General features: G+C 51.3%; 29 protein-coding genes (1 of these 29 running past the window's edge). 20 read left to right on the plus strand and 9 right to left on the minus strand.

What is annotated here, in order from left to right; translation table 11 throughout:
* The first annotated feature begins 472 nt into the window (after positions 1–472).
* Entirely contained in the window at positions 473–1,381 is a 909-nt protein-coding gene (locus MXE41_RS07055; RefSeq protein ID WP_247099996.1) for a formate/nitrite transporter family protein, read from the plus strand.
* Here MXE41_RS07055 and MXE41_RS07060 read toward each other — a convergent pair.
* Entirely contained in the window at positions 1,366–1,506 is a 141-nt protein-coding gene (locus MXE41_RS07060) for a hypothetical protein (RefSeq protein WP_247099997.1), read from the minus strand. The two genes, MXE41_RS07055 and MXE41_RS07060, sit on opposite strands and share 16 nt — an antisense overlap.
* Before the next feature lie 596 nt (positions 1,507–2,102).
* Here MXE41_RS07060 and infA point away from each other — a divergent pair.
* Positions 2,103–2,321: a translation initiation factor IF-1 gene (gene infA / locus MXE41_RS07065; RefSeq protein WP_009143043.1), complete on the plus strand. Its 219-nt coding sequence runs from the start codon at positions 2,103–2,105 to the stop codon at positions 2,319–2,321.
* Between the two features lie 2,037 nt (positions 2,322–4,358).
* A complete protein-coding gene (locus MXE41_RS07070; RefSeq protein ID WP_246977410.1) occupies positions 4,359–4,508 on the plus strand; it encodes a hypothetical protein in 150 nt (49 codons plus the stop codon).
* 466 nt (positions 4,509–4,974) lie between these two features.
* On the opposite strand, the gene MXE41_RS07075 is transcribed toward MXE41_RS07070, so the two are convergent.
* Positions 4,975–5,340 carry a hypothetical protein gene (locus tag MXE41_RS07075; protein WP_247099998.1) on the minus strand — a complete coding sequence of 122 codons (366 nt, stop codon included), beginning with the start codon at positions 5,338–5,340 and terminating at the stop codon, positions 4,975–4,977.
* A 1,009-nt stretch (positions 5,341–6,349) separates the two neighbouring features.
* Between MXE41_RS07075 and MXE41_RS07080 the strand changes: the two genes are divergently transcribed.
* The 14 genes from MXE41_RS07080 (at position 6,350) to MXE41_RS07145 (ending at position 31,894) form a co-directional block, all read left to right on the plus strand.
* A complete protein-coding gene (locus MXE41_RS07080; protein ID WP_247099999.1) occupies positions 6,350–9,025 on the plus strand; it encodes a hypothetical protein in 2,676 nt (891 codons plus the stop codon).
* A gap of 654 nt (positions 9,026–9,679) precedes the next feature.
* Entirely contained in the window at positions 9,680–10,933 is a 1,254-nt protein-coding gene (icd, locus tag MXE41_RS07085) for an NADP-dependent isocitrate dehydrogenase (protein WP_246977413.1), read from the plus strand.
* A gap of 599 nt (positions 10,934–11,532) precedes the next feature.
* Positions 11,533–12,441: a flagellin gene (locus tag MXE41_RS07090; protein ID WP_247100000.1), complete on the plus strand. Its 909-nt coding sequence runs from the start codon at positions 11,533–11,535 to the stop codon at positions 12,439–12,441.
* Between the two features lie 221 nt (positions 12,442–12,662).
* Positions 12,663–13,634, plus strand: a complete 972-nt coding sequence (locus tag MXE41_RS07095; RefSeq protein ID WP_247100001.1) for a flagellin — start codon at positions 12,663–12,665, stop codon at positions 13,632–13,634.
* A 223-nt stretch (positions 13,635–13,857) separates the two neighbouring features.
* Positions 13,858–14,829: a flagellin gene (locus MXE41_RS07100; RefSeq protein WP_247100002.1), complete on the plus strand. Its 972-nt coding sequence runs from the start codon at positions 13,858–13,860 to the stop codon at positions 14,827–14,829.
* A gap of 555 nt (positions 14,830–15,384) precedes the next feature.
* On the plus strand, positions 15,385–15,849 hold the full coding sequence (locus MXE41_RS07105) for an NUDIX domain-containing protein (RefSeq protein ID WP_246977420.1): 465 nt from the start codon (positions 15,385–15,387) through the stop codon (positions 15,847–15,849).
* A 23-nt stretch (positions 15,850–15,872) separates the two neighbouring features.
* Positions 15,873–17,087: a tRNA 2-thiouridine(34) synthase MnmA gene (gene mnmA / locus MXE41_RS07110; protein WP_247100003.1), complete on the plus strand. Its 1,215-nt coding sequence runs from the start codon at positions 15,873–15,875 to the stop codon at positions 17,085–17,087.
* A gap of 262 nt (positions 17,088–17,349) precedes the next feature.
* Entirely contained in the window at positions 17,350–18,009 is a 660-nt protein-coding gene (locus tag MXE41_RS07115; protein WP_247100004.1) for a DUF489 family protein, read from the plus strand.
* A gap of 507 nt (positions 18,010–18,516) precedes the next feature.
* Positions 18,517–19,884 carry an adenylosuccinate lyase gene (purB, locus tag MXE41_RS07120; protein WP_246977422.1) on the plus strand — a complete coding sequence of 456 codons (1,368 nt, stop codon included), beginning with the start codon at positions 18,517–18,519 and terminating at the stop codon, positions 19,882–19,884.
* A gap of 2,012 nt (positions 19,885–21,896) precedes the next feature.
* Entirely contained in the window at positions 21,897–24,935 is a 3,039-nt protein-coding gene (locus MXE41_RS07125; RefSeq protein ID WP_247100005.1) for an AI-2E family transporter, read from the plus strand.
* 1,584 nt (positions 24,936–26,519) lie between these two features.
* Positions 26,520–28,979, plus strand: coding sequence for an EAL domain-containing protein (locus tag MXE41_RS07130; RefSeq protein ID WP_247100006.1), 2,460 nt, complete (start codon positions 26,520–26,522; stop codon positions 28,977–28,979).
* A gap of 766 nt (positions 28,980–29,745) precedes the next feature.
* Positions 29,746–30,183 carry a hypothetical protein gene (locus tag MXE41_RS07135; protein ID WP_247100007.1) on the plus strand — a complete coding sequence of 146 codons (438 nt, stop codon included), beginning with the start codon at positions 29,746–29,748 and terminating at the stop codon, positions 30,181–30,183.
* A 1,120-nt stretch (positions 30,184–31,303) separates the two neighbouring features.
* Positions 31,304–31,570 (plus strand): hypothetical protein, encoded by a 267-nt coding sequence (locus MXE41_RS07140; RefSeq protein WP_247100008.1) that lies wholly within the window; start codon positions 31,304–31,306, stop codon positions 31,568–31,570.
* Between the two features lie 21 nt (positions 31,571–31,591).
* A complete protein-coding gene (locus MXE41_RS07145; protein WP_247100009.1) occupies positions 31,592–31,894 on the plus strand; it encodes a hypothetical protein in 303 nt (100 codons plus the stop codon).
* 128 nt (positions 31,895–32,022) lie between these two features.
* Here MXE41_RS07145 and MXE41_RS07150 read toward each other — a convergent pair whose 3' ends face one another.
* From MXE41_RS07150 to MXE41_RS07170, 5 genes are all read right to left on the minus strand, one after another.
* Positions 32,023–32,979 (minus strand): PDR/VanB family oxidoreductase, encoded by a 957-nt coding sequence (locus MXE41_RS07150; protein WP_247100010.1) that lies wholly within the window; start codon positions 32,977–32,979, stop codon positions 32,023–32,025.
* Positions 32,980–35,082: 2,103 nt separating this feature from the next.
* Complete coding sequence (locus MXE41_RS07155) at positions 35,083–36,225, minus strand: ring-hydroxylating oxygenase subunit alpha (RefSeq protein ID WP_246977428.1); 1,143 nt, start codon at positions 36,223–36,225, stop codon at positions 35,083–35,085.
* A 1,037-nt stretch (positions 36,226–37,262) separates the two neighbouring features.
* On the minus strand, positions 37,263–38,981 hold the full coding sequence (locus MXE41_RS07160) for a BCCT family transporter (protein ID WP_281503563.1): 1,719 nt from the start codon (positions 38,979–38,981) through the stop codon (positions 37,263–37,265).
* Between the two features lie 1,556 nt (positions 38,982–40,537).
* Positions 40,538–41,725, minus strand: coding sequence for an iron-containing alcohol dehydrogenase (locus tag MXE41_RS07165; protein ID WP_246977429.1), 1,188 nt, complete (start codon positions 41,723–41,725; stop codon positions 40,538–40,540).
* A 254-nt stretch (positions 41,726–41,979) separates the two neighbouring features.
* On the minus strand, positions 41,980–43,551 hold the full coding sequence (locus tag MXE41_RS07170; RefSeq protein WP_247100011.1) for a DUF6056 family protein: 1,572 nt from the start codon (positions 43,549–43,551) through the stop codon (positions 41,980–41,982).
* Positions 43,552–45,682: 2,131 nt separating this feature from the next.
* On the opposite strand from MXE41_RS07170, the gene mfd reads away from it, so the two are divergent.
* On the plus strand, positions 45,683–49,810 hold the full coding sequence (mfd, locus tag MXE41_RS07175) for a transcription-repair coupling factor (RefSeq protein WP_247100012.1): 4,128 nt from the start codon (positions 45,683–45,685) through the stop codon (positions 49,808–49,810).
* A 189-nt stretch (positions 49,811–49,999) separates the two neighbouring features.
* The gene (locus MXE41_RS07180; RefSeq protein WP_247100013.1) at positions 50,000–50,386 is read left to right on the plus strand and encodes a hypothetical protein; all 387 of its coding nucleotides are present in this window, start codon (positions 50,000–50,002) and stop codon (positions 50,384–50,386) included.
* Here MXE41_RS07180 and MXE41_RS07185 read toward each other — a convergent pair.
* Both MXE41_RS07185 and MXE41_RS07190 read right to left on the minus strand, forming a co-directional pair.
* Entirely contained in the window at positions 50,383–51,306 is a 924-nt protein-coding gene (locus MXE41_RS07185; protein WP_247100014.1) for a flagellin, read from the minus strand. The two genes, MXE41_RS07180 and MXE41_RS07185, sit on opposite strands and share 4 nt — an antisense overlap.
* Before the next feature lie 575 nt (positions 51,307–51,881).
* Positions 51,882–52,805 (minus strand): AEC family transporter, encoded by a 924-nt coding sequence (locus tag MXE41_RS07190; RefSeq protein ID WP_247100015.1) that lies wholly within the window; start codon positions 52,803–52,805, stop codon positions 51,882–51,884.
* Positions 52,806–56,286: 3,481 nt separating this feature from the next.
* On the opposite strand from MXE41_RS07190, the gene MXE41_RS07195 reads away from it, so the two are divergent.
* Positions 56,287–57,671: the 5' portion of a RimK/LysX family protein gene (locus tag MXE41_RS07195; protein WP_247100016.1), read on the plus strand. 115 nt of this gene lie beyond the right edge of the window; 1,385 of the gene's 1,500 nt are visible here — the first part of the coding sequence; its start codon is at positions 56,287–56,289; its stop codon lies beyond the right edge, outside the window.

Below are 57,671 nucleotides of genomic sequence, written 5' to 3' on the forward strand. Positions count from 1 at the left end.
ACACTCTGGTATCCGTCATGGCTGAAGCGAGGATGACACTCTGGTATCCGTCATGGCTGAAGCGAGGATGACACTCTGGTATCCGTCATGGCTGAAGCGAGGATGACACTCTGGTATCCGTCATGGCTGAAGCGAGGATGACACTCTGGTATCCGTCATGGCCGAGGACCAGGTACGGACAGACAGCAGTTTCATGCTGTCCTGATTAGAAAGGCATGGGACGAGAAGTCTGTGCTGAAGATTTTATGATGCTTTTGGCAGCGGGCTTTGCTACAATACGCGCCGCTCATTCAGTGGCCATAAGGGCCACAACTTTCAGTACTTTTGAGCTCTAAAAACCCGTAAATACGGGTTTTTATTTAGGATAATAGTGATAAATCTTATCAAAAAAAAAGATGTTTATCCGCTGTTGCAATTCAGCCATGAATTGCCATGGCCTCTGTTTTTGAGCCCCAGCTTTAGCAGATACAGTATGCAAAAAGATTCTCTTTTCTATATTTTCACAGTCAAATCCCTGCTGGCCGGCATGCTTATTGGCCTTGGTTGCGTTGCCTACGTAGCCTCCCCTGTCAAGTATGTGGGTTCCTTTCTTTTCTCTCTGGGTCTGCTGACCATCATGGTCAAAAGCTACTTTCTGTATACCGGCAAGATAGGAGACTGGACCTTACAGTCCACCCTGCGCCTTGTTTACATGTTTGTACTCAACGGCCTTGCCTGTGCAGCCACTGCATGGATCTTCACTCATACCCGTATTGATCTTGGCAATGCAGCTCATGTAGCTGAGCTCAAGCTCAATGACACCATGCTCTCATCATTCATCCTGGCAGCCGGCTGCGGCGCCATGATGCATATTGCCTATTACGGATATACCAGAGGCAAGCATCCCCTGTATGTCATCATGCCGGTAATGTTCTTTATGCTGGCAGGATTTGAGCACTCTGTGGCCAACTGCGGCTTCTTTGCCATGGCCGGTGTCGATATGACTGCAACTGACTGGAGCCGCCTTGCCCTGATTGCCCTTGGAAATGCTGTCGGAGCTCTGGTATTTACCCGCCTGCTTACTGACCCTCAGGCCCATGCTGTACCACCACTGTTTGAGTCTGACCTCAAATACGACCCTCACCACAGCAAATCTCACGGCAAGTGCCACACTCCGGCCGGAACAGCCACTGTATATACTGCAGACTCCTCATCCTCAGGCAACAGCCATCAGGCCGAAGGTCATTATGGAGCTCCTGCCGCTGCGGCTGCCATGGCCATGGCAGCCCTGACCACCTCTGCAGTACCGGTTCAGAACAGCGCCATGAGTGACGTCCAGAGCGCCTCTGTGGTCCATCAGAATCAGAGCACAGGCTCAGGGCGCACTCAGGAGCGCATCTGACCCGAGCCCATCTGACCGGCAGAGAAACCACCATGGCGGCCTGACTGGGCCGGGGAGCTTGCAGGGGCAGGGTAATACCAGTAGGAAATCATGGAACAGATGGCTCCATAACCACCTGTAGCCATGATGACCCTGAGGTTATGAGTGTCCCTGACAGCCCATATGGCCCTAGGGGCCATAATGTTATGCATTGCACCGAGGGCCATGAGCTTATGAGTGGCACTTACAGTCTATATGGCCATGATGGCCATGATGTTATGCATTGTACCGAGGGCCATGAGCATATGAGTAGCCCTGACAGCCCTGATGGCTCTGATATAACGTATGGTCTGCACTCCCATGTTTACAGGATTATGGCCTGCACTTTTGGCCACTGTTAAGGCAGGTGACAGCTCACGGCCGCTCAGAGCCGCCTCGTCAGGAACAGTCTGCCTGATGGCAAGAACACTCCGGCAATGATGTTCAGATGAAATGGCCGTTATGGGCGGGCGCTGACAGCCATTTTTACAGGTGGGCAAAGTTTTCATCTAAAGCGCCTATTTGGGCGCTCTTAGTGTATAATAAGCCCGTTTTTTTCAGGCGTTTAGCGCTGGAACACGGGTTTTTGGCAGCAGAATACTGGCCTTAATTCCCTTATCCTGACGCTTTCACAATAGTGAAATGGCACTTCAGGAACGCTTCTGCGGGCTAAACTCAATGTTTACTTCATAACTCATTTTTTATGGCAAAAGAAGAAAGTATCGAGATGCAGGGCACCGTTCTTGAGACCCTGCCAAATACCACCTTTAGGGTTCAGCTGGAAAACGGCCACATTGTTATGGCTCACATCTCCGGCAAGATGCGCAAGAACTACATCCGTATCTTAACTGGCGACAAGGTAACCGTTCAGATCACTCCTTATGATCTGACCAAGGGCCGCATCACTTTCCGCGCCCGTTAATACCTGCTCCTCTGCCTGCAGTGCAGAGCGCAATATGCCTCCCTCACCAGAGCCTGACAGCCCTGGTATGACGGACCAGCACGCGCATAACACCAGCAAAAGACCTTATTTCACCTGCCAGGGTGAAAAAGCCTTTTTGTTCTTTGGCACTTGTAAAGCTCTCAACGCAGGTCTTTGCAAGTGCCAAACGCATTTCAGGGCCCCATAAAAACCATCCCACTATCCCCGCTATCCAATCTATCCCCTAATCTTCCCGCTGCAGAGCATCCTGAATCTGCCAGACACCGGCTCCATGCACCTATGACGCACCTGCAGAGCGTCCCGAATCTGCCAGACTCTCCACCAGGCCGGAAAGCCAGCTCCATCACATAATGCCGCTCTACAGAGCATCCAGTATCTGCACATGCTAAATCCCAGGCTGGAAACCCGGCGTCATCCCATGATGACTCCCGTGCAAAGCAGACTGTTTCTAACAGGCCTGAAACCAGGTTTGAGCAGATTGCAAGATGGCTGAAATAGCCGAAGCACAAGGCCTCACCAAGCCATCGAATACCTATTAGCTCAGGACTCAAGACACCTCAATGGACTTAATGATTTGCGCTGCACTGCGCCACTATCACAGCCGCGCTGCATAGTGCAGTGCCGGATAAGTGAGATGGGTCATATATTTCTTAGCTGAGCTTAGCTGAGTCCATCAGACTACAGAGGTCAACTGATTGCCGGGCCTGGTACCCTTAAGATCATAAGACTGCAGCTGAGTGGCGACTGGCAGCTACAGATGGACGGCGACTGGTATCTGAAGCTGCGAGACAAATGGCCCTACAGCTGGTGGCTACAGATACTGGCAGCTGTGAGACAAATAGCCCTACAGCTGCTGGCTACTGATACCTGCAGCTGTAAGACAAATAGCCCTACAGCTGGTGGACAGTGCTATCTGCAGCTGGGTGAGACGTGTGGTATCCGCAGCTTTAAAAGGACCGTCATTTTTGGCTGCAGGGCAGACAGCTTAAAACAGAGGTGATTCAAGCTGCTACAGGTCAAATTTGACGACATTGCATGATATATGAGTGTCAGTCTTATCAAGGCCTGTTGATGGGGCCTGGATGCGATTTTTCCAGTTCAAGCGTAATTTTATTTAAATTGGCAGTCGGGTGTAGCGCTCGGCATTTTTGCCTGAAATATCGTTAATTTTGAGTCCATGGGTAATGGCCGGCAAAAATTATTTTTTACCGCCGCCATTAAGTGATCGTGATCCCACTTTCCATTGTTACCGCGTAACATTGTGACATACATAGCATTTTGCATTTTTCTCTAGCACAACAGATCAAAAAACTACGTCATCTTTGCCTGTCTTGCCCGGTCCTGGGACTAATGCTAATTTAATTGCGTCGGCTGCGGGAAGCTGCAAATTTCTGTGGCTGACACAGTAATGATGAGCCTTTATTTGAAACACAATAAGACTCAGACTTACACTTTACAAACGAAAAGTTCTATTATAGATGCACATAATGACATCAAAGACGGCCATTTTGAGCTGAAGAACGACCAATTTACTTAGTTCAGAGTATCTGCCCGAAATTATGTGACCATGGCCTGCAGGCAGCAATGAAGCGAGATTCAGCCAGATAAATTGCTGAATATAACAGCTGCTGCGAGTCCTTTATGGTCTGTCAGATGAAAGTACATAATTTTGACCTCTGCTTAATGTGAGCACGCTATCTTAAACGTGCAAAGGCTGGAACAGCCATACTGCAAAATATCTTTAGCCCCCTGTGACTGAAGCAGCTGGAGCAAACTCATGCTCATATGCCTCCAGGGCATATGCATTGCCCGGCACTGACAGGGTTCTGCCTGATTATGTGGGTAAGGAAGCATGAGAGCACCTTGCCTGAATGCTTTGCCTGTACGGTTACGTACCAGTACCTCTGATTCCGCAAAAAACTCACACAAGCATTTACTCTGTCGTGTCCGCTGCTTAAGCCTCAGAGGGCATCAACTGAGCACAAGAGAATGACAACCAAACACAGGTCCTTATCATTGATTAAAATTGTTGCTGGAATTATTATTTCCCTGGTTTTACTCTCCGGAGCATCAGTTGTTATTGCCAGCTACCATGTAGTAGATCACCAGGAAAGTCCTCAGGACCCTGTCACCGCCAGCGATATCATCAATACAGTACTGAGCTGATCTGATCTGCGATCACTCCAGCAATGCAGGCATGCACAGCTGCCCTTTGTTGACCTTAGCTGACCTTATCTGCCCCGCAAGGCCCACCACATCTATCCTGGGCGCATCCAGTCCGCCCTGCCCCTGGTAGAACCATACCAGTTCCCTAAAGGTACCGCCGCTCTCTTGCTATATCACTGGTACCTGCTGTTGCAGCCCTGCTGCAAAACCATACCGCCCCCGCTCGTAAACTCTCAAGGATGCAAAGCCAGCCTCTCGTCCGCGCATCACCTGAAGCACAGGCATCGGTCCATAACAGGCGTTGCTGACCTTATACTTGCCTTATTGCCCTGTTATCCAGCCATAGCACTGGCTCAAAGCATTTCATTTAAGATCACAGGCCATTACCGGCTCATAAAGCGCCAGATTTTTACAGATTCCGGGCTTCAGTCAGACCGCTGCCAGCTGACCAGGGCTGTCGTGCCTGTTACGTAGTGCACCCCCTCCGTGCCTTTCCTGAGCGCAGTTCTTCCTTTCCTGTTTCGGTGCACAGTTCTGCCATGTCTGTCCCTGAGCGCAGTTCCTCCACTCCTGTTTCGGGGCGCAGTTCCTCCATTCCTGTTTCGGGGCGCAGTTCTTCCAGTCCTGTTTCGGAGCGCAGTTCTGCCATGTCTATCCCAGCGCCATGGCATGGCATTTCTGTCTTCTTATGTCCTGGAGCGACGCTCTGTCCTGCATTCATTTCACGGCATGACAATACTTTAATGGCTAATAACCTCTCACAGCAGGACGGCACTGCTGAGTTGAGCCATGCTGCAAGACTGCCTTCTCTTACCTTTACAGCCCTTTCCATACCGATCCTCTCAATGAAATGCCGCCATCAAACCATATTGCCCCGTTCCTGTTATTGCAGGCATGGCTGCAAAGTCGTGTATAAGTGACTTGTCCATGGTTCAGCGGCCTTATCTGCCTTTTGCTGCAATTGGACTCAGGTTGATGCGTGGCAATGGGACTGTGGGATTATGACAGGCATTGCCCTGTGATTTTACAGAGAAGGGATCAGCCAGGCTGAGGACGAGCGTAGCAAGCGGGACACAAAAGGCTGTCAATTAATGCAAATTCACTGATATATATCGTATTCGTGCACTTTTATGGATATCCAGGTCCGTCTTTGACTTTCATCATGATTGCATTTAAGCTATTTTGCTAAGCCGAATTTTAAAGCTCTGATATTTTCAGGGCGGTCATAGACAAAACTCTGCAGTACTTTTCTGTGTTACGACGCGTATTACCGTTTTTTACTGAAAGCCCCTGCCAGTGGCTGTTTTGCGTCTGGCTGCTACTGCAGTTTCAGGTTAAAACAATACATTCCGGTGCTGCACCTCAATCAGGAATCAAGATGCCTGAGCACCACGATTTGACAGTTTTTAAGGCACACCTGTGTTCCTGAGAGCAGCTGCTATCAAGCCATAATGCCTGTTAGCTCCCATGTTTCCATATGGGTCAATTTCAGTCACGGGCGCGTTTTTTGCTTACAAAAGGCCATTGCCCAGGTATTAAACTATGGCTGTAAGACAGGTTTGTTATGCCATGCATGCCACAGTTCAGGGCGACATAATTTTTAATTTTAATAGGAGCATACAGGCTCAGGCCTGTTGATTACTGATTTGCTGTACCCAGACATTAAGTGTTCTTACAAGCTGACAGACAGCACCGGCTCACGAGCCTCAGTCCGAGTTATTGCATATAACCTGGACCATACTGTCATGTCTGCTCAGCAGCAAAAAAAGGCTCCTGCCACAGACACCTGCCCCAAGTCACTGATTAACCACGACTCAAACGAATCAGCTGACGGCAAATGTTTGGCCTCAGGCCTTTCTCTGGTCTGCAAAAAAGCACTTTCATCCCTTTCCCGTCTTTCAGGTCGTACCACTGCGGCCTCCGCAGCCGCTGTGGCTACAGCGCTGACCCTCAGTTCTCCTGCATATGCAGAATCATCTACTCTTGCTGCCGCTGCCCATGCCGCTGAGGAAGTAATCGATGAGACCGATGCCAGAGTGTCCATGGAGACGGCATCCAAACTGCTGCTTAACAGCCCTCATCTTGATTACGAGCGCGCGCTTTTTGAGCAGCACAATCAGATTGCAGCCAATTACAACAACAATTACGAAACCATTCTCAAGTACAAGCAGCCTGCCAACAAGAGCGAAAAGTGCCTGGTAGCCTCGGATCTGCTTGACGGTATTCTGCTGCCCAACTCCATCCTGTTCTGGGAAGGCTCCTGCCGAGACGATCGCGCCGATGGCTTTGGCCGCGTCTATGTCATTTCTTCAGGCCGCAAGACCTTTGAAATGCTGACCAACTTCCACTCAGACGAGCCTCAGTACACCACTACCTACTACACCAGGAATACCCGCATCGATTCTCGTACTATCTACTTCTACGGCAAGTCCAACCGCTTCCAGAGCAGTGGCATTCTTATTACCGAAAGCCGCGTGGACGGTGATCTGCTGGTTGGTATGCAGACAGTCAACAAGACCAGTCTCATCACCTGGCAAAAAGAGACTTCCCGTAACTCCAAGTATGTACTGAACATCAAGGATTATGGCAATTACGTCCACTTCATCCATGATCTGATAAATACCCCATACCGATCTCTGGCCATGTCCTATCGCATGACCAACCGCACTAATGGTCAGAATCTTGGTTACTCCTTTACAGGTCAGTCCGATGGCATAGTGCTGGGCAAATTTACCGACCGCAGTGGCATAACTGATGACAGCGCCATTCCGTCAGATATTCTCAATCATGTAATCGAACTCAACCGCAATATAGATTTCAATGTTGAGGGCGCCCTCAAGAACGTTATTGAAGCCCTGCCTGTTATTGAGGCCTACAAGACTGTAGTGTGCAATGATTCCTATCAGAATCCTCTATGCACCAAGATGAAGTGCAAGGAAATCTGCTCAAGTCAGAACGCGACTTCACCTGAAAGTCCGGCTGTAAAGGAATTGCTGCTGCGCCTTGTTGATCACCATAACAACAGACCACTGATTTCCTATCTGAGCAAAGCTCAGAACATGCAGAATTCTATGGGCGATGCAGCCAGCTCATCTGATCCTCAGCTAAGCGATCTGCTTTTACAGACCAGGAATGATGGTATTGACTCCGCCAGCACTGGCGCTGTGGCTCAGGCTGGATCATTAACAGCTCAGTCGGGAACTTCACCGCTCAAGAATTTTACTGTTGATGATGCCTATAATCTGGGACAGCAACAGGGGGTAAATCCAGGCGCACCTCTGCCAGAATTTAATACTCACGGATCGGGCTTTGCTTCTTCTCAGGGATCTGTTTTTGATAATGCCGGCAGCTCTTTTGGCAGCCATGCTGCTGCAGATCATGCTGCTAACAACAACCTTTATCAGGCTCAGGGTCCATCTTTGCTCGATGAGGGCAACAGAAAGTACCAGCCAGCAGATCGTAATTTCCAGCGCAGTGCACCTCCTAAGAGCAACAGCGTCTTTAACGATCCACTCTCGGATCGCAGCCGTGCTGAAGCATCAGCAAGACTGCAGGAGCGCATTGAGCGTGAGCGTGCCCAGAACGAAGAGGCTCAGGCCAGGATGCGTGAGGCAAAGGCCAGAGAGCCAGATCGTCAGAGCGCAAGACAGGCTCCACGTGACCCTCTGTCTGAAAAGACCAGTGCAGAGGCAGAGGCCAGACTCCAGCAGCGCATTGACCATGAAAGAGCCCAGTTAAATGCCGCAGAGTCTCGACAGAAAGCTCTGGAGCGTCAGCAACAGCAGGATTACATTGAAATGCGCCGTCAAGGGGATCTCTTTGACCGCGACTTCCCGGTAATAGACTTCAGTCAGGTTGATGAAAATGAGCCAACCAACGATCCTGCAGCTCCACAAAGAAAGCCGCAGGGACCGTCCCAGCGCAGTTTTACACCAAAAATGACCGGAGCACCTGATTTTTCCAAGCGCTACGAAAAGCCATCTCAGGCTATTGATTTCAGTCAGGTTGATGAAAATGAGCCAACCAGCGATCCTGCAGCCCCACAAAGAAAGCCGCAGGGACCGTCCCAGCGCAGCTTTACACCAAACATGACCGCAGCACCTGATTTTTCCGAGCGCTACGAAAAGCCATCTCAGGCTATTGATTTCAGTAATATCGATGATGGAACTGACAACAACACTGAGAAGGTTATTGATCGCAGCAATTATCAGACTGATATAGAAAAGCGCCGTGCCGAGCAGGCGGCCATGCGCAATAAGGCTGCACAGCAGCGCCGTGAACAGCAGACTCTGGAGGGCTATCAGGCCCGTCGTGCTCCTCTTTCCGATCAGAGCCGTGCTGAGGCCAGTGAGCGTCTGCAGTCCCGCATAGACAAACAGCGTGCTCAAAGTGAAGCTGAAGCTGCCGAGCGTCGCGCCCGCGACCGCCAGCGTCAGGAAGAGATCATGGAGTACCGCCGCAGCGGCGACCGCTACAGCGCCCCATCTCCAGTGATTGACTTCAGTCAGGTCGAATAGCAACACAACACCAGCGTCGCACCACGCCGTCCTCCCCCGGGCACTGCCGCTCCAGGGCTGAGACTGGCTGCGCTGCGGCCCGCCATGCTGGTAAAATACCCCATAATCAGGGCAGATCCCCACAAGGATCTGCCCTGCTGCATTTATGAACTGACAAAACAGCTATCAGAGCTCATTCCCGTCAGGCTGCGCCCTACCCCGCCATACTCCTGCGGACTCACAGCCCCACCTGCATGCCATAAGCTCCGGCCAGCTGCCAGACTGCAAGCTGCAAGCTGCAAGCTGCAAGCTGCAAGCTGCAAGCTGCAAGCTGCAAGGCACACTAAAGCATTCCCAGATAATCCAGCATCATGCAATGCTCATAAATATGGCCCCACAACGGGGCAGTATGACCATGATGTGCTGCAAAAGTGTGCATAAGGCAGTGACAGCCGCCTTTACAGGGCTTTTGCAGCTGTTTAGACCGACTTACTGACTGTGAGCCAGGTCTTTTTAGGTTAGGATATGTGCCAGCAATCAGACCTCGGGCCCAGGCACGCTGCCATGAGTACAGGCCACAGTGTGCAGTGCTCAAGGCGCCGCCAGGGTACCCCGGCGGATATGTCAGGCTACAGAGGTCAGGTATAACCATAAAGGCTTTTTTGAGGGTTGTTCATGAGCTTTATCAGTAAGGTCACAGTTCCTGAGGGTGACAAGATTTCCGTGGATGCACAGGGTCGTCTGACCGTTCCTGCCAATCCAGTTATTCCTTTTATTCGCGGTGACGGTATTGGTGAGGATATCACCCCTGTCATGCACAAGGTGGTCAATGCTGCCGTTGAAAAAGCCTATGGTGGTGCAAAGAAGATCTCCTGGATGGAAATCTATGCCGGCGGCCGTTCCTGCGAAGTCTATGGCGAATTTGTCTACCTGCCTGATGAGACCATGGAGTTCATCAAGGACTACCATGTTGCCATCAAGGGTCCTCTTACTACCCCAGTAGGCGGCGGTATCCGCTCTCTGAACGTTGCCATGCGTCAGGGCCTTGATCTGTACATCTGCCTGCGTCCAGTACGCTATTTCAAGGGCACCCCAAGCCCGGTTAAGCACCCTGAGCTTACCGACACCATTATCTTCCGTGAGAATGCTGAAGACATTTATGCCGGTATCGAGTGGGAAGCTGACAGCGAGGGCGCAAAGCAGGTTATCGACTTCCTGCAGAACACCATGGGTGTTAAGAAGCTGCGTCACCCTGAGCACTGCGGCATAGGCATCAAGCCAATGTCAAAGCAGGGCACCGAGCGTCTTATCCGCGCTGCCATCAACTATGCCATAGACCATGACCGCAAGAGCGTTACCATCGTCCACAAGGGCAATATCATGAAGTTCACCGAGGGTGGCTTCAAGAAGTGGGGCTATGAGCTTGCTGAGCGTGAGTTTGGCGCAAAGGCCGATGACAAGGGTGTTATCTCCTTCAAGAACCCAAATACCGGTCGTGACATTGTCATCAAGGACGTCATTGCAGACGCCTTCCTGCAGAATATCCTGCTCTACCCTGCTGACTATGATGTAGTTGCTGCCATGAACTTAAATGGCGACTATATCTCCGATGCCCTGGCCGCTATCGTTGGCGGTATCGGCATTGCCCCAGGCGCCAACATCGGCACTGAGGCCGCTATCTTCGAGGCCACTCATGGCACCGCCCCAACAATCGCCGGTAAGGGCATTGCCAACCCTGGCTCCATCATTCTTTCAGCTGAGCTGATGCTGCGTCACATTGGCTGGAACGAGGCTGCTGACCTCATCATCAAGGGCATGGAATCTGCCATCAGCGCCGGCAAGGTCACCTCAGACTTCGCCGCTCAGATGGAAGGCGCCCAGGCCCTGTCCACCGCTGACTTCGGCGACGCAATCATCGCCCACATGTAAGCGGCCAGCCCCATGCAGCTGCCAGTCAGGCGCCTTACAGCCCCTGGCTGCAGCGGCAGCGGCAGCTGCCACCAAAGCCCGGCTTTCCCACAGGAAAGACCGGGCTTTATCAATTTAAAGCACGAATCTGTCGGTCTTCAGCGCCACAGCATGCTCCATATTTCCCACCTCAGCCTCTACCATCCAAAGCCACACCCACCACACCGCACCTCAGAGCCATGTCTCACAGCGCCAACTCAGGCGCCTCTGGCATCACGCCCCAATAAATACTCTACAAAATGCAATCTGAAGTGTATCTGCAAACATTGGCCAGAACACCTGCAGAAGCTCCCATTTACCACACGCATCTCATAAGCAAGTACGGCTTTAATAATCATGATTTTGCCGGCCCAAAATCTCATTGACAGCTAAATGATAAAGACCAGTTTGGATTTATAAATACAGGAACTGTTCACGCGTTAAAAGTAGAGGGCAGGCTTTTTTAAGCCAAAAATTGAGGCATGTACATTGCATGATATTTGACAGTAAAGGCCGGTGCCATTGATCAATAAACATAAGACACCCGGTCCAAACTACATGAGAGAAGAGAGAGAAATACTATGGCCCTTTACGTCAATACGAACGTAAGCAGCATTAATGCGCAAAGAAAGCTCAGTAATGCTACTTTAAACCTGAATGTCTCCTATCAGAGACTGTCATCTGGTCTGAGAATTAACTCCGCCAAGGACGACGCAGCAGGTCTGCAGATCTCAGACAGACTCACCTCCCAGATTAATGGTCTCAACCAGGGTAACCGCAACACCAACGACGGCATCGCTCTGGCTCAGACTATCGAAGGTGCCCTGGACGAAACCACCAACATGCTCCAGCGCATTCGCGTCCTGGCCGTACAGTCCGCCAACGGAACCAACTCCGCCTCCGACCGCAAAGCCCTCCAGGAAGAAGTTTCCCAGCTCTCCCAGGAAATCACACGTATCGCAAAACAGACTACTTTCGCCGGCCAGCAGATTCTGGACGGCGCCGGCAAGGGTCTGATTCCTACTGATGGCAAACTCACTTTCCAGGTTGGCGCTAACGCAGGCAACACACTGACACTAGACTGGAGCAAGGCCTTTACCATGACCGGCCTTATCTCCCAGGTTAAGGGTCAGACTGCTCCAGCTAAAAACACTGACGGCATTCACAAGTCCGGCAACTTCTATGTCTGGACCATTTCCATGGCCTCTCTGGCAACCGCCGTACTTGGTAACATCGACAAGTACATCCAGGCAGTTGACTCCAAGCGCGCCGGACTTGGTGCTTTACAAAACAGAATGGAGAGCGCAATCCGTAATCAGGCTAATATCTCAGAGAACCAGTCTGATGCCCGCAGCAGAATCAGGGACACAGACTTTGCTGCAGAGACCGCAGCACTGACCCAGGGCAATATCATCCAGCAGGCTTCCCAGACCGTGCTGGCACAGGCCAATCAGCGTCCTACTATTGCGCTGAGCCTGCTTGGCCGCTAAGGCGATATTAACTTTATTGCTTTAACTTAAGCGGGCCAAAGTTCCCGCTTTTGTATGAGACAGCTGAAGATATAGCAGCTGCATAAATCCCCTAAGCAAGGGATTTATTACTGTAGCAAGGCATAGCACATAACGACCGTCTGACAATAAAGTCGCGGCTGTATACCGAGCAATCTGGTTATGCCCTGCTAACAGATTGAGAGAGAGAAGAGGAAAGAGATATGGCCCTTTACGTTAATACGAACGTCAGTTCCATTAATGCCCAAAGGAAACTGAGTAACGCCACTTTAAACCTGAATACCTCCTACCAGAGACTGGCCTCTGGTATGCGTATCAACTCCGCCAAGGACGACGCAGCCGGTCTGCAGATCTCAGACAGACTTACCTCCCAGATTAATGGCCTTAACCAGGGCAACCGCAACACCAACGACGGCATCGCTCTGGCACAGACTATCGAGGGCGCGCTGGACGAAACCACCAACATGCTCCAGCGCATCCGTGTGCTGGCCGTACAGTCCGCCAACGGCACCAACTCCGAAGCTGACAGAAAGGCTCTTCAGGAAGAGGTTACCCAGCTGTCCCAGGAAATTACCCGTATCGCCCAGCAGACCACCTTTGCAGGTGCAACCGTCCTGAACGGCCCAAGAGCTCCAGGAGCTAACGATGCCTGGCTCCAGAATAAGACCAGCTTAATCCCTAGCCAGGGCTCCCATAACGCAGGAAAGATTGTTTTTCAGGTTGGCGCTAATGCTAATGACACTCTGACCATGAACTGGTCTATGGCTTTTACCATGTCTGGTCTGGCAAAGATGGCAAATCTTGGTGCTGGAGATAAAACGGCTACAAATGGCATTTTTAAGGCGGATAACGCAAATGGCAACACAGTAAGATGGTCTGTTTCTACTGCAGCAACATCAACCAATACTCTGGCCAATATCGACAAGGTAATTCAGGCTGTGGACTCCAAGCGTTCAGTACTGGGCGCTTTACAGAACAGAATGGAGAGCGCTATTCGTAATCAGGCCGGTATTTCTGAAAATGAGGCAGATGCCCGCAGCAGAATCAGAGACACAGACTTTGCCGCAGAGACCGCAGCACTGACCCAGGGCAACATTATCCAGCAGGCTTCCCAGACCGTGCTGGCTCAGGCCAATCAGCGTCCTACTATTGCGCTGAGCCTGCTGGGCCGCTAAGGCGATATTAACTTTATTGCTTTAACTTCAGCGGACCAAAGATCCCGCTTTTGTATGAGCACAGCTGAAGATATAACAGCTGCATAAATCCCATAAGCAAGGGATTTATTACTGTAGCAAGGCATAGCCCATAACAGCCGTCTGACAATAAAGTCGCGGCTCCAGCCTCAAGAGTCTGGTTATGCCCTGCTAACAGATTGAGAGAGAAGAAGAGGAAAGAGATATGGCCCTTTACGTTAATACGAACGTCAGTTCCATTAATGCCCAAAGGAAACTGAGTAACGCCACTTTAAACCTGAATACCTCCTACCAGAGACTGGCCTCAGGTATGCGTATTAACTCCGCCAAGGACGACGCAGCTGGTCTGCAGATTGCTGACAGACTTACCTCCCAGATTAATGGCCTCAACCAGGGCAACCGCAATACCAACGACGGCATCGCTCTGGCACAGACTATCGAAGGTGCCCTGGACGAAACCACTAACATGCTCCAGCGCATTCGCGTGCTGGCAGTGCAGTCCGCCAACGGCACTAACTCCGAAGCTGACAGAAAGGCTCTTCAGGAAGAAGTTACCCAGCTGTCCCAGGAAATTACCCGTATCGCCCAGCAGACCACCTTTGCAGGTGCAACAGTCCTTAACGGCCCACGTGATCCAAGCAATACCAAAAACTGGCTGCAAAACAAAACCAGCTTAATCCCTAGTCAGGGCTCTCATAATGCCGGAGCTATCGTTTTTCAGGTAGGCGCCAATGCAAATGACACACTGACCATGAACTGGTCAGTTGCTTTTACCATGTCAGGTTTGGCAAAGATGGCAAATCTTGGTGGCGGCGATCAAACTGCAACTAAAGGTATTCACAAGGCTCAGGGTGCAGACGGCAACACAGTAAGATGGTCTGTTTCTACTGCACAGTCAGCTACCAACACGCTGGCTAATATCGACTCAGTTATTCAGGCTGTTGACTCCAAGCGTTCCGTGCTGGGCGCTTTACAAAACAGAATGGAGAGCGCTATTCGCAATCAGGCCGGTATTTCTGAAAATGAGGCAGATGCCCGCAGCAGAATCAGAGACACAGACTTTGCCGCAGAGACTGCAGCACTGACCCAGGGCAACATTATCCAGCAGGCTTGCCAGACCGTGCTGGCTCAGGCTAACCAGCGTCCTACTATTGCGCTGAGCCTGCTGGGACGATAATAATTTCACTTTTTCTTTTCTGTTATCTTAAGGCGGGTTTTCCCGCCTTTTTTGCATTCTGGCCCGAGCAGCCACGATGCACAATGGAAAAGGACCAGCCTTTTTAGAGCCCCTCAACAATACCCGGCATAACCTGGCAATACAACTTCAGGGGCATCCATTTTGAAAATGCGCCTTCACATTGGCTCTGTATCACTTCACCAAACTGCTTTCATGGCTGCCATCCTCTGGGGGCTTTGCTGTGGATGGATGTGATGATGGCGGGGGTTATTTTCTTTGGCCGAGGGTGCGGTTACTGGTGGTGCAGCGGGTTATGCGACAGGCGTAGCGGGCGTGTGTTCGGGGATGATATTCTGGTGACGTCTTGAACGGTACGCTTATTTATCCGGTTTTCCTGGATGTTTTTTGTGGTGCAAATTTTTGCCTGCAGGCCGTATATATCTACAAAAATTCAGGCATCTTTGCTAAAATCTCAGCTTTAATTGCATGGGACAAGCCCACAGTGGCGTCCTTTTCCAGCTTTAAGGCGTTTTTGTTTTTTGATGCGAGGCAGACATGTCAGCTCGTTTTAAGCCAAATCTTACCGTGGCTCTGATTATTGAGCACGAGGGCCGTTTCTTAATGGTCGAAGAGTACCAGGAGACAGGTGATCTGTGCTTTGGTACTGTGGCAGGACATGTTGAAGCCCGTGAAAGCATTGTCGAAGCTGCCCTGCGTGAGGGTCTTGAGGAGTGCGGCTGCGAAGTCGAACTCGACCACCTCGTAGGTGTCTACGATTACGTCAAGGACAATGAAACCATTCTGCGTTTCACTTTCAAGGCTCACCTTAAAGACAATGATCCTTCCAGGGTCAAAATCAGCGACCCTGATGGCGATATCGTAGACATCAAGTGGCTTACCCGCGAAGAGATTTTTGGCGCCCGTGACATGTGGCGCACCCGTCTTATCGGACCAAACTTTGAAGACTACTTCAATGGTCAGTCCGTTCCTCTTTCCTTTATCACTACTGTACGCAGCTGATACGCGCGATGACTAACTGGCTGATGCCCTCCGATTACCGCTTTGCTGCGGATATTCCCTATGACCAGCTGCAGGGACGCCACGTTGTAGTAGGCGTATCCGGCGGTGTGGACTCATCACTGTCGGCCGCCCTGCTCAAGGAAGCCGGCATGAAGGTAACCGCCCTGTTCATGAAGAACTGGGAAGAAGACGATACCGATACCTACTGCTCGGCCGCTCAGGACCGTGCTGATGCTCAGCAGGTCTGTGACACTCTGGGAATTGAGCTCAAAACCATCAACTTTGCTGCCGAATACTGGGACAGCGTTTTTGAGAACTTTCTGAGCGAATACCGCGCCGGTCGTACCCCTAATCCTGACATCCTGTGCAATAAGGAAATCAAGTTCAAGGCTTTCCTTGAGTATGCCCTTGAGGATCTCAATGCCGACTTTATTGCTACAGGCCACTACTGTCTGCGCAGCTTTGATGGTGGCATTGATGCTCCGGCTCATCTGCTCAGAGGTCTGGACAGTAACAAAGATCAGTCCTACTTCCTCCATGCCATAGGCCCGGACAGACTGCACAAGGTGCTGTTCCCTGTAGGCCATCTGCCAAAACCTCAGGTAAGAGCCATGGCCGAAGAGCGCGGTCTTGCCACTGCCCGCAAGAAAGACAGTACAGGCATCTGCTTCATAGGCGAAAAACGTTTTGGCCAGTTCCTTAAACAGTATCTGCCTGACGCCTCCACTCCAGGTCCAATTATCTCTACTGCAGGTAAGGTTATGGGTGAACACCCTGGCCTTATGTACTGCACCATTGGTCAGAGAAAGGGGCTTCATATTGGCGGCAGTGCCGACGGTACCGGTGAAGCATGGTATGTAGTCGACAAGGACATGAAGAACAATGCCCTGATCGTAGCTCAGGGACATGAGCACAAGGCTCTTTATGCCAACGGTCTGTATGCCGGCGCTGAGACATGGATTATCGATGCCCCGGAATTGCCGCTGCACTGCACCTGTAAGGTACGCTACCGTCAGCCTGATGTGCCTTGTACTGTAGAGCGCGTCAGCGCCTCTCAGGCCGGTCTGTACACCGAAGAGGCAGGTCAGTCTGAAGCTTCACAGTCAACTGAGCGCACCATGCTCAAAGTTACCTTTGACAATCCTGTAGCTGCTATTGCCCCAGGCCAGTCAGTTGTGTTCTACAACGGTCAGGACTGCCTTGGCGGTGCCGTAATCGAAGCACCGATTAAAGATTAAAAAGCAGGCATCAGGTCTCTGCAGTGACTTGCAGGCTGCGCCTCCTGGCGCAAGCGCCGTCAGGCACTGCAGCTGAAGTCAGGCCACAGGCACTGCAGCTGAAGTCAGGCCGCAGGACCACAACCTTGCCATGTCCTGGCAATGCCCTGATTATCCTGGCTGAGCTGATACAGGCCGGACTCGATACTGTGCCGAGCTGCCTGCAGGCATAACCCCTTTTACTACAGTTGTCATTTTTACTGGATTTCCCTGGATTTCTGTCATGGCTAACAACATTTATTCTGAAACCCTTGCACTGGCCGCTTTATTCCAGTCTGCTGCCCAAATCCAGCGTGTTGCCCGTACCGGCAGCGTAGATGAGCACACTATTGCACCTTTAATGCGTGCTCTGGTCATTACCGAGCCTGATGCCATTGAGGACATCTACGATCCCAAGCGTCTTGAGTCCGGTCTGAACCAGCTGCTTACCTCCCTGTACCCAAAGGAGGCTGCCCAGCCTAAAAATGCTGAACTTATCAAAATCGCTTTCAGCATCCTGGGCCTGGTGAGCAATCTTGAAAAGCAGGACATGATTTACAGTCAGCTTGACCGTGAAGTCGACAGCCTGCGCTCCAATGTGCTGCTGATGCACCCTGACTATGAGACTGAAGAAGACAATATCCTCATGGATTACGATGTCATCAAGCTCTACTCAGGCATTTACAGCAATTTAATCAGCCCTAATTTCCCTAAGCTCATCATCTATGGTGAGGAGCACTATCTGCGTCGTACCGAGCTGCAGGAGATGATTCGCGCCCTGCTGCTCTCCGGCATCCGCGCATCAATTCTCTGGCACCAGGTAGGCGGCAAGCGCTATTCCCTGATGTTCCGCTATAAGGACATCATCGAATGTGCCCGCAACGTGCTCAACAAAAACAGATAATTACCAGGGCCCCTGTATCAGGGGCTTTGGGCTTTTTCCGCCACCGACAGCAGCCGTAGCAGATACGCGGCTCACAGCCCCAGGCGCGATGACCGCCTGGGCCGCTGGCCCGGCTGCCGGTACGGCTGCCCGGGCACTGGCCCGGGGCCTGGCATCGCCGGGTTCCTTTGGATGAAAGCTCTGGCCGTGCTGGTCGGGGCAAGAGCAGGTGGCGACGATTTTTCTTTTTTCGCCTGTAAGCTGCGAACCTGTGTAGAGCAGCTTATGGGCTGAGTCTGAAAACACTGTTTCTGGTCTGTGCAGGACAGCTGTTTAAAAGCACTCACTAACTCCAACTGGTCCTGCAGTCTGATACTTTCAGGCATCTGTATGTGTCATATGACACCTGGTGGCTGTGGTGACGGCTGAACTATGGACTGCGCCGGGACAGATTATGACCATGTGGTCATATGGCATTGCCGGTGCGGACAGGGCTGGAAAATGTGCTTGTCATTTTGAGGTTTAGTTATGCAATTATCGCCTTTAACAGCGATTTCACCGCTCGATGGTCGCTATGAGTCCAAGGTTCAGGAACTGCGTTCCATTTTCTCCGAATACGGTTTAATGCGCTTTAGAGTGCAGGTTGAGCTCACCTGGCTCAAAATGCTGGCCGCCTGTCCAGAGATTAAGGAAGTGCCAGAGTTCTCAGCTGAGGCCATTGCTTTCATCGATGGCATTATTGAGAACTTCTCCGTTGAGGATGCCGAGGACATCAAGCGCCGTGAAGCTGTAACCAATCACGACGTCAAGGCCGTTGAGTACTTCTTGAAGGACAAGACCGCCTCCAATCCTGAGCTGGCCCAGGTTAAGGAGTTCATCCACTTTGCCTGCACCTCTGAGGATATCAATAACAACTCCCACGCTCTGATGCTCAAGACTGCCCGTGACGAGGTCATTCTGCCATTATGTGACAAGCTCATTGGCGAAATTTCCCGTCTGGCTCATGAGTATGCCAGCCTGCCTCTGCTGGCCCGTACCCACGGTCAGCCAGCCTCTCCTACCACCTTAGGTAAGGAAATGGCCAACGTAGCCTACCGTCTGCGCCGTCAACGCAACCAGATTGCTGCTGTTGAAATTCTGGGCAAGATGAATGGCGCTGTAGGTAACTACAATGCCCACTACTCTGCCTATCCTGAGGTTAACTGGCCAGAGCTGTCCCAGAAGTTTGAACAGTCCCTGGGCATTACCTTCAATCCTTTCACCACTCAGATTGAGCCTCACGACTACATTGCCGAGATGTTCAACGCCCTTGAGCGTTTCAATACCATTGTGCTCGACTTTGACCGCGATATCTGGGGCTATATCTCCTACGGTACTTTCACCCAGAAGACCATTGCCGGTGAAATCGGCTCATCCACCATGCCTCACAAGGTCAACCCTATCGACTTTGAGAACTCCGAGGGCAACCTTGGTCTTGCCAATGCCATCTTCGCTCACCTGGCTGCCAAGCTGCCAGTATCACGCTTCCAGCGCGATCTGACCGACTCAACCGTACTGCGTAACCTGGGCGTAGCCTGCGGTTACTCCGTACTTGCCTGGAAGAGCACTTTAAAGGGCATTTCCAAGTTACAGGCCAATGAGGCTCACGTACGTGCCGAGCTCGACAGCAACTGGGAAGTTCTGGCTGAGCCATACCAGACCGTAATGCGCCGCTACGGCATTGCCAATCCATACGAGAAGCTCAAGGAGCTGACCCGTGGCCGTGAGGTTAATGCTCAGACCATGCTGGCCTTTATCGAAACTCTGGAAATTCCTGAGGAGGCAAAGGAGCAGCTGCGCAAGCTCACTCCAGAGACCTATATCGGTATTGCCGACAAGATTACTGCCACTCTGTAATCCTGCACTGCCAGGACAGGCTGCAGGGCAGCAGCAAAGCTGCGGCTATGGACCTGTCTTTGCGTGGTCAGTATCTGGCAATACTGTCATAAAGGCTGTGTTCTTCAGATACTGACATAAAAGAGCAAGAGCCCTGTAAATGCAGGGCTCTGTGCTGCTGTTCATTACTGAGAGCAGCTTTGTGCTCCAGTGGCATCATGGCTGACCAGCTCTGCCGTCTCCGTCTGTGCTTTACAGAGTGACGGGGTCGGTGGTGTGTCCACGCCAGGGATTTTATAAAGATTCCTGGCATGGTCGCATCTTCAAGACAACAGCACCAGCAAAACTCAGACGGCTTTTAAGCCTTCTGTGCCTGTCTTAAGTACAGGCAAATTACCATGGCAGACGCCGCCTTCTTTTCCGGGTAAAGATGCTTAACTCCCTGAAAATATGGCCGCGTTCTGATCCATCAGGCAACCGTATGAGCTTACAGCTCTTTAAGTACTTGCTCTAATTGGAGCGTATCACCTGCATTCTTTACATCAGGTACCTGGCCCCATGCTGCAGCTTTTGCAACCTGGCGGGACCTGGCTTAAGGCCTGGAGTATCAGGTTAGAGGCATTTGCTGGCCTGATCTGCAGGTTAACTGCTCCCTCTTTTTGAAATTATGTCCTGCCGGAATATGCACTTTAGTGCACCGGTAAAGCCCTGAGCCCAACACTGTTAATGCAGTATGCTGCAGACAGAATGCTCACAGGCCAGCCAAAAGGACTACTGTGGAGCAGGTACAGAGCAAAGAGCGCAGAAAGCAACGAGCTCAGCTGACGGCTGAGCAGCAGATACAGGCAAAGGCATAAGCTCCTTACAGTCACCATACAGCTGTTTAAGGCCGCCAGCAGACCTGTATCATGATCTGCTTTACGTACTGAGCTCATGCCAGATACGTGACCTTTAAGGTATGAACGTCTTACACAATGGTTGCCCTGAACTTTCCTGGCAAGGCCTGACAGCAACGCTTTTTAACCGGCGCTGCACCTGCAGGCCCGCTGCCGGATGAAGCCGCAACTGCCTTAGCAGCACGCAACTGACTTTATCAGACAATGCTGCTGACAGCGGCATTTGCCGCAGCCGGCTGTGCCGCCGGATCAGCACAACCTGTCCACTTTGACAGCTCTGCTGAAGGCTCCGGCCTGAGCACTGCCAAAGCCCGTGCCCAGCTTCATCCCGGACTTGCTCCAAAGAGTAAGGCCCGAGTCCAGCGTCATCCCGGACTTGCTCCAAAGGGTAAGTCCAGAGTACAGCGTCAATCCGGAGCTGCTCCAAATGGGAAATCACGTCCCTGGAGTAAGACCTCTGGCCATGGGCACAGCCGCTGCAGCTCGTTTGCAGCTGCACTGTGCTGCCCATAAGATCAGTCTTTGGGCCAGATAAAGTGACCGGCTGAGATGCAGGCCGCATCAGGCCAATGAGCGGGCATACTCTATTGCAAAAGGATAAATGCCTGTATTCAGGCAGATCTGTCAGTGACGGCCCCTTAGACTGGACTGCATGCTGTGGCGTGCCCGGCGACCTGTGCCGCTGCACTGCAGCATGGCACTGTGTGATCCTGGCACCAGCCTGATCCTGCAGCATTTTGCTGCGCAGGACAGCACAGTGCCTGACCGATGCTGTGTATGCCAGATCAGTGCAACATGCGGACTTTAAGCCCGGTGGGCATGTGTTTGTGTGACACTGCAGACTTTTGAGTTCTGCAGACATATGTCCCAGCGCTCACGGCATTGCGCCAGCACCTGGCCCGACCTGGATCTGCATGGTATTGCCAGGCCGGACCTGCAGGCAAGCACGCCAGCCCTGCAGGGCAAAGCCCTGCAAGCCTGCCATTACTGCGGTACACATACTGGCGAGCATGCCAGCGCTGCAGGGCACAGGCTGGCAAGCCTGCTATTGCTGTAGGGCATGCCTGCGGGCGGCTTTATTTTGTCTTGAGATGCGTGTGTACATTGTTAAGTCTTTGAAGCTTTTCGAGGCCAGTTTTGAGCCATACACGCGAACGTTATTTTGAGTGGATCCTGGTAGGACTCATTCTTATTCTTGGTGGTCTGCTTTTCTATCAGGCCCTGCCATTTTTAAACGGTACCCTTGGTGCCATTACCCTCTATATTCTGCTGCGCCGCGTCAATCTGATGCTGGCCAACCGCTTCTCCCCCGGTGCTGCTCCATGGATTATCACCATAGGTGTAACCATCTTCGTCATGCTGCCACTGTCAGCTGGCATGTGGTATCTCATTGACCTTGTACAGAACGTCAATTTTGACGTCCAGGTAATTATCAAACGCTTTACCGATACCATACGCTATCTGGAGCGCACTACCCATCTGCAGATTGTGTCTGAAAAATCCGTGGCTTTCATAACAGCCAAGGGTACGGCCTTCATGAACATGCTCATGGCCGGTATCAACAACGCAGCCATCAATCTGTTCACCACCATTCTCATCCTGTTCTTCCTGCTTTCAGGCGGTGTCAGGATGGAACGCTCCATTGCCCGCTGTCTGCCGTTTTCTGACGCCAACAAGCACACCATCATCTCCCGTATTTCTGTTCTGGTGCGCTCCAACGCTATCGGCATTCCAGTACTGGCCATGATTCAGGGCGGTGTAGCTGCAGTAGGTTACATGTTCTGTGGCCTGAACAATCCAATTGCTTTTGGTGTGCTGACCGGCTTTGCCTCCATGATTCCTATCGTGGGCTCCATGCTGGTCTGGATTCCTCTGGCCATTGCCCAGTATTTTGAACAGGGCCTTGGACCTGCTCTTTATATTGCCGGTTACGGTATGATTGTCATTTCCCAGTGTGACAATGTACTGCGCATGTTCATGCAAAAGCGCATGGCCGATACCCACCCTCTAATCACCATTTTCGGTGTGATTGCCGGTTTGCCTCTGTTTGGCTTCATGGGCCTGATTTTCGGTCCTCTGCTTGTTGCCATGTTCCTGCTCTTCCTTGAGATGTTCATCAAGCAGTACATCATTGGCACCGAGATGCGTAATACAGACACCTTGAGCGTGACGAAAGGACGCAAGGATCGCAAGATTCGTGATGGCAGTGCCAGCGCCGGCGACAGCCCGCTGCAGCTGACCACCTCAGATAAGCGCAGCGACTCTGGCAATGGCTCAGGATCACGTTCCGAGCTCTCAGGCAGCGGATCACGCAAGGGCGGTAAAGGCACCGAAAACCAGGCAAAGAGCTCAGGAAAAGCCAGAGGCAAAAACTCAGGCGGCAGCTCAGCTACCGACACCGCTCCGGGCGCATCCAGGGCTGGCTCATTCACTTCAGGCAGTGCCGGTGCTGGCAGTGCCCGTGCTGCACGCGACGGTGCTGCAGACGACAGCACTAATGCCTGGTGCAAGAATGACAATTCAGGATCCAGTGAGCCTGAAAACAGGGAAAGGAGCGAGAACAAAAGCTCCACAGGACGCAGCCGTGTTGACTTCAAGACAGCCAAGGCTGAAAGCAAACAGCAGAAACGTGAGGCTGCCCGTATGAGAGCACAAGAAGAGCGCAACGCCTATAACCGCCATCTGGCCAAACTGACCCTTGATCCGGACTCTACTCCGGCAAACCTTGCTGAAAGAGCCGCCATGATCAGTGGCGAAGGCATGCCGGTAAGACCAGGCAACCGCGCCGATGCCCTCTTTGATGAGAGCCGTGAGAACATGCCAGGCCGTAACCTTGTATCTCGTGCTGTAAGCCAGGCCATTCAGTCCTTTGATCGCTTTGACGATCTGGATAACCATGGCTCCTTTACTGACATGGATCTGTTCAAGGATGACTACCTTACCGACAGAACCAGAGAAGAGATTGGCAAGAAGCACCGCAACCGCGCCGAGCGCCGTGCCGGGCGTGCAGGAGATGACAGCGACAGCAGCTCAGGCAGCCGCCGTGAGCACAGTCGTGACCGCCGCGACAGTAAGGACCGTGCAGCCTCAGGACGCAAAGACCAGACTGCACTTTTTGACGGCGACTTAATCGATCGTCTGCTCAACGACGACGATGACGACGACAGCCGTGAGTCCAGCTCTACCACAGGTGCTATTGACCGCGCAGCCGCCAGCAACAGTGCACGCGCAGCCTCCAGCGACAGTGTACGCGCAGCCACCAGCGACAGTGTACGCGCAGGCGTCGGCGCAAGTGCACGCAAGCGCGATGAGCGCAGCTCAGGCAGCTCAGCTGAAGAGTCATCAGGCCGAGCTGACAGCCAGTCACAGAGCCGCGCCAGTGATCATGATGAAGGCACCACCTCCGGAGAACACCGTGATGGCGAGCGCGCCAGCCGCCGTGAGCGCAAGGAGCGCAGCGATCGCGCCGATCGTAAAGAGCGTGCTGCTCGCAGCGAGCGTAACAGCGACAGCAAGTCTGACAGCAGATCCGATAGCAGCAGTGGTCTGGTGATCAACCCATGGGATCGCATCAGTGAAGTACACAGCGACAGCCCTGATGCCCTGACCGGCCTCTTTGGAGACAGCTTCTCTGAGCGCCGTAGCCGCAAGAATGAGCGCCGCGCTGAGCGTAACAGCGAGCGCAGCAGCGACGGCCACAAGGACCGCAGCGAGCGTTCAGATCGCATCTCCCGCAATGAGCGCAACGACCGCGCTGAGCGCGGCGGTCGTGGTGAACGCGGTGATCGCGGAGAGCGCAGCTCACGCAAGGCTGACAAAGGCGCATCACGTAAAAATGAGCGCAGCTCCAGCCGCACCGAGCGTGGCAGCCACAATGATCGCAAGAGCTCACGCGACAGCCGCAGCAGCTCACGTAATGAGCGCAGCCGCTCAGCCCGTCCAGAGCGTCGCAGCCGTAATGACAACCTGGGCTACCAGGTCATCAGAAATGAGCGCCGCCGTGAGGAGGAAGTGCCTATTCTGCGCACTGTAGTATCCCACCAGTTTGGCAACTTTGAACCGGCTCGCCCACGCTCGGCCCTGAAGACCCAGCTGGTCTCCATGCATACTGCAAGGGGCACCATGGTGGCTGATACACCGCGCCGCAAGCCAAGCCGCCGCCGTCCATATCACTAAAAACAGACCGTCCTTAACGGGCGGTCCCCCCAAAAAAGGGCCGCCCCGCAAGGAGCGGCCCTTTTTCATGCGCCAGTCTGAACCGGTCTGCTCCGTCCGCCCCGTCACCAGACTGTGCCTGCCAGCAAGGCTTACCATGACAGCTTTTACAGACATGGTGACGGTACCAGCCTTGCCGGCCCATATGGGTATAGCGGGGCGAATGCCCATTTTCATGCAGTGACTTAACCATTATGGGGCATGGTTTCTGTCAGGAAGTCCTTATGAGGGCTCCAGGATTAATTTGCAGGGATAATATATTTGTGCAGCAAATACACACACATATATATATCTATCTCCATTTTTGCAGGTAAAATGCGGCCTTGCTTCGGCATAAATTATGATTTACTTGCATAGATATCAGCCAAAACGGAATGTGATAAGGTGAAGCAAGGCCTGAAAAGCACAAATTGATCAGATTTTTTGTAACTGTTTCTGTATCTTTTGTGAGCCGGTCACAAAATAATCCTGCGTCTGTAGATATAATCACCAGTACGCTTCCAGAAAATCACAGTCTGTTCGGACTGTTCTGACGGCTCTTACAGCATGTCATCAGGCTGCGCGTTCATTGCATGAATCTGCTGATGCGGAGAACTGATACTTAAGGATCTGCTGCGTGGCTCTTAAAGGCCATGGTATAAAGCTCCACGTCATGCAGCATTGGTTATATGCCTGTACAGGAGCATCTTCCAGAGTCAAATTATGGAGCAGTGCGGTGAGAGTCCCCCAAAATACTCCAACGGCAAGGCTGTTGACCAGGGTAAACTTCCCAGCCCGGACATGTCGCCAGCACGGCCACAGAGCTGAAATTCCGTAACTGCTGTGAACAGTATGCTTAATTGTGAGCTCTTACTTTAAGAGCCCCCTCTGCCCCATAGCAGCCATTACAGGCATACTGTACAGGACCACCAGGTTAAGTCATGACCGGGCACTGGCCCTTTGCCAGACATGAGGCAGGATATCGAATAACATCAGGAGGTCTGCTCCATATACATGATGAGGATGCAGCCCCACCCAGTTAACATTGCCAACTCCTTTAAGGCTCCAGCCATATTACCCGCGCACTGTGCGCCACTGCGTCAGGCTGCTGCCTGCAAATTATAAGGAGCATAAAGCCGTCGGGCCCCAAATGCCCCGACAGGCACAGGCCTGCATGGGTACCAGGTCCCATCACGGACTTCAGTTCCTTTCAGGGGCACCAGGTCCCATAATGGACTCCAGGTCCCGTCACGGACTTCAGGTCCCTTCAGGGGCACCAGGTCCCATAATGGACTGCAGTTTTATTCTTCATGGCCGCTGCCGCATCAGCAATGCCAGCACGGTCATGTTCTTTTGTCCCTGGCATGAGCCCCAGTTAATGCTGCTGTACACAAGCTGTAAGGCTGATACTATGTCCAGCTGCCAGGGGACCGCCTTATGCCAGATGCTGTAAGAAAACTGGCCCGAGGGACAGATATTCAAGCTTTCAGTACTTCAGGTACACTGAATGTACCTGCTGTAGAACGTCAGGAGATATTGCACCCTCTGTGCAATAAGGAACATTAAATGGTCAGTTACATAAGTGAAATCAAGCTCAAACAGGGACTGCGCAAAGTATCGGCCATTTCGGTTATCAGCCTTTTGCTGCTGTCACTCTTTGCCTTTGCTACCTTCAAGGTAGTTTCCTACGTCTACAACTCCTCCAACAGCTCGGAGCTGGAGGCCGCCATTTCCGAATATGCCATTACCATCAAGCGTAAGGCTCAGGGTGAAATGCGTGCCCTGCGTACTCTGGCCATGTTCACCACCAAGAGTGATGACATTACCAAGACCTACAGCGCTGTTGGTACCGACAACATTCCTTTTGAGGTGGTAGGTTTCTGGAATCTGGACGGTTCATGCGAGCAGGTCTCCATATCAGGTGCCCGTACTGACTCCCACTATATGAATCTCCCATCACAGGTAAAGGTAGCCATTTCCGCTGCATGGCTGGGACGCTCGGCCGTTTCGGCTCCTTACTATTCCCCTACCATTGGTTCAGATATCCTGACCTATGTCGCCCCTGTTCATGCCACCTCAGGCAATGTTATGGGCGCCCTGTCAGGCGTGGTCAGCCAGAGCTCCTTTGATAATACTCTTGAGCAGCTGTCCATGGTAAATCAGGGTCTTGATACCTTCCTGTGTACAGCCTCAGGCTATATCTTCTCCCGTGGCGTTAATGGCATCCTGCCACGTGACACCAAGTATATTGCCGACTTCAAGGCCTTTGAGGGCCGCACCCAGGATCAGATTAAGGCAGGTCTTGCCTCCAAGAATCCTGTTCATATCGAGACCACTATCAATGACAAGAGCTTTTTAATAACTCTTACTCCTCTTGGCTTCTCAGACTGGTATATCGGCACCATCAGTTCCAATGAGTTCACTCAGAGCCCTTACTTCAAGTCCATCATGATTCTGATCGTATCTCTGGTGGTGATCTTTACTCTGTGTGCCTTTATTGCCATTTACCTTTTTATCAGCATGAAGAGCAGCTACAAGACCCAGCTGCTGATTGCTCACTACGATCCTGTAACCAGCGCCTACAACTATCAGAAGTTTCTGCTGGAGTTCAGCAATATAGACTACCGCACTAACACTAATTCCAGCTACTCGGTAGTTTCTCTGAATATCCACGACTTCAGCTATATCCAGGATGTGCTTGGAGAGACTCAGACTGACGAGCTGCTGCGCATTATTGCCCGTGAGCTGCGTGAGCGGGACAGCGTTATGATGTTCTGTCACCATGAGCTTGACCAGTTCATTCTCATGCTGCGTCTGCGTGACCAGGCTGAGGTTGATGCCGAAGTACGCCGCATCATGGAACTGTGCTGTCGTCATATCAATATTGAAGTTTCAACTATTCCTATTGTTATGTATGCAGGCGTGGCCTTTACCTATCCTGATCTCACCCCTGAGAAGATTGTTTCCCGTGCAGACTTTGCCAAGAAACAGGTCTCCAAGAGCTACACCCATGCCGTGCGCTTCTATGATGAAAATGCCTATAAGAAAGAGGCCTTCCTGCACAGCATTGAAAAGAGCATGCGCAATGCCCTCAAGAATGAGGAGTTCAAGCTCTTCTTGCAACCTAAGATCGATCTGGCCACCGGCAAGGTCTACGCAGCTGAAGCTCTGGTGCGCTGGATTTCAGACAGCGATGTAATCGTCTATCCAAACGACTTTATTCCGCTTTTTGAGCAGAACGGCTTCTGTACCGAGCTTGACCTGTACATGTTTGACAAGGCCTGTGCCCGCATCCGCTACTATCTGGACAATGGTGTAGAGCCTATCTACTACTCCATCAACCAGACCAAGCTGCTCATCTTCCAGAAGGGCTATACCGACAAGCTGCGCGCCATCATCAACAAGTACAATATTCCGCCAAAGTATCTGGTTATCGAGGTACTTGAGGATCTGGCCACCCACAACGTAAACGAGCTCAACAACCGCATCAATGAACTCAAGTCTCTGGGTCTGTCCATTGCACTTGATGACTTCGGTTCAGGCTATTCATCCCTGAACATTGTGGCCGGTCTGGACATTGATGAAATCAAGTTCGACCGTGAGTTCCTGCTGGCTGAAGATCCTGAGCAGATCAAGAAGAATCACATGATTCTGCGTGTACTGTCCAAGCTGGCCAAGGAGCTTGGTATCCGTACTGTAGTTGAGGGTGTGGAGCGTAACGAAGATGTCGAGTTCTTAAAGAGCATCGACTGCGACCTGGCTCAGGGCTACTACTACGACCGCCCAATCCCGGTTGAGGCCTTCGACAAGAAGTACATCTTCACCGACCGCGACGAAATCCCACCGGTAAAGCCTCTGCAAGCTCCTGCGGATGCCCCGGACGCCGCTGCCGGCGCATCCACCGACGCCGATGCTGAGGCACCGGCTGCCGCCGCAGCAGATGCTGATGCAGCTGTGCCAGCTGCTCAGCCTGAAGCTCAGGACGCCACTCAGGATCAGCCTCAGGAGCAAAGCTCAGGCAAGTAATATGGCGCCATGCGCCTGATAAGACAAAGGCATCACCCTGTCAAGGGCGATGCCTTTGATCTTTATGGCACAGACAACTGCTCCCTGTCCCAGGCTGCCAACCGAAACTAAGCCCTCCTTTCGCGCCGAGCACATCAACATGCATGCATGCATATATGCTGATATTTCCCTGTTGATGAAGGTGCGGACATAAGGAGCTATTGCGACAGGCCGAATATAAGGATGAATGATGGCCTGTTGGATGAAGGTCATCAGACTCACTCAATGGCGGGATTTAGTGATGTGTGGTTAGCTGACTGGTATACGACTTCATTGAGATCATAACTGTCTGATGGACTATCCCTGGCCGCATGCTTTGGCTCTCCCATGGCGCATACTTTGGATCTCCCAGGGCGCATGCTTTGGCTCTAAAGAGCACGAGCTCTGTCCCCGGAATCTGTGCGCCAAAACTGCAGCTCAGGCCCCAGGGACTGCACGGTCATAAGAAGCTGCATACTCTGTCATATCAGGCTATGCAGGCCTGCAGCTGAGCTTACTGGCTTGAAGTTCTCTGTAAGTGTCTTCCAGAAATTGCCGTCCTATGGCCAGGCATTAAGGCAGAGTATTGCCATGCTTTTGCCATCCTGATGGCAGATCGCTGCCCCTGCCTCCGGCCGACTTTTGCCCATGCCACTGGCCTGATTTTGCCCCTGCCGCAGGCAAGCTTTTGCCATCATCCAGGGCACTTATTTGCCTCCCTGCCATATGGCAAACAATGCCATTTGCCATGGCAAAATCATGCCCCAACAATTTAGCAGATCAGTTCATCCCCATATCCATGCAAACTGCCATGCAGCGGCAGATGTATTCCTCCTGGCAAAAGCTGTCCTTTGCCATGACAATACTTGCCCCTCCGCACCATGGCCATGATTTGCCGCTTTATAAAACCGGCAAAAAACTGCCTGCACCAACAGTAAAACATTGCCGCTTTACAAAAGACACATTGCCGCATAAATTGCCGCCTTTTGCCCCATTTGCCGCCAATACTTTGCCACATTGCCACCCCATCCTTGCCACAATTTTGCCGCTATTTTGCCGCCTTGAGCCCACGCCTCTGACGGCACGTGAGGATGCTTTTACTAAGAAATATGCGGCACTGGCTGTACGCAGTCTGCTACGTCCAGACGTACAACAGGACATCAGACATATGCCTGCAACCATGTGACACCCATCTGAAATAAACACTCTACTATATGTTTTGTGAAGTTCTATTGTCAAATTGCCACAAATAATAACCCTGCTGAAATTAATCATGTACCATAGCTGCCCATCATGCCTGACCAGACAGCAAAGGTGGTGATTACCCAGTAAGTGGCCATGATGATGTGACTTCAGGGTAAAGGTACTGGAGCGGACGTTTTGTCTTAACTTGCTGATGTATGGTGCGGACGTTTTGAACTAATTTTCTGATGTAGGGTGCAGCCTTTTGAAAGTCAGGCAGCAAGGGCAGACAGGGGGATGGTGCAGGCTGAAAGCCAGAGACAAGTATCAGGATGTAAAAAGGCGGGGTCCGAAGAGCCCGCCCTGGATACAAAAAGAGGAAAGGTATAAGGACAAAACTCTGCGGCCCTCTGACGCTCTGTCAAAGCTGGCCTTATGTATTGTTCCTTAAATTCTGTAGTGGTAAAGCATGCCCCTCTGCAAGCCAGTCCCAATGTAAAAAGGTGTAGAACCATGGCTTTGTGATATGGCCGCCAGCACTTACATTGCTGGTAAGGCGCCATAGCAACTGTCAGCCCCGTACTGATAATGACTGTAAGTAGAGTGGTCGGGCTGCAGGCCATTGGGCTTCGATTAAGACCAGGTCATGAGCTTTACTGTAGATATGAGGCAGAATGAGCTTAGGTACTCATGCTGAGCCAGGTGTACTTATTCATGAGGATACCCGGCTTTTCTGTACAGATAAATCAAGATACTGAGGATGCTGGCTGTCTGCATATGCGGTCTGCAGGACAGCTCTGCTCTGCGTTTGCTGTCTGCAGGACAGGCCTGGCTGCCTCTTTATGACAGAGGCCCGCAACGACATCTTCAGCTTAAGCATGCTTTAGCAGGCTGAGGCCTGCTCTGTATGAGTACTTTGAGTGCTTTGAGATCCTGACGAAACTGCATCTGAGCAATGATCAGCGCAGCATATCAATAATAAACTGCATGGGAAAATATTACTGAGGCCGGAGCCGGAGCGCAATAGCACTGCAGCGGTCATGAGGTCAGGCAAAATCCCCATGCAGGTCCGTTCCCTGCTGTGATTCCCATATAAAAGGACTTTTTAAAATGTCCCTGCCTGGATGGATAATTTACATCTGCAAAACTGTGTCATCAAAGCCGAACAGCTGCATCAAAAAAGACCAGAACTACCTGTTAACCACCTGAACTTACTGTTTTTCTGCCAGGCTTTCCCCCGGGCCTTCAGCAGCCAGGTCCCCATAAACATCATGGCATTGCGCTGCGATGGCATGGCATCGCATGACATGGCATGGCATGACATGGGCTGTCTGCAAGTCTTGATGGTAAGACTTGTTGAGCGTGAGATACTCCTGCCTCGTCAGGTCTGACTCTTTGCAGGCGCCAGAATTATGGTTGACAGCGACAGCAGCAGCGGCAGCGGCAGCAGCTGCTGCGTAACAGCGCAGCATGCCTGTTCTGATATGGTGTTATCGGGTGAGCTGGCTACACAAAAGAAAAACGGCCGCCAGTTGGTGACGACCGTATCTAACAACCAAAATGATAATCGTTATTCTGATTGCCCGTGGCGGCACCGGACCACAGCGCGTCACATCGCACTGTGGCATGGCGGTTTCAGGGCTGGCAAGAGACCTGCCCATCAGGGCATGGGCACCATGGGCACGGCCTTTATGGGGACAGCCACCATGGGATAAACAGTCATGTGCATGACCTTTACAGGCATGGCCATCATGGGCACAGCCATCATGAGCATATGGCCCATGGGCGCTGCCTTGCGGCATTTTGCTGGCCGCTGTGTCAGGCTGTCGTGTGTGCCTGATAATTACAGGTCCAGAACCAGCTTGCCGGACTTACCGGAGCAGCAGCAGGCCAGGAGGCGCTTGTTATCGCGCTCGTCATCCTCGTAGTACTGGTCGTTGTAGGCAACCTCGCCCTCAAGCACATTAACCTCACAGGTACCGCAGGCACCGGCACGGCACAGGCACTGAATCTTAGGGCCCTTGATACGCTCGATGGCCATCAGTACGGTCTCACCTTCTTTGGCTTCGACAGTGATGCCGGACTTCTCAAGTACCAGAGTAAAGGCACCGTTGGAGGACGGCTCAACCTCGAAGTACTCAATATGCAGTCTCTTCTCATCGATATTGTGTTTCTTGCACAGACTCTTTAAGGCATCGGAGAGCTTTGAGTTACCGCAGGCGTAAATGGCAGTGCCCTCAGGCAGAGCGGCAAATACGGCATCGAGATCGGCACGGGTGCCACGGGCGGTTACGTGAACCTTGACTGAATCCTTGAACTGGCCGGTGGTCAGTTCCTTTTCAATGACATCATCCTCATCATCGTGCTTTAAGTACATGAGTTCGTACTTGCGGCCATCTTTGGCCAGCTCATGAATCTGGGACATGAATGGGGTAATGCCAATACCGCCGCCGATGAGCAGGAAGGCGGAGGAGCCATCGAGGGCAAAGAGATTGTTTGGAGTGCTGGACTTGATAACGTCGCCGACCTTGAGCTCATCGTGCATGAAGATGGAGCCGCCACGGCCGTTTACTTCCTTCTTTACGGCAACCTGCCAGGCAGAGCGATCAAAAGGAGAGGAGCACAGGGAGTAGGCATTGGAGAACTGCCTGTCACCGGAGCCAAACTGCAGATAGATGTGGGCACCACCGGTGAACTCAGGGAGATCTGAACCGTCAGCAGACTTGAGGGTAAAGCGCTTTACCAAAGGGGAGAGCTGCTCAATCTCAGTAATCTTTACGTCAATGAAGTTGTTTTCCATATTTTTTGTATCCTGATTTAGACGGTTTTGTCTGTTCCTGAAACCATGCAGCCTCACCGCACCTGACTTTCAGCAATGGGCTGCCTTGTCTTCAATGCTGTCGCTCTGACACGGCTCATCAGAGTATGGTTCTTAGAGCCACCTTCTGGCTTTGTGAATTACAACATGGTCTGCTGGCTGTACTTCCGTGCAGCAGTGCATCTGTTTGCCGGCTGTACTTCCGTGCAGCTGTGCATCTGTTTGCCGGCTGTACTTCCGTGCAGCTGTGCAGCTGTGCAGCTGTGCATATTTTGGCTTGCTGCGCCCCTCGGGGCAAATCACCATCAAGTGAGGGTCAGTAACTGTCTTGCTTCCAATGACCAACTGGCCGGACCTTAATCATGGCCCTATTGCCCTGCCAACCGTAATAGCGGTGACAAAGCCGGAGCTGCCTGAGCTTTGAGCCGGGCAGCCTCCCTGCTGTTGTATTGCAACTTGGCAGGCTTGAGCCTGCAAATCCTGACAGTTTGCCACTGCCATGTGACTCAGGTAAAGAGCTGGCATATGACTTTGTGAGCGCCAGCCTTTTCCGGCAGTGATATTGATGTCTGTTTTTCTCTGACAGTGATGACAGCCATGCAGCCTGGTTATCGACTTTCTGCTGACTTGCTTATGATTTACAGTCTTACTTACTGACAGAAAATACCGTTGCCTGCTGGCCCATTAATCTTTGTCATGGCTTGCCATGGGGCTGGCACACTGTTGCGTCCAGCATGGGGGCTCAATGCATTGTTAATGAGCCCTTGAGCTCCGGCATGCAGCGGCTAATGCTGCACGTTAGGAAATAAAATTTCTGCCCGCAAAGTCTGAACTTTGAGGTCTTGTTAATGCCCTTATGAGGCCGAATGAAAGTGAGCAGCTTTGTGCTCAGATGTAATTGTTCCTTTGAGGCTGTGATGGCGCAGCCTGAGTTAACTGCTCAGATCTGCAAAATGAGGAGCACAGTCTTGCAGCTGCGCCATGCTGGCAGGTCCGGTTGCGGGATGGACCTGCCTGCCTGAGACTGACCGGTCAGTACCGCTGCCTGGACTGGGGAAGCCCGGTCAGCGGCCTGATGGAGCATGGCAGAAAGCCGGTATGGCGGTCATTCTGGTTTAACCGCCATAAGAAGCTGCATGAGGATTGACATGCAGCTGCCCTGTAAACAGCTGCAGACAGAGTCCACAGGCATGCCCGGCAAAACCTGCACCAGATATGTTCTCCTGACAGATGCGAGCGTGTCAGACCAGGCGCATCCGGTCTGTAACAGACACTGAGGCATGATTTCAGCTCCACTCAATTGCGTCGCTGTATGGAGCTGAAAATCGCAACCTGGCTGCAGGCTCTGATGACAGTCAAGGAGCACAGCTGTCACTTCAGGCACTGCCGCCATGAGAGCCGCAGTGACTGCGTTACGATCGTATCTGACAGGAAGAACATTGCTGATGCCGGTGACAGCGCCATAAAACGCTGCCATCTGCAGGCCGGAACACAAGGTATCGGCCTCAGGCCTGTAAAGGCCTGTGCTGGCTTACATCCCTGTCCTTTTGCGGGGTGGACCATGGCTGTAAGACGGTCAGTTTGCAACTGCAGACTGAGTTCCGGAGCTCCCGGACAAGTTCCCGGTAGCCCCAGGGGCCGGCTGCGCAGGCTGCCTGCCCCGGTGCCATAAGCCGCTGCTGCTCCTGCCCTGGGCGCTGAAATCTCAAATCAGAGTCAGAATGATTCATGATATCAGCGTCCAGGACAGGGGCAACAGCATTCAGCACAGCTGAATATTACTTACGGCCCCTTTCAGAGGATGGTCCATATTTCAGGACTGTACCTTGAGGTCGATGACGGAGCTGACTGTTCGCCCGCACTTGACTGAGCCTGCGCTCAGCTGCTGCCGGACGGCCGCGCCACCGCGACTTAAGGCCGCTCTGAGAAGTTTTTTGTCCTGCCCTGCTCGAAAGTACAACAGGGCTAAAACACACCTGTGAGCTCCGGGACTTAGCCCGGGTCCCGGACCTTCGTGAGCAGTCCGGGACACTGCCTTATTAGGACGGCAGCGGCCATTTAGTGAGAGCTTAAGCTGCAGAGCGCTTACTTGTCGCACTTGCCCAGCTTGTCTTCAGTGTAGTACTGAGCAACGAGGGAGTGGAAGTAAGCGATACCGTGCTCGGAAACACCTGAACCGGTGCTGTCAGCCATGATACGGCCCTGGCCACGGTAGCCACGGGAATGCAGGCCCTTCTGTACGGACTCAACCAGACTCAGATCCTCTGGACGGAATACGTCGCGGTACCATACGATGAGGTCCTTCTGGTACTGAGTGAGCTCTTCGTTGGTGAAGAAGATGTCATAGTGCTGCAGAGTGGTCTCGGCATCCAGTGGGTACTCGAAGATTGCTGTCAGCATGCCTGGAACTGGAGTGGCGTTCCACATGGTGCATGGCCACAGCCAGAAGCCAGAGAAGGAAGAGCTGTCACCCTCGAAAGCGAAGGAGGAGTCAGAGGAGATAGCACGACCCCACTGTAAGGACCAGTTTTTGTACATCTTGTGCCAGTAGTCACTTACCTGTACGGAGGAAGCGAAGTCTGGGTGGGATGGACCGCAGTGGTAGCACTCCATGTAGTTGTCAACGATGTTCTTCCAGTTGGCTGGGGTCCTGGTTACAAAACGGGCGGCCAGCTTGAGGTCATACATCTCTGGACGTGCCTTTAAAGCGGCATCCTTGAGGCCTGGAAGCTGGTCTTCAACAGTGGTCTTGCACTCAGGATCCATGTTGATGAATACGAAACCGGCGTACTCTTCGACCTTCATTGGGGTCAGGCAGGACTCATCGAGGTTGAAGTCGTATATGTTCTCGCTGTTAGGAGCGGAAGCCATGGTGCCGTCGAGCTTGAAGGTCCAGGCGTGGTAAGGACAGGCGATAACGTTCTTACAGGTGCCGGAGCCCTCGATGAGGCGGTGACCACGGTGCGGACAGACGTTGTAGAAAGCACGCAGCTGATTGTCACGACCACGGACAATTAAGATGGACTCATTTAATACTTCGCGGGTTACATACTGATTTGGCTTGGCTACCTCGCTGACATGACACATGCACAGCCAGGACTTGGCGAAGATCTCGTCAGCCTCATAGTTAAAGGCATCCTGGGAGGTGTAGAACCTGGCTGGCAGGGTATAGGCCTTCCTGGCGTCCTTGCAGAAGTCATGTGGTAAGGTGAAGCTGCAGGCTTTCATAGTTATCTCCTGATGTGTGTATAAAAGGCCGGCTGTTAACGCAAAGTGGATACCGGCGGGGGTTTTTACATGGAGCACTTACAGGGCAGTTCCCATAATCATCCTCACGGACCGGCAGCACAAGCTGTTATGCCGCTCCCTGCTGCGTCCCTGCAGCCAGGAGTATCTGCCTTTGCAGATCATTAATGACCTTAAGGCAGCGCCGTCCGGAGTCAGACCTCAACAACATTGCTGTCCTGGGTGTGCTCCTGAAAATCCCCTGTATGTTGGATCAAAGCTCCGGGGTATAAATCCTGCCGGGGCCCCTGGGGACCGCTGTCAAAGACTTCATATGCCTCTTATAAAACTGCAGGCCTCAAAGACGCTGACAGTCCCGGAAGGATTTATATTCTGTGATGCTCAACAGTAAGCATCGAACTGTTGTCCCGGGCATACGGTACATATCTGCAGTACCCGAGGAAACTGAGGCTGTAAGCCCGACCAGTACTGCCCGTCTCATTTAAGAGCCTCACGGCACAGTAAAGGTCGCTGTAATTCTGCTGGTGTTTTGTTCAGCTGTTAAGTCATGGACTTAATTCAGACTGTCTATGACTTAATTCAGACTGTCTATGACTTACTTCAGACCGTCTATGACCTACTTCAGGCCATCCAGGCCTTTGCAGGGGCAGTGATTATTTGACAGTACCGGCATCCCAGGCACTATTTACTGTGCGGCGTGCCTGCCGCTGCATCGTTCTGGCTCTTGCCCTGAAAGGTTTTGACCTGTACTGCTGCTCACCTGAGTGACTTAGCTTTATCAGACCGGGCTTTATCAGACCGGGCTTTATCAGTCTGAGCTTTAAGGTGAGACTGTAAATTCAGGGCACTGAGCACCTGATGGTGCTCAGGCCGGGGCGGTCTTTGTCAGACCTCGTTACCCTTATCAGGGAGGTAGTGACAGCATTTAGTCTGTCTGCAGCTTCCTGCTGCTTTCCCTGAGCCCGGGGCTCAGGGATGTGCCTTTTGGGCTGGCAGCATCCTGCTGCCGTAGTCAGTTTTTAGATTATGGGCGTTTTATCGTCCTTAACCTCTTCCTTGCGGGCCTCTTCTCGGGCCTTTTCCAGTGCTTTGGCATGTTCTGCCTCAGCGCGGGCATCTACCCTGGATCCTACTGCGAAGTTCTGCTCTTCGTCGTGAGCCTCAACCTTGAGCACGTAAGTGTCGATGGTGTGGGCTGGAACATGACCGTAGTCATTGAAAAGCCACTTTAAGAATCCTACAAAGGTAATGAGCAAAATTGCCAGGAAAGGAATACCAGTCATTACCGCTGAGGTCTTAACAGTCGACAGTGGAGCGTCGGTGTAGAGAATGGCCAGCGGAATCAGGGTCAGAATCACACACCAGAACAGATTCATGGCACGGGAAGGATCCTCACCTTCACCAAGGTTACGGGTTGCAGTAGCAGCCATTGCGTATGCTACAGCGTCCATGTGAGAGGCCAGCATGATAACCATGAGGAACAGGAATACAGCAAGTAACAGAGTTCCTAATGGCAGCTTGTCGAGCAGCTGGGCAATTGCTGCGTCACCTCCAAGGCTGTTAACAATTTCAACTGTGTTAACACCGCCGGAGATGAACTCGTGGATTGAGTAGCTCTCCAGTACACCAAAGTAGAACCAGCAACCTGAGGTGGAGCCGATAATCAGGGCCCAGATGAGCTCCTTAATCTTGCGTCCGGCAGATACGCGGGTTACGAACATGGCCATACCTGGAGTGTAGGAAATCCACCACAGCCAGTAGAACACTGTCCAGGACCTGGTAAAGTCGCCTGTGCCAAATGGCTCAGTGTATAAGGACATCTGGAAGTAGTTCTGTAAAGTAAGACCAATACTGCTGGTGATATTGTTAACGATGAACTGGGTAGGACCAAGAACAAGGACTACGAAAGCCAGAATCAGAGAGCCGTAACCCACGATGGAGCTTAACAGCTGCATACCCTTGCCGATACCGATGTAGGCTGACAGAGCGAAGATTGTGGCTGCACCTATGGTTACAATGGCCTGAACGGTAAAGTTGTTAGGAGTACCGATCAGGAATGACAGACCGTTGGTTAAGGTAGCTACGGAAATGACCAGAGATAAAGTCAGAGCACCTACTGAGGCATTGAGGAAGATCAGATCCACAATTCTGCCTACAGCGCCATCGGTACGAACCTTGAAGATGGCGGAGATGATGCTTGACAGTGCCAGACCCTTGTTCTTACGAACATGGAAGTGGTAAGCCATGATTACCGAAGCTACAGCATATGTACCCCATGCACCAACACCCCAGTGGAAGAAGGAGAAAGGAACGGACATTTCCATAGCTTTAGTAGAGTTTGGCTCAAGGCTCAGACCTGGTCCCTGATAGTAGTAGCTCCACTCAATGATGCCCCAGTAAAGAGCTGATGCTCCCATGCCGGCACAGATAAACATGAAGATCCATGGCAGGGTCTTGTATTCAGGCTCCTGGTCACCCAGTCTGATATTGCCGTACTTGCTGATAGCTATGTAGACAATGAAGACAAATCCTGCCAGCACAATTGCCTGGATGATAGCGCCAAGATAAGAGGTAATACCGTTAAATATGGTACTGGCCCACTGATTGGTCACATCCGGCATGGTACTGATGGCTATTGCAATAAGCAAAATAGACAGCATGGAAATAACAATAAGCGGCTTGTCGCTTCGGGTATTGCTGCTCTTTACAGTGCTGCTCTGCCCCGACGGTGAGGTCATGATTAATGCTCCTATACCTGTTTTATGTTCTCTCAACTAACTGGTATTGCTTTTTGTGCTCAGGCAAGAAAGACTGTGGGGGTACACAATTTCCTGTCAGCTGAGTGTTTGATCAGACTGCACTGCAACTGCCGGCAGTCCTTACAACGCTCTGCCTGGGCAGACCGTCATCGGGCTGTAATAGCCACAAGTGCTCATGTATTACTCGTTAAAAAGTAGTACTGAAACAAATCTGTATCTGCCGCAGATCCTGAACGTGCTATTGAGCAGCACCACAACAGTCAGATTCAGATTGCCCTCCGGATTTCTCAGGACCTCACGGCCCGAATGCACCCGGCATGTCTGTTTGATTGATGGGCACATTATTGGCGATCCGATACACGATTAATGTGACTGGGATCCTGAAAAAACCTTACCTGGCTGATACCGTTTTTCATTTGAAAATCCTGTTTTTACAGTAAATCGGTATTTTCTGTTTTTTCAAAGGTACGATTTGTTACATTTTCCCTGAAATAAAGATCTCATATATACGCTGTTTTTAGAGATTTAAGGTAATTTAAGCTCTGAAAACAGGATTTTTAGCCACAAATACTACTTGGGAGCAGTTTTTCACTGAAAATCACCCGCCAGCTGAAAATTTCATCTCAAAAAGCAGATAGATCGCAATACAAGCCATTTCACAAACAGCCCTCAGCACCTCACCTGCCGGGTTTCATCCTCCACCTAAGTGATAAACATGCCATTTTCATCACTAAAAGTGCTTGTATACAAGCTGAAAGTACCAGCTCAACCCCCATCCCCTAAATCACATAGCCCTAAAATCGGCAAAAATCTATCTTCCACCACAATCAAAAATGCCACTGCCCGGTCCCTGTCCGGCTCCTGCCAGGACAAAAAGCCGAAAAAACAGGACAAAAAAGCGTCCCGGCCCCGGCTGCATGCCCACGCCACTTGCCAGTATCTGCGCAACCATAACAGCCAGAAAACCAGGTCTGCTGAGCAATAAGCGCAACCTTATTAATGGGGCTGAATATCCCTTGTTTTGGGGACTGCTCATAAGGAGTGAGATCTTTTGGCGGAAGTGCCGCTGCCAATCAGAAACTAAACAGGGTGCCCCATGCTTCACGCATAAGGCACCCTATTTGTGCAACTCTTTCATATGGCAGCTTACGCACTTTCAAACGGGGCCGGTGAACCCTCCAGTATTTTTGTTCAATACCACTTGAGAGCCATAAGTTGTTTCACTAGACAATCTCTAAAACATATTATGAAACATACAAAGCACAGAAATTGTTTTCGACTATGATTTATAAAACCAAAAAGCCCTCACATCCATAAGGATATGGGGGCTTTGAATAACCCCGTATTTCCGGGTGAAATACGAGGACTGTGTAAATACTGTATCCCTGATCCGGGAATATGCTGCCAATAAACACCGGTGAAACCGAATAACCCCCAGCTTATAAGGCCACTTACTGTGTCAAGTGCCTGCTGGCTAAGACAGGGATGGGCTGGTGATGGTGATGATGTTGCTGTGGCTATGTGCTGGAGGCGCATCAGCCACGGGTGGTGGCGGCGATTTTGTAGATAGCCTCGCAGTCCTCAGGGGTAAGATGGACAAAGCGGCCTACGTTCTTCTTGGCACGGGAGAGCATGCGCAGCAGCTGCGGAATATCTTCGGCACGGGCACCAATCTGCTCAAAGTTAAGTGGCATGCCCATGGACTTGAAGAAAGCACGAAGGGCGCTTATTCCGGCACGGGCAGTACGACGAGGATCCTCAAAGTCCATGGCTACACCGAACACACGGGAGGCAAACTGGGCAAAGCGCATAGGGTTGTGCGCCATGGTGTACTCCATCCATGCAGGGAACATTACAGCCAGTCCTGCACCATGAGCTACGTCATACAGGGCGCTGAGCTGATGCTCAAGGGCATGAGTAGCCCAGTCCTGCTCACGGCCTACACCGCAGGTGTCATTATGGGCAAGGGTACCTGCCCACATGAGATTGGCTCGGGCCTCATAGTTATTGGGGTCACGCAGCACACGAGGAGCTGTCTCTACAATGGAGCACATAACGGCCTCACACAGACGGTCAGTAATGGATACCTCGGGTGTATTGGTAAAGTAACGCTCCATTACATGAGCCATCATGTCCACGGCGCCACAGGCCGTCTGATATGGAGGCAGAGTGCGGGTAAGCTCAGGATTTAAGATAGCAAAGACAGGAATATTAAGTGGAGAGGTCAGACCACACTTGATAAAGGAACCGTCCTCTTCTTTCTGAATGACAGCACTGGAGGAGCCTTCAGAACCTGCAGCCGGAATGGTAAGAATAACTCCGGTACCAAGAGTGGCTTTCGGCTCACGCTTTGATGTCCAGAAGTCAAAGAAGTCACCGTCATCAACAGCACCAAGAGCTACAGCTTTGGCGGTATCGATTACGGAACCGCCACCTACGGCCAGCACAAAGTCAGCCTTGAAGCGACGGCACTCATCAATAAGATGATAGACGAGATCTGCACGTGGATTTGGACGCACACCACCAAGAGACATGCAGGTAAGACCTGCATCTTTCAGGGACTGTTCTACGCGACCAAGCAGTCCTGAGCGTACGCAGGATCCGCCGCCGTAAATTACCAGAATGCGGCTGCGTCCCAGGTTTGCGACTATCTTGCCTGTTTCATTCTCTCTGCCGGTACCAAAGTAATAGGCTGTAGGACGGTAAAACTCAAAATTGTCCATGGATCATTCCCTGTGCTTATATGCTTGTGTCCAGCTCCGGAAAAGTTTTCCGGCTGTTACAGATCTAACGTCAAAAAAGGCCGCAACGCGGCCTGTATCAGATAAAAAGCAGATATAACTCACTCTTAATCTGCCCTGCTCAGCTCACAGCACAAATGGCTGCTCTGCAGCAGCTGCTGTTAAAGCAGCCGTGCCAGCCATAATGACAGGTACTGCTGCTGGCATGCTTCTGGATGAGGGCTGTTGTGGAGCGGCTATTTCTGAGCCGGGCTTACGTCAGGATGAGTAGTGACCTTGAGGTTACACTCGCTGTTGTCATAACGGCCGCTGAAGAACTTAAAGTCCTTGTTAATACCTGAGACCGGATAGTCGCAGCTGCGGGCAATAGACTCTACGCCAAGGAAGTGAGCGACAATTTTGTTGGTCCAGTAGTTCTTGTCAGCACGTACATCAGCTACATAAAGGAATTTGTAGGTATAGGCATGCATTGGACTTACTACCAGGTGGGTGCGGCCCTCTTCAAGCTGAGTCAGAATTTCTGCCTCACGTACTTTCTGGTCAGTATTGATAATGATGGTGCAGTAAATGGCATTGATGATACCGGCTGTCATAAGCAGGGCAGCAGCCATCATCATGATGCGGGTAACATTCTCGGAGAAGATTGAGCCACAGCGCTCTATCACTACGTTACCAAGGCCAATAATACCGATAATGGTAAAGATGGTATATGGAGTAGCAGAACGTGCCGGGAAATTAGGAGCAAAGATCATCAGGAATAAGGTGAACATGCCGGTGTAGATAAACCACATGCTGCCATGATATTCAGATGGTAACAGAGCACCTGGACCACTCAGAGGAGATGAGCGTGACAGTAAGGCCGGAGACTGTCCGGCATTGTCATCAGCAGATGATGAAGCGGAGGCTTCAGATGCATTTTCAGAAGCAGCGGCACTTACAGACTTATCGCCGATGAGCACACTGCGACGGGCACGCCAGCGCAGATAGACCGATGCTGTCAGAAGCAGAATGCAGGCAAGCAGACTTTCAAAGAAAATGTCTATGGAGCTGATGGTGTGCTCAAGAGCATCAAAGCCATTATCTTCCATGGTGGACAGACGGGCCTGATTGCCAGGAGCAAAGATTAACAGGGCAAAACCAATGAGGAAAGATATATAGCCCTGAACCTGCCAGATGCTCAGATTATGAGTTCTAAAGCAGTAAATCAGGTACAGTCCAAGGCCAGTCGCTACAGCCGCTGAGGTGTTTTCATTGGACCATCCGGCCAGAATACCCAGCACAAACATCATAGGACAGAGCAGCAGCGGGTGGAGCTCAATTTCGCGCTTCATGGAAATGCGGTAAGGCAGCAGGAACATGAGCACAATAGTGGTAGTCCACAAATAGTTGGCAGAGCTTACGATGTTAAAAACTACCTCGCCCCATGCACGCATCTGTGCAAAGAGGAGGAAGGTGATGATAAAGACAGGGATAAAGCGCAGTCTTAAGGTTGGCTTGATGCCATAGGCGTTGTAGTAGATAAACAGGATGAGTACGGCATAGGCAAAGGCTTGAGAGACAGCTGAAGCAGGCTTGCCCCACCACAGCAGTGTCTGGGCAATTACATGCGCAGGAGTGCGTCCACCCCACTCAAAGTAATGGCGGTACTGGGAGACAATGATGTCACTGAAAGAGGAAACAAGTTCATCTGTACCCTGCACCAGCAAATAGCGGTAGTCGTTGGCAAAATAAGGGGTCAGACTCGATCCCACCACAATCAGACCAAACCAGAGCAGCAAATAACTGTAGCTGCGCAGATTGATTCTCATGACATGTACCTTCTAACATTTCTGATTTGCCAGTTTTGCGGGGTGTTCCGCCTCCGGCCATTACACATACATACTTAATCATATTGCTGTCCCCAGGGGGTGTGCCTGGGCAGCACTGACAGACATCATTGAGGCAATACAGTATTGTCTGTCTTTCTGATAACTCAAAAGACGGGTATTACTCTCCCCTGCCATCAGATCGCCATTTCGGGTCTGTTACCCCGGTATTATCAGGCCTGGTATGTTCACGCCCCGGGGAATTTAATTTCAAAAACTTTAAAACTGACCATCATGACGGACTTGCCGGTCATGCAAAAACAACTGCCTGAAAATCAATCTATGATGAGAACAGAGCATCCTGGTTAATGGCATAAATCGCAGCATTCTTTGACAGACACCATTGGAGCTCACTATTTCAGAGCAAAACTTCTACTCAGTCAGGCGTCTATTATAAAACCTGCACAACCTGAGCGCACCGGGCATGCCATTAATGCACCATATGACAGGCACGCAGCGATATATTCAATTCACGTAATCTGTCAGCTTTTTCCTGATATAAATCAGATTCAGTGCTGTTTGGGCTGATTTTAACAGCACATACTTAGCGCTGTATAAGCTCACTTCAAAAATTAAGCTCATTGCCCCTTTCTGGACTTAAGCGCTGCCAAAAAGGAGCAAATACGGGCAGCGCCCGCGCAAAAAACAATTCCCCGCCACAGGTCATACTGCTCCTGCGTAAGGGCTTACGGGCTCGATTTTTTGAGCTTAAAGACATAATAACAAGAGTACTGCATCCTGCCTGCCTTCCTGCCCCTATATCAGGAACCGCTGCAGGCTCTGGCTGTTATTCCCATTGCCTGGGACTCAAGCATGGTACTCAGGTAAGGTATTCAGGTAAGGTACCAGGGTAAGGAGGCCAGCTTAGTGCCGGGGACGGAAAACCGTAGCGTGCAAAACATCTGATAATCATAGCCATGTGTGCACTCCCGGTACGCTGTGCGTTATATGCAAACAGCCGCTATAATTAAGTCCAAAAGTAATGATGCTTAATCAGAGGCGTACTGTCAGCCTGTACTAATATTCTTATTCAGGGATCAAGGCCGGAACAGTACGATTCATTATGAGCACCGGGCAAAAGACCGGTAATGACATGCGATGAAATTACATGCGATGTAATGACAGGCAATGCAAGGACTGGACTTTTTAATGCCATGGTTGCAGCCCCTGCTCAAAAGTGACTGTCGCATGCGAACAGGCTAAACCTGCAATGTATGACCACATGGCAATGCTTACAGCCTGCCTGGCATAGTTTCAGTACTTAGGTAGCGCTCTGCCCTGTGCTGTTCCATCAGCCTCGTGGTTACTACCCCGCCTCTGGCCATACTGAGACTGTGGCTCCGTCACAGGCTTTGAGCCTGCAAGATTAATTAAATCCACGCAGCCAGCATGACTTGCCTGTGGAGCATAATGCCCATTACATGTATTGTTACTACGCTGTGAAATATTACGTAAGACACATGTCCATGATACGGGCTGTGTCGCCTTATCAAGCTCAGGTACAGGGATATCTGGGCTCTTAAACTATTCCGGCCGGGCAGCAATGTCAGCGGCCCTGTTTGCATTGGTTAAAGCCAGAGCAAAGTACAGCATGACGCTGACTGCTCACCAGCAGCTTAAGTACAGCATGACGCTGACTGCTCGCCAGCAGCTTAAGTGCAGTATGCAGCTCAGTCTGCTGTTGCTGACGAGCAGCCTGCAGCTTGCAGCCGTCATACTGCATATTTCAGCCGTCATACTGCAGCACAATATGTTTAGTAGCATCTGTTGCAGCAATGGCTGACACAGCACGGAAAGATCCGGCACGAACTGATGCAGCATGTAGTGAAACAGCACTGACAGACACAGCATGTACCGATGCAGAACCGACTGACACAGTAAGGCATGCTCACAGGCACCTGTTGCAGCTTATACTCAGCCGGATATCTGCCTGCCGGGCATTTGCCCCGAACATGTCGAGACCCGGTTATACAAATTTAAATACAGAGCAGCCTCAGAGTCGTCAGGGCACTTAGAGCCGCCGCTTTTGCTGAGAGCGCAAAGGGAAAGATTTATTTAGAACAAGGTTATATACATGGTGAACTCTCAACTTCTCATGAGCTCCTTTGATAACAGGGATCATGTCCTTGGTAATCTCGAGGGCTGTGCTCTTGCTGTGGAAATTGCCTCTCTTAAGGCTTCAGACCCGCGTCCTGTTATGGTGATCTGCTCTGATCCTCTTGTAGCTGCCCGTCTTGACCAGGAGCTGCGCTGGCTTTGCCCTCATGAGAACATCATGAACTTCAGGGACTATGAGACCCTGCCATATGACATGATCTCGCCTCACCAGGACATTATCTCCTCACGTATTGAGTTTCTGGCCCGCGCCCCGGAAATCAGAGGAGGTATAGTCATTACCTCTATCAATGCAGTAATGCAGCGTCTCTGCCCTGTTGAGTACATCCGCTCCAACTCCTTTATTATTGCCAGAGGTGATGAGCGCGATCCGCTGGAGGTACGCGAGACTATTATCAGTAATGGCTATAACAAAGTTGAGCAGGTCTTACACCATGGAGACTTTGCTCATCACAGCGATCATATTGATATCTTCCCTATGGGCTATGACAGCCCTCTGCGCATCGACTTTTTTGATAATGAAGTCGAAAGCATTAAGACCTTTGATATTTCCAGTCAGCGCAGCACTGATGGTCAGAAAATAAAGGAAATTCGTATTCTCCCGGCTAACGAATTCCCTCTTGATGAAAAAGGCGTGATTCACTTCCGCTCTCAGTACCGTGATGCTTTCTCTCATACCCATTTCAGCTCACAGACTGTGTACAAGGCCATTTCCCGTGGCTCTATCCCTGCAGGTATTGAATACTATCTGCCTCTGTTCTTTGGTGGAACAGCCACCATTTTCGACTACCTCACTGACCGCTTCAATTTCATTCTGACCGGTGATTTTGACCGTGCCCTTCATGAGTACGACCTCTATCTCCACCAGCGTGCCGAAATGTTCAGAGGTAATATCGACCACCCTGTTCTTCCTGTCTATGACATTTTCCTCAGCCGTGAAGAGCTTTACGAAAATCTCAAAGACAGGCCACGTATTACCTTAAAGCAGTCCGCCCTGAGCTGTGCTGAGATGGGGCTTCCTGAACCGGCCAATGACAGCAAAGCTCAGACTGAATCCACCTCAAAGGACAAGGCAAAGGCAAAGACCAGAGTCAGCAAGGCCAAAAGCGCCCCTCCAGCCAGCGATGAAAGCGCTGACGGGCTCATTTCAGCCATTGATACTGCGCAGCTGGCCGCCCCACAAATCGATGCATCCGATACACCATATGCCGGCGAGTTAACTGATACAGCCGATGCACCATATGCCGCAGATTTAACTGATGCAGCCGATGCTCCTTATGCCGCCGCCTCAGCAGACGCTGACAGCGCAGTATCAGCCAGCACATCAAAGCGCAAAGCCCCGGCAAAAGGCAAGGGCAAACAGTCAGCGTCCGCTGCTGACGTGGAAGCGCTGTCCGCTCAGGCAACTGTAACGGAGCCAGCTGCCGACACAGCCGCAGCAGACGGCGCAGTGACTGATACTGACAGCGCAAAGGAAATCATTAAGCCTTTATTTGTCAGCAAGGCAAAAGACAACTTTAATGCCCCATGCGCCGGTGTGCCTGAGATTTCCTTGAATCACAGAGACCGCAACAGCTCTGCCGGTCTTGCTGCGTTTTTAAAGGACTTCTGTGGTAAAAAGGGTGGCCGTGTACTGATTTCAGCCATTTCCGAGGGCCGTCGTCAGAGTCTTCGCGATCTTATTCCTGCATCCGTTGTTCAGGAATTTGGCATGCGTGGAGCTTCAAATATCAAGGAATTCCTTGAGTCGCCGGACGCTCTGATGATTACTGTGTCCCCATTTGATCAGGGCGTGCTTTATGACAAGGCTGCAGCCCTTGCAGCCCTCAAGAGCAATAACAGCTCCATAACCACAGAGAAAAAGGCCCGCATAAGCGCACCTCATGACGGCTCTGATCTCCGTCCGGTTGCTTTCCTGACCGAAACTGAGCTGCTGGGCTTCAAGGTAGTTCGTCAGCGCCGTCGTAACCGCCGTGCCGAACAGATAGACCAGGATACCATTATCAAAAATCTGTCCCAGCTTACTGAGGGTCAGATTGTGGTTCATATTGATCATGGTATTGGACGCTACCGTGGCCTTAAGACTGAGGTTATCAACGGTATTGCCGGTGAGTATCTGACCATTGAATACCGCAATGGTGACATGCTCTCCATTCCTATTACCTCACTTAACAAGGTCGCCCGCTACTCAGGTGAGGAAAACCCTGAACTGTCCAGGCTTGGTACCGATGCCTGGGCCAAAAAGAAGAACAAGGCTGCCCAGCGTGTACGCGATGTGGCCGCCGAGCTGCTCGATGTTTATGCTCAGCGTGAGCTGCGCCGTGGCTTTGCCTTTAAGGTCGATGAGCATGCTCTGGAGGAATTTACCGCCTCATTCCCTTATGAGGAGACAGACGACCAGATTCAGGCTATTGAGCAGACTATTGCTGATATGAAGAAGCCTGTAGCCATGGACCGCCTTATTTGTGGTGACGTAGGCTTTGGCAAGACCGAGGTTGCTCTGCGTGCCGCTTTCATCGCTGCCATGAATGGCAAGCAGGTGGCTGTACTTGCCCCTACTACCATTCTGGCTGAACAGCACTATGAAAACTTCAAGGAGCGCTTTGCCACTACAGCCATTACTGTAGATACCTTAAGCCGCTTCCGCTCAGCCAAACAGCAGCAGGCTACTATTAATGCCCTCAAGGAAGGCAGCCTCGATATTGTCATTGGCACCCATACCCTGCTCTCACAGCGAGTCCAGTTTAAGGATCTGGGCCTGCTCATCATTGATGAGGAACACCGCTTTGGTGTCCGCCAGAAAGAAAGACTTAAGGCCCTTCGTGCTGAGGTTGATCTGCTCACCCTTACCGCAACCCCTATTCCACGTACCCTGAACATGGCCATGGAGGGTATGCGTGAGCTCTCCATTATTGCCACCCCACCGGCTCACCGTCTGGCAGTAAAGACATTTATCAGCCCGGGCTCTGATACCCTGTGCCGTGAAGCCATTATGCGTGAGCTGCGCCGCGGTGGTCAGGTCTACTATCTGCACAATGATGTTTCTACCATTGAGCTCAAGCTTGAGGAGCTCAACAAACTGGTGCCTGAGGCTCAGATTGAGATAGCTCATGGCCAGATGGAAGAACGCCGTCTGCAGAAGGTAATGCAGGACTTTTACAATCAGCGCTTTAATGTGCTGCTGTGCTCCACTATTGTGGAAAACGGTCTTGACGTACCTACGGCCAATACCATTATTATCAACCGTGCGGACCGCCTCGGTCTGGCACAGCTGCACCAGATTCGCGGACGTGTAGGACGTTCCCACCACCAGGCTTATGCCTACTTCTTTACTCCGCCAACAGAGTATCTGGCAGCCGACGCCAAGCGCCGCCTGGAGGCCATTGCCTCTATCGACGAGCTGGGCGCAGGTTTTGTGCTGGCCTCTCACGATCTTGAAATACGTGGTGCCGGTGAGCTTCTTGGTGAGGAGCAGTCAGGTCAGATCCTTTCCATTGGCTTTTCCCTGTACATGGACATGCTCAATGCTGCTGTTACCGCCCTTAAGGAGGGCCGTGAGCCAAGTCTTAGCGAGCTTAACCTCAATGAGTGCGATATTGACCTCAATATCTCAGCTCTGCTCCCAGAGAGCTATATCAGAGACGTCAATACCCGTCTGTCTCTGTACAAGCGCATGGCATCATGTCAAAACGATCTTGATTTTGATGATCTCAAAATTGAGCTTATTGACCGCTTTGGCAATCTGCCACCAGAGGCCGTCAACCTGCTGCGCATCTCGCGTCTCAGACGCATGGCCACCATTCTGGGCATTACCAAGATTGGCGGCGATGCCTCAGGTGCTCTGATTACTTTCTCTGAACACCACAAGGTCGACCCGGCTTATATGGTCTCCCTGGTAGTTAAATCAAAGCACAACGAGTACCGCATCCCGCGCCCTGACTGTCTGCGCTACAACCTGCCCGAGACTCAGACCCGCAGCCGCATCCAGACCCTGGAAATGGTACTGCGCGCCCTGTACTCTCACTCAAGCGCCGCCTCCATAGGCGCCGCCCTGGCCTCCCCGGACAAGACCACAGTCAACACTTAAGCCACAAATAGCTGACAGCCACACAGGTCAGCCGCCCCGCACCTGCAGCAAAAGCTTCAGGTGCACGGTCCCAGACCTCATCCCGTCAGCCTTGAGTCCAGCCGGCCGTCTGACCTGAGCTCAGCAGGCCCATCAGCCCCTGGCTCAGCCAGTACATGTCTGTGCACCCGACGGGTCAAGACTGACTTCATGTCTACAGCCAAACAGTCCCGTCAGCAGGAAAGGCAAATCCAGACGGCATCACATCAGGCAATGGTGCAGCTAAGACCATATCCGGCGGTGACACTTTGTAAAACAAAATATAAAGGCAGCCTTTTAGAACAAAGAGAGGCTGCCTTTTCTCTTATGACGATCCCATCATTATCATTATCATTATCATTATCATCATCCCATCCCACCCCATCCCACCACTCCGCCAAAATCACGAACGATTTAGCATCTGTGAACAGCAGTGCGGAACCTGTACCTGTACGAAACGTCAACAAGTATCGATATTTTTCAATACTATTAGATGTTAAAAAGGCGGGAAAACCCGCCTCGATGATAATAGAGAAAAGTAATTCGAAAAACTGTTAACCGCCTAACAGGCTCAGAGCGATAGTTGGACGCTGGTTAGCCTGGGCCAGCACACTCTGGGATGCCTGCTGGATGATGTTGTTCTGGGTCAGAGCTGCGGTCTCAGAGGCGAAGTCTGTGTCACGAATTCTGCTGCGGGCATCAGACTGGTTTTCAGAGATGTTAGCCTGATTACGAATGGTACTCTCCATTCTGTTTTGTAAAGCACCAAGTCCGGCACGCTTGGAATCTACAGCCTGTATGAGAGCGTCGATGTTCTCAAGCACATGTGTAGCACGCGATGCAGTAGAAATGGTAAAACGTATTGGACCATTATTACCATTTTTCATTAAACCGTATTTGGCATTTGTATCAGTTTGCTTGCCGTTATTTAAACCAGCCTGATCTGCAATGCCGCTTAATGTGAAACCTACTGACCAGTTCAGGTTGAGAGTATTGCCGGCGTTAGCGCCAACCTGGAAAGTGAGCTTGCCATTTGCTGGGATAAGTCCCTGTCCAGCACCCTCGAGAATAGTCTGACCGGCAAAGGTGGTCTGCTTGGCGATACGGGAGATTTCCTCAGACAGCTGGGTTACTTCTTCCTGAAGAGCCTTACGGTCGGCAGCTGAGTTGGTGCCGTTAGCGGACTGTACTGCCAGCACACGGATACGCTGGAGCATGTTGGTGGTTTCGTCCAGGGCTCCTTCGATGGTCTGGGCAAGGGCGATACCATCGTTGGTGTTACGGTTACCCTGATTGAGACCGTTAATCTGAGAGGTCAGTCGGTCACTGATCTGCAGGCCTGCGGCATCATCCTTGGCAGAGTTGATGCGAAGACCTGAGGAAAGGCGCTGGTAGGAGACATTCAGGTTCAGGGTGGCATTGCTGAGCTTGCGCTGAGCATTGATGCTGCTTACGTTCGTATTTACATACAGGGCCATTACATATTCTCCGTCTCAAATGGACAGTATCGACCCTGACGGGCCTGAAAATCATTAAGTCCTTCTGCCAGTCTCATCCATAGTTTCAGGCAGATCATTCTTATAAATAGTCGTTAGCAAGCCCCTTGCCAACCTCAAACCAGGTACTGACGGGAACTGCAACAAAAATCTATATGTAATGTCTTATTTATCGCATACCTGAATGTTGCGCATAACATTGCTATTTGGACATACTTTTTCTGGAACCAATGGCATGGCATTACTTTTACAGACACAATATCTTCATACGTAAGTTTAGACCAGTACATCATTGTCAATCACTTACCTCAGGACGGCAAAAGTAACTCTGCAATTATCAAAAGAAAGAGCCATCTCAAACATCATGGTCAGAGACGGCTCTCATGGCAGCGCGTAATGCTGCAATTGGGATAGTATCCAATCGGTCTGGGCAGCTGGGCCAACGACATCGCACTGGCAGAAGCAGCTTGGTCATGCCCTGTCCTTCGTCAGGGTGAGCAGTAAGTGTCCTGGTTAACAGTAAGTGCCCAGGTGAACCGTAAGTTACTGGTGATCTGTCAGAGTATGAGGGCCAGCAGCGGGATGGTGAATACTGACATCAGCGTGCTCATAAAGGTGCCCTGAGACATAACCTTTGGGTCAATGCCCTCCTTGAGGCAGATCATGGTGCCGTAAGAGGCTACAGGCATGGCGCTTAATATTACAAGGACATCGGTATAGCGGTGATCAAATGGAGACTGGGAGTACAACCCGAAAATCAGACAAGGCACACCCAGAAGTTTGAGCACACTCATCACATAAATACGCCAGTTGCCGAACATCTCAAGTACTTTGATATTGGCAAGGGTCGAACCTATGACCAGCAGTGAGGCAGGGATGGTCATGTATCCTACCAGATGAAAGGCCTCGCCGATGATCTTTGGGGTCTTAATCTGAAAGAACACAAGTGCTATGACAATGTACGTAGAGCAAAGAGCCGGGGAAAGAATCATGCGCCAGTTGAATCTGACCTTACGCTGAGCCCTGTTTGGATTGCAGCTTGAGATTAAGATCTGTCCGAGAAGAAAGATGAGCAGATTAAACGGTATGGTCAGTACCGAAATATAGAAAATGGCATAGCTGCCAAAGAGTGAGAGTACCACTGGCAGGCCAATGAAGTTGATGTTGCCAAAGGCAAACATGAAGCTGTATATGCCCTCCATATCAGAGCGCAGCAGCTTTGCCAGCACAATACCACAAATCAGCATGATAATCAGAGTTGCCGTACCAAGTAACAGTACAGGCAGAATCTCAGAGCGCTCAGGCAGTGTATCTCCCATTACCGATGAGAGAATAATGCATGGGGCTGTGACATTGATGATAAGAACAGAAAGAGAACGGTTGAATTCGTCATTCATCAGCTTGAGCTTCTGACAGACAAAGCCAATTATGACCAGCAGGAATAACACTCCCATCTGGCCCAGAGTATCGAGAAAAGACATCTTATTTCCATAGGGGCTATAGCCTGCCCACTGCAGCATTGATGAGAACAGGCTGGCTAAAAAGCTCACAGCTGAGCCCCATCCTGTTAACAGATGTATTGTTTTAAGACTGGCGCTTGCCTCTGTCACGGCCACTAATACCGCTGGCCCTTTTGAGCAAGTTCCTGTTACTTAGGGACGCCATACCTGATCCTGCCAATCCAGTAAGTGCCACTGCATGGAATACCGGATTATGCAGCCTTGTCCTGCCAATTACCATCGACAACTGTTAATCCTGGCTGTCTGGCATGTGGCTTTGCAATATACCCATTGCTCAATCTTTGACAAGGTCGTCTAATGGAGCCTGGACATATGGAGGTTCATTTTCAGGTACAGACTTAAAGCATTTGCATTGCGTAAAAACACTAACAGTCGTTCCTTATATGGTTATATACCTGGGCTCAGCAGCCAGTTGCGCTGGCAAATCGGCAGCGATGGAGCCAGCTACAAGGGTGCCGGCCGGGCTGTCTTCGTTCAGGGTAAACCATAATAGAGGCCGCGCCATTGGCCAGAGCGGCACAATGACGCAACACTTCCTTCCAGAGGCAGTCGATGTTCAACAGCCTTGTTAATGTCCTTACAGAAAGTATTTGCAGTCTAACAAAAGCAAGATCCAGATCACAAAAGCCCCAATGGAACATGCCCCAAATTGCAGCCACATGACTTTTCGTGCACACAAAAATGCAACTGTGCCTGCCTTAGCAGGCTCATAAAGTCGCCTTTCCTCCCTGTGGACTTTTTAAGACATTTTCAGACCATAGCATAGTTATAGTTCTATGCATCAGCAGGATAAATTTTGCCCCGGATTTCCCCAATGCTGTACAGTGATGTCTTTTCCTAAGGTTTAGCTATATGTTTTCCGCTACTTTTAAGTGATATGGATCACGCCGTAATGTATGTATGTATGTATGTACAGGACAACACCGGCAGGTCAACACTGTCAGGTCACCCATGCCCGTCAGCACTGCAGGTCAGTCTGCTGCTCATGACCCTGCCGCATGCCGCTCCCTGCTTCGGCCGGGCTCAACCGTCATAACAGCCATCATGCCAGTGATAGCTGTTGCAATGGTGTTTTCAGGCCATGGCAGCATGGCACTGGCATACCTCAAGTACCGTAAAAGCCTCAAGGTACTGAAATCTTCTCAGTGTCACACACATGGATGATGGTATGGACATGGCCAAAGGTATGGACGCTGGTATTTGTCTTTACATAATCACTGGTTCTGGCCTGGCTCAGGCCAGCTCAGCAATACAGCTGTACCCAATCTTCGTCCTTACTGTCAGAGACAGGCCTGATGCTGCGACAGCAACCGCAGTAACAGGCCTGATGCTGCGACAGCAACCGCAGTAACAGACCTGATGCTGCGACGGAAACCGCAGTAACATGCCTGATGCTGCGACAGCAACCGCAGTAACAGACTGCTCAGGGAGGATGCATAAGACCTCATTTAACCGCCTTGACTGTCATGGCTGCGTGACTGTATGGGACAGAGTGATGGCTGAAGGAAAAATACTCAGTCTGGTGTAAAAGGACGCTCAGCTGCAAAGCAGCCTGCCAGTTATTCAGGAAACAAAGTACTTACGGCGCTGTTCATATTCAGCCCAATGCATGAGTTTTTATCATTCAGAGGATCAGAGGCGCAAATGTGGCAAAGCCAGCGAATGTCAGCCTGCATTGCCGTGCTTTGCATGGTATGTCCAGGCTATGCCCTTAGTATGGCCTCGAGCCAGGTCAGTATGGCCTTAAGCAAGGTCAGTAAGTCCTGAGGGTGATGAAGCATCCATTGTTCTGTTATGGTGACGAGCTCAAATCATCTCTGATCCCAGGTTATTGCCTGAGTCTCAGGGCCCCGGTGTATTCAGAGTGCTCCATGGAGCACGGCTGTGCACCAGGCCTGTTGTCATGACGCATGACTTCATGCCTGTATGCAGGACTGAGCATGCAGTTATGAAGATATGGCTGATTTTTTTGCCATTTTTTCAGGATAGTGAGCATTTCTGACTTATAATGCTCAGTTTGCATATCCGGGCCATGTGGCCGGGAAATGGCCTATACATGCTTAACATCTACAGATGAGGTCCTGTCCTCAGAAGTCAATATGAGGTGCTGTACCTGAGCTTTATCTTTGAAAGCTGCGCTGTGCAAAAGAGATACTCTTAGTCCCACTTGTTAACACCACAGGTTTGAGCAAATACGAGCCCGATGTGACTGTTTGCCCTGACCGCTCCGACCTGGATATATCAACTGCCCGCTTTATCTGCGCTCACTGCAATGAGCTTATGCAGATATCCAGCCCTGATTAACACAATGATGTCGCCAAAGACTTACACGTTAACCGACATGAGACCTTTTCGTACTGCCCATAACTTTCAGATTTAAGGAATGCAAGTCAGCACTGCAGACTACAGTGATGCAGGATTGCAAAAGACACTGAAGCCTGCAATTGCACTTATCCATAACATCAGGCCCTGCCACTACAGGCGCTGATGCCCTGATGCAAATGACGCAGATCAGAGCTCAACGTTACTGTGTACACAAGGCAGGATGCGCAAAGTGCAGCGTGACGGACGTCCTTAATCAGGCTTTAAAGGTGCTGCCTGCTGTCCTTACTCACACGTTACACAGCCAGCCTGTGCAGGCTCGACTGGAGATACCTGGTGAAAGTAAAGCCCGCCACAGAGATCTGTCATGTCAGGGACAGCTGAGCTGACATAATTCATGAGGTCTTTGTGTGCTGTACTGATTAACTGCCATCAAAGTGTATCTCATCCATTATTCCTGTGCCCTGCAGCTTATGCCATGTATACCTCCCGCTTATGTCCTGATAACCCTGCAATCTGATTCAGTTTCCGAATAATCCAAGCCGCAAGGCTTTTACTTACAGCTGGCAATACCGACCTCGGTTCACTCCAGTAAGCCGGCGCCCATACAAAGCCCTGCTTTGCACTGCACAGCACAGCTCAAATCTGGCCATCAGGCATCACGTGATGGCCCCTGAGCAGGCTGAGCAGCTGCAGTCTTTGACCAGTCCTGCTGCACCAGCTGCGGCTGCAGCATCCCGGCTGAACTTTGCTGCACCTGATGCAGCCCCAGTTTCAAACAGACAGTGCCTGCCGGCCCCAGTGGCGGAGGCGCTTTATCGTGTCTGGAAACCATTAAATGCCCGGCAGCTGCTATGACAGCAAGGCGGGCAAAAGAATTAACTGCATCAGTCCCTGAGCATGTATGCTGAGGACTTTTGCAGGCAGCACCAGCAGTCCTGGGCTGGCAGATAAGGCTTCTGGCCGCTTCATCCTGCCCGGACATCTCTGACCTTGCAAGGTATTGTCCTGCAAGGTCAACAGAGGCAGTCTCCAGCTGTGCCCGCTCGTCCTGGCTGCACAGGCCGGTGCTGCGGATATTTTTTGTTGTTATTTTTGATTGTTACAGGTTCTTTTGACCATGATCGAATTTAAGGAAAGCAAACTTAAACTCAAGGCGCTTCCAGCAGCCTTCATTACAGCCGTAGCCCTTATGGCTGCCGGCAGTCCTGCCCATGCAGCTCCTGATGACAATCAAGAGCCATCAACCTCGGCTCGTCTTACCGAGATGAAGGGTCAGATCCAGAGCATCAACGAGGAGCTCTCCGGTCAGCGCGCCACCCTTGGTGCTCTCAAGACCGAAATCTATGCCCAGCGTGAAGAAACCGATGATTACCGTCGTTCCCTGCTGAGCGAAATGAAGGCCCTGCGCCGTCAGAACCAGTCTCTGGTTGATTCCATTTATGACAACAGAGTACTGGCCAGCAAGAATGAAATGACTGAGGTAAAGCCTTTGCGCAATTACGACCTGCAGACTCCTGATGGCAAGATGTACTTCGGTGAGGACGAGTACGTCTACGTCAAGGAAGCTGATGCCACTTTCGATGCCCGTATCGATACCGGTGCCGCCGTATCCTCAATCTCCGCTCAGGACATTACCGAGTTTGAGCGTAACGGCAAGCGCTGGTACCGCTTCACCGTTGAAGCCAATGATCACAAGATTCAGGTTGAGGCTCCATATGTACGTACCTCAACTATCCGTCAGGTATCCAAGCACACCACTACCGAGCGTATTGTTGTTGCCCTGAACGTCAAGGTAGGTGACTACTCCACCACCTCAGAGTTCACCCTCTCTGACCGTACCCGTCTGCAGTACCCTCTGCTTATCGGTCGTACCCTCATGCAGGATATCGCTGTAGTTGATGTTGCCCGTGACCACATCCAGGGCCGCAATAAGGATACTTTCCTCATCCTCTCCCGTGAGGATTATGAAAAGGCCATGAAGGCTGGCAAGGATCCAAATGCCGCCTACAAGCAGAAGCAGGAAGCTGCTGCCGCTGTAGGTCAGATTGCCCGCCCATCAGGAGAGTATGGCTCCAATCTCGGTTCCAACTCTGAAAACGCCCTGCCAGCTGTACGCAATAAGAGCGTTTCAGATGACAAGGATAAGGCCGCCTCCGGCCCGGTAAAGGCAACCCCTAAGAGCGCTGCCGGCCAGATCACTGAGCCTGTTAAGGACGAGAAGGCTGACAAGGCTGCCAAGGATGAAAAGGCTGCCAAGCCAGCTAAGGACGAGAAGTCCGCCAAGGATGAAAAGGCTGCCAAGGACGAGAAGTCCACAAAGCCAGCTAAGGACGAAAAGGCTGCCAAGCCTGCCAAGGATGAAAAGGCTGCCAAGGACGAGAAGTCCACAAAGCCAGCTAAGGACGAGAAGGCTGACAAGCCTGCCAAGGACGAGAAGTCCGCCAAGGATGACAAGGCTGCCACTTCCGAAAAGGCTGATAAGAGCAAGGCCGACGATAAGGA

The organism is Anaerobiospirillum sp. NML120449, assembly GCF_023051105.1.
GTDB lineage: Bacteria > Pseudomonadota > Gammaproteobacteria > Enterobacterales > Succinivibrionaceae > Anaerobiospirillum.

Excerpts from the sequence above, each read along its gene's own strand:
- MXE41_RS07055 (WP_247099996.1), top strand. The coding sequence starts at position 473 with ATGCAAAAAGATTCTCTTTTCTATATTTTCACAGTCAAATCCCTGCTG.
- MXE41_RS07060 (WP_247099997.1), bottom strand. The coding sequence starts at position 1,506 with ATGGCTACAGGTGGTTATGGAGCCATCTGTTCCATGATTTCCTACTGG.
- infA (WP_009143043.1), top strand. The coding sequence starts at position 2,103 with ATGGCAAAAGAAGAAAGTATCGAGATGCAGGGCACCGTTCTTGAGACC.
- MXE41_RS07075 (WP_247099998.1), bottom strand. The coding sequence starts at position 5,340 with ATGGAAAGGGCTGTAAAGGTAAGAGAAGGCAGTCTTGCAGCATGGCTC.
- icd (WP_246977413.1), top strand. The coding sequence starts at position 9,680 with ATGAGCTTTATCAGTAAGGTCACAGTTCCTGAGGGTGACAAGATTTCC.
- MXE41_RS07090 (WP_247100000.1), top strand. The coding sequence starts at position 11,533 with ATGGCCCTTTACGTCAATACGAACGTAAGCAGCATTAATGCGCAAAGA.
- MXE41_RS07095 (WP_247100001.1), top strand. The coding sequence starts at position 12,663 with ATGGCCCTTTACGTTAATACGAACGTCAGTTCCATTAATGCCCAAAGG.
- MXE41_RS07100 (WP_247100002.1), top strand. The coding sequence starts at position 13,858 with ATGGCCCTTTACGTTAATACGAACGTCAGTTCCATTAATGCCCAAAGG.
- MXE41_RS07105 (WP_246977420.1), top strand. The coding sequence starts at position 15,385 with ATGTCAGCTCGTTTTAAGCCAAATCTTACCGTGGCTCTGATTATTGAG.
- mnmA (WP_247100003.1), top strand. The coding sequence starts at position 15,873 with ATGCCCTCCGATTACCGCTTTGCTGCGGATATTCCCTATGACCAGCTG.
- MXE41_RS07115 (WP_247100004.1), top strand. The coding sequence starts at position 17,350 with ATGGCTAACAACATTTATTCTGAAACCCTTGCACTGGCCGCTTTATTC.
- purB (WP_246977422.1), top strand. The coding sequence starts at position 18,517 with ATGCAATTATCGCCTTTAACAGCGATTTCACCGCTCGATGGTCGCTAT.
- MXE41_RS07130 (WP_247100006.1), top strand. The coding sequence starts at position 26,520 with ATGGTCAGTTACATAAGTGAAATCAAGCTCAAACAGGGACTGCGCAAA.
- MXE41_RS07135 (WP_247100007.1), top strand. The coding sequence starts at position 29,746 with ATGGCAAAATCATGCCCCAACAATTTAGCAGATCAGTTCATCCCCATA.
- MXE41_RS07140 (WP_247100008.1), top strand. The coding sequence starts at position 31,304 with ATGGATAATTTACATCTGCAAAACTGTGTCATCAAAGCCGAACAGCTG.
- MXE41_RS07145 (WP_247100009.1), top strand. The coding sequence starts at position 31,592 with ATGGTTGACAGCGACAGCAGCAGCGGCAGCGGCAGCAGCTGCTGCGTA.
- MXE41_RS07150 (WP_247100010.1), bottom strand. The coding sequence starts at position 32,979 with ATGGAAAACAACTTCATTGACGTAAAGATTACTGAGATTGAGCAGCTC.
- MXE41_RS07155 (WP_246977428.1), bottom strand. The coding sequence starts at position 36,225 with ATGAAAGCCTGCAGCTTCACCTTACCACATGACTTCTGCAAGGACGCC.
- MXE41_RS07160 (WP_281503563.1), bottom strand. The coding sequence starts at position 38,981 with ATGACCTCACCGTCGGGGCAGAGCAGCACTGTAAAGAGCAGCAATACC.
- MXE41_RS07165 (WP_246977429.1), bottom strand. The coding sequence starts at position 41,725 with ATGGACAATTTTGAGTTTTACCGTCCTACAGCCTATTACTTTGGTACC.
- MXE41_RS07170 (WP_247100011.1), bottom strand. The coding sequence starts at position 43,551 with ATGAGAATCAATCTGCGCAGCTACAGTTATTTGCTGCTCTGGTTTGGT.
- mfd (WP_247100012.1), top strand. The coding sequence starts at position 45,683 with ATGGTGAACTCTCAACTTCTCATGAGCTCCTTTGATAACAGGGATCAT.
- MXE41_RS07180 (WP_247100013.1), top strand. The coding sequence starts at position 50,000 with ATGTCTACAGCCAAACAGTCCCGTCAGCAGGAAAGGCAAATCCAGACG.
- MXE41_RS07185 (WP_247100014.1), bottom strand. The coding sequence starts at position 51,306 with ATGGCCCTGTATGTAAATACGAACGTAAGCAGCATCAATGCTCAGCGC.
- MXE41_RS07190 (WP_247100015.1), bottom strand. The coding sequence starts at position 52,805 with ATGTCTTTTCTCGATACTCTGGGCCAGATGGGAGTGTTATTCCTGCTG.